Annotated in this window: 50 protein-coding genes and 1 tRNA gene (2 of these 51 running past the window's edge); 13 read left to right on the top strand and 38 right to left on the bottom strand. The window is 75.3% G+C overall.

The features are described 5' to 3' along the window. From CAE01nite_RS15670 to CAE01nite_RS15635, 8 genes are all read right to left on the bottom strand, one after another. On the bottom strand, positions 1-395 hold the 5' portion of the coding sequence (locus CAE01nite_RS15670) for a DUF2752 domain-containing protein (protein ID WP_146906436.1). Its footprint begins 112 nt before the window's first position; only the first 395 of its 507 coding nucleotides appear in the window; its start codon is at positions 393-395; the stop codon falls past the left edge of the window. A 3-nt stretch (positions 396-398) separates the two neighbouring features. After that, on the bottom strand, positions 399-983 hold the full coding sequence (locus CAE01nite_RS15665) for a DUF4190 domain-containing protein (protein ID WP_146906434.1): 585 nt from the start codon (positions 981-983) through the stop codon (positions 399-401). Between the two features lie 183 nt (positions 984-1,166). Then, positions 1,167-1,463, bottom strand: coding sequence for an HGxxPAAW family protein (locus CAE01nite_RS15660; protein WP_146906432.1), 297 nt, complete (start codon positions 1,461-1,463; stop codon positions 1,167-1,169). A gap of 136 nt (positions 1,464-1,599) precedes the next feature. Next, positions 1,600-2,277 carry a Trp biosynthesis-associated membrane protein gene (locus tag CAE01nite_RS15655; protein ID WP_146906430.1) on the bottom strand — a complete coding sequence of 226 codons (678 nt, stop codon included), beginning with the start codon at positions 2,275-2,277 and terminating at the stop codon, positions 1,600-1,602. Beyond that, positions 2,274-3,881, bottom strand: coding sequence for an anthranilate synthase component I (locus tag CAE01nite_RS15650; protein WP_146906428.1), 1,608 nt, complete (start codon positions 3,879-3,881; stop codon positions 2,274-2,276). Before CAE01nite_RS15650 ends, CAE01nite_RS15655 begins: the two co-directional genes overlap by 4 nt. Beyond that, a complete protein-coding gene (hisI, locus tag CAE01nite_RS15645; RefSeq protein ID WP_246131262.1) occupies positions 3,878-4,303 on the bottom strand; it encodes a phosphoribosyl-AMP cyclohydrolase in 426 nt (141 codons plus the stop codon). The genes CAE01nite_RS15650 and hisI overlap by 4 nt, the downstream gene beginning before the upstream one ends. 68 nt (positions 4,304-4,371) lie before the next feature. Beyond that, positions 4,372-6,252: an ABC transporter ATP-binding protein gene (locus CAE01nite_RS15640; RefSeq protein ID WP_146906426.1), complete on the bottom strand. Its 1,881-nt coding sequence runs from the start codon at positions 6,250-6,252 to the stop codon at positions 4,372-4,374. After that, entirely contained in the window at positions 6,249-8,192 is a 1,944-nt protein-coding gene (locus CAE01nite_RS15635) for an ABC transporter ATP-binding protein (RefSeq protein ID WP_146906424.1), read from the bottom strand. The genes CAE01nite_RS15640 and CAE01nite_RS15635 overlap by 4 nt, the downstream gene beginning before the upstream one ends. Before the next feature lie 161 nt (positions 8,193-8,353). Here CAE01nite_RS15635 and CAE01nite_RS15630 point away from each other — a divergent pair, with 161 nt between their 5' ends. Continuing rightward, positions 8,354-9,001, top strand: a complete 648-nt coding sequence (locus tag CAE01nite_RS15630) for a TIGR03085 family metal-binding protein (protein WP_146906422.1) — start codon at positions 8,354-8,356, stop codon at positions 8,999-9,001. A gap of 89 nt (positions 9,002-9,090) precedes the next feature. Here the strand turns inward: CAE01nite_RS15630 and hisF are convergent, their stop codons facing one another. The 10 genes from hisF to CAE01nite_RS15580 form a co-directional block, all read right to left on the bottom strand. Continuing rightward, on the bottom strand, positions 9,091-9,861 hold the full coding sequence (gene hisF, locus CAE01nite_RS15625; RefSeq protein ID WP_146906420.1) for an imidazole glycerol phosphate synthase subunit HisF: 771 nt from the start codon (positions 9,859-9,861) through the stop codon (positions 9,091-9,093). Between the two features lie 3 nt (positions 9,862-9,864). After that, on the bottom strand, positions 9,865-10,749 hold the full coding sequence (locus CAE01nite_RS15620) for an FKBP-type peptidyl-prolyl cis-trans isomerase (RefSeq protein ID WP_246131261.1): 885 nt from the start codon (positions 10,747-10,749) through the stop codon (positions 9,865-9,867). 156 nt (positions 10,750-10,905) lie between these two features. Further along, positions 10,906-12,264, bottom strand: a complete 1,359-nt coding sequence (gene pafA / locus CAE01nite_RS15615; RefSeq protein WP_146906419.1) for a Pup--protein ligase — start codon at positions 12,262-12,264, stop codon at positions 10,906-10,908. Positions 12,265-12,273: 9 nt separating this feature from the next. Then, positions 12,274-12,969, bottom strand: a complete 696-nt coding sequence (gene prcA, locus CAE01nite_RS15610) for a proteasome subunit alpha (protein ID WP_146906417.1) — start codon at positions 12,967-12,969, stop codon at positions 12,274-12,276. Beyond that, a complete protein-coding gene (prcB, locus tag CAE01nite_RS15605) occupies positions 12,966-13,823 on the bottom strand; it encodes a proteasome subunit beta (protein ID WP_146906415.1) in 858 nt (285 codons plus the stop codon). The genes prcA and prcB overlap by 4 nt, the downstream gene beginning before the upstream one ends. Before the next feature lie 6 nt (positions 13,824-13,829). Then, positions 13,830-14,021 carry a ubiquitin-like protein Pup gene (locus tag CAE01nite_RS15600; protein ID WP_146906413.1) on the bottom strand — a complete coding sequence of 64 codons (192 nt, stop codon included), beginning with the start codon at positions 14,019-14,021 and terminating at the stop codon, positions 13,830-13,832. Positions 14,022-14,095: 74 nt separating this feature from the next. Continuing rightward, a complete protein-coding gene (dop, locus tag CAE01nite_RS15595) occupies positions 14,096-15,937 on the bottom strand; it encodes a depupylase/deamidase Dop (RefSeq protein WP_246131260.1) in 1,842 nt (613 codons plus the stop codon). A gap of 92 nt (positions 15,938-16,029) precedes the next feature. Continuing rightward, positions 16,030-17,697, bottom strand: coding sequence for a proteasome ATPase (arc, locus tag CAE01nite_RS15590; protein ID WP_146906411.1), 1,668 nt, complete (start codon positions 17,695-17,697; stop codon positions 16,030-16,032). Between the two features lie 87 nt (positions 17,698-17,784). After that, complete coding sequence (locus CAE01nite_RS15585) at positions 17,785-18,825, bottom strand: tRNA (adenine-N1)-methyltransferase (protein WP_146906409.1); 1,041 nt, start codon at positions 18,823-18,825, stop codon at positions 17,785-17,787. A gap of 11 nt (positions 18,826-18,836) precedes the next feature. Next, the gene (locus CAE01nite_RS15580; RefSeq protein WP_246131259.1) at positions 18,837-19,994 is read right to left on the bottom strand and encodes a site-2 protease family protein; all 1,158 of its coding nucleotides are present in this window, start codon (positions 19,992-19,994) and stop codon (positions 18,837-18,839) included. 222 nt (positions 19,995-20,216) lie between these two features. Here CAE01nite_RS15580 and CAE01nite_RS15575 point away from each other — a divergent pair, with 222 nt between their 5' ends. Next, positions 20,217-21,071, top strand: a complete 855-nt coding sequence (locus CAE01nite_RS15575) for a RecB family exonuclease (RefSeq protein WP_146906503.1) — start codon at positions 20,217-20,219, stop codon at positions 21,069-21,071. Positions 21,072-21,093: 22 nt separating this feature from the next. Here the strand turns inward: CAE01nite_RS15575 and CAE01nite_RS15570 are convergent, their stop codons facing one another. Next, complete coding sequence (locus CAE01nite_RS15570; RefSeq protein ID WP_281285614.1) at positions 21,094-21,837, bottom strand: HAD family hydrolase; 744 nt, start codon at positions 21,835-21,837, stop codon at positions 21,094-21,096. A gap of 69 nt (positions 21,838-21,906) precedes the next feature. On the opposite strand from CAE01nite_RS15570, the gene CAE01nite_RS15565 reads away from it, so the two are divergent. Then, complete coding sequence (locus CAE01nite_RS15565; protein ID WP_146906408.1) at positions 21,907-22,770, top strand: PAC2 family protein; 864 nt, start codon at positions 21,907-21,909, stop codon at positions 22,768-22,770. Here CAE01nite_RS15565 and CAE01nite_RS15560 read toward each other — a convergent pair. Continuing rightward, on the bottom strand, positions 22,734-23,084 hold the full coding sequence (locus CAE01nite_RS15560) for a hypothetical protein (protein ID WP_146906406.1): 351 nt from the start codon (positions 23,082-23,084) through the stop codon (positions 22,734-22,736). The two genes, CAE01nite_RS15565 and CAE01nite_RS15560, sit on opposite strands and share 37 nt — an antisense overlap. After that, complete coding sequence (locus tag CAE01nite_RS15555; protein WP_146906404.1) at positions 23,081-23,314, bottom strand: hypothetical protein; 234 nt, start codon at positions 23,312-23,314, stop codon at positions 23,081-23,083. Before CAE01nite_RS15555 ends, CAE01nite_RS15560 begins: the two co-directional genes overlap by 4 nt. Positions 23,315-23,400: 86 nt before the next feature. Here CAE01nite_RS15555 and CAE01nite_RS15550 point away from each other — a divergent pair, with 86 nt between their 5' ends. Continuing rightward, positions 23,401-26,157 carry a helix-turn-helix transcriptional regulator gene (locus CAE01nite_RS15550; RefSeq protein WP_186816619.1) on the top strand — a complete coding sequence of 919 codons (2,757 nt, stop codon included), beginning with the start codon at positions 23,401-23,403 and terminating at the stop codon, positions 26,155-26,157. Between the two features lie 150 nt (positions 26,158-26,307). On the opposite strand, the gene mshC is transcribed toward CAE01nite_RS15550, so the two are convergent. Further along, on the bottom strand, positions 26,308-27,609 hold the full coding sequence (mshC, locus tag CAE01nite_RS15545) for a cysteine--1-D-myo-inosityl 2-amino-2-deoxy-alpha-D-glucopyranoside ligase (RefSeq protein WP_146906400.1): 1,302 nt from the start codon (positions 27,607-27,609) through the stop codon (positions 26,308-26,310). 88 nt (positions 27,610-27,697) lie between these two features. Next, entirely contained in the window at positions 27,698-28,576 is an 879-nt protein-coding gene (locus tag CAE01nite_RS15540; protein WP_146906399.1) for an undecaprenyl-diphosphate phosphatase, read from the bottom strand. Positions 28,577-28,701: 125 nt separating this feature from the next. On the opposite strand from CAE01nite_RS15540, the gene CAE01nite_RS15535 reads away from it, so the two are divergent. Continuing rightward, the gene (locus tag CAE01nite_RS15535) at positions 28,702-29,664 is read left to right on the top strand and encodes an aldo/keto reductase (RefSeq protein ID WP_146906397.1); all 963 of its coding nucleotides are present in this window, start codon (positions 28,702-28,704) and stop codon (positions 29,662-29,664) included. Position 29,665: 1 nt separating this feature from the next. Here CAE01nite_RS15535 and CAE01nite_RS15530 read toward each other — a convergent pair whose 3' ends face one another. Then, a complete protein-coding gene (locus CAE01nite_RS15530; RefSeq protein WP_146906395.1) occupies positions 29,666-29,992 on the bottom strand; it encodes a primosomal protein in 327 nt (108 codons plus the stop codon). Between the two features lie 149 nt (positions 29,993-30,141). On the opposite strand from CAE01nite_RS15530, the gene CAE01nite_RS15525 reads away from it, so the two are divergent. Continuing rightward, positions 30,142-30,390 (top strand): DUF5703 family protein, encoded by a 249-nt coding sequence (locus CAE01nite_RS15525; protein ID WP_146906394.1) that lies wholly within the window; start codon positions 30,142-30,144, stop codon positions 30,388-30,390. A gap of 67 nt (positions 30,391-30,457) precedes the next feature. Here the strand turns inward: CAE01nite_RS15525 and CAE01nite_RS15520 are convergent, their stop codons facing one another. From CAE01nite_RS15520 to ald, 4 genes are all read right to left on the bottom strand, one after another. Then, entirely contained in the window at positions 30,458-31,789 is a 1,332-nt protein-coding gene (locus tag CAE01nite_RS15520) for a M20/M25/M40 family metallo-hydrolase (RefSeq protein ID WP_146906392.1), read from the bottom strand. A gap of 126 nt (positions 31,790-31,915) precedes the next feature. Continuing rightward, entirely contained in the window at positions 31,916-34,006 is a 2,091-nt protein-coding gene (locus CAE01nite_RS15515; protein WP_146906390.1) for a M3 family metallopeptidase, read from the bottom strand. Between the two features lie 58 nt (positions 34,007-34,064). Then, complete coding sequence (locus tag CAE01nite_RS15510; protein ID WP_146906389.1) at positions 34,065-34,610, bottom strand: dihydrofolate reductase family protein; 546 nt, start codon at positions 34,608-34,610, stop codon at positions 34,065-34,067. A 75-nt stretch (positions 34,611-34,685) separates the two neighbouring features. Then, positions 34,686-35,801 (bottom strand): alanine dehydrogenase, encoded by a 1,116-nt coding sequence (gene ald, locus CAE01nite_RS15505; protein ID WP_146906387.1) that lies wholly within the window; start codon positions 35,799-35,801, stop codon positions 34,686-34,688. Positions 35,802-36,037: 236 nt separating this feature from the next. Between ald and CAE01nite_RS15500 the strand changes: the two genes are divergently transcribed. Next, positions 36,038-36,913: a fructosamine kinase family protein gene (locus CAE01nite_RS15500; RefSeq protein WP_281285613.1), complete on the top strand. Its 876-nt coding sequence runs from the start codon at positions 36,038-36,040 to the stop codon at positions 36,911-36,913. Between the two features lie 424 nt (positions 36,914-37,337). Here the strand turns inward: CAE01nite_RS15500 and CAE01nite_RS15495 are convergent, their stop codons facing one another. After that, positions 37,338-37,568 carry a zinc ribbon domain-containing protein gene (locus tag CAE01nite_RS15495; protein WP_146906385.1) on the bottom strand — a complete coding sequence of 77 codons (231 nt, stop codon included), beginning with the start codon at positions 37,566-37,568 and terminating at the stop codon, positions 37,338-37,340. Between the two features lie 284 nt (positions 37,569-37,852). Here CAE01nite_RS15495 and CAE01nite_RS15490 point away from each other — a divergent pair, with 284 nt between their 5' ends. After that, positions 37,853-39,355, top strand: a complete 1,503-nt coding sequence (locus CAE01nite_RS15490) for an MFS transporter (RefSeq protein WP_146906383.1) — start codon at positions 37,853-37,855, stop codon at positions 39,353-39,355. 111 nt (positions 39,356-39,466) lie between these two features. Here the strand turns inward: CAE01nite_RS15490 and CAE01nite_RS15485 are convergent, their stop codons facing one another. Beyond that, on the bottom strand, positions 39,467-39,745 hold the full coding sequence (locus CAE01nite_RS15485) for a hypothetical protein (RefSeq protein WP_146906381.1): 279 nt from the start codon (positions 39,743-39,745) through the stop codon (positions 39,467-39,469). Positions 39,746-39,943: 198 nt separating this feature from the next. On the opposite strand from CAE01nite_RS15485, the gene CAE01nite_RS15480 reads away from it, so the two are divergent. After that, complete coding sequence (locus tag CAE01nite_RS15480; RefSeq protein WP_146906380.1) at positions 39,944-40,333, top strand: VOC family protein; 390 nt, start codon at positions 39,944-39,946, stop codon at positions 40,331-40,333. A 192-nt stretch (positions 40,334-40,525) separates the two neighbouring features. Here the strand turns inward: CAE01nite_RS15480 and CAE01nite_RS15470 are convergent. After that, positions 40,526-40,609: transfer RNA gene (locus CAE01nite_RS15470), tRNA-Leu, on the bottom strand. 137 nt (positions 40,610-40,746) lie between these two features. On the opposite strand from CAE01nite_RS15470, the gene CAE01nite_RS15465 reads away from it, so the two are divergent. After that, positions 40,747-41,976, top strand: a complete 1,230-nt coding sequence (locus CAE01nite_RS15465; RefSeq protein WP_146906378.1) for an AI-2E family transporter — start codon at positions 40,747-40,749, stop codon at positions 41,974-41,976. A gap of 24 nt (positions 41,977-42,000) precedes the next feature. Here CAE01nite_RS15465 and CAE01nite_RS15460 read toward each other — a convergent pair whose 3' ends face one another. The 3 genes from CAE01nite_RS15460 to imuA' are packed head-to-tail and all read right to left on the bottom strand — an operon-like array spanning position 42,001 to position 48,318. Next, positions 42,001-45,564: an error-prone DNA polymerase gene (locus CAE01nite_RS15460; protein ID WP_146906376.1), complete on the bottom strand. Its 3,564-nt coding sequence runs from the start codon at positions 45,562-45,564 to the stop codon at positions 42,001-42,003. Next, positions 45,557-47,332: a DNA polymerase Y family protein gene (locus CAE01nite_RS15455; RefSeq protein WP_307725007.1), complete on the bottom strand. Its 1,776-nt coding sequence runs from the start codon at positions 47,330-47,332 to the stop codon at positions 45,557-45,559. Before CAE01nite_RS15455 ends, CAE01nite_RS15460 begins: the two co-directional genes overlap by 8 nt. 5 nt (positions 47,333-47,337) lie before the next feature. Further along, positions 47,338-48,318: a DnaE2-dependent mutagenesis accessory factor ImuA' gene (gene imuA', locus CAE01nite_RS15450; RefSeq protein ID WP_146906374.1), complete on the bottom strand. Its 981-nt coding sequence runs from the start codon at positions 48,316-48,318 to the stop codon at positions 47,338-47,340. Positions 48,319-48,597: 279 nt separating this feature from the next. Between imuA' and CAE01nite_RS15445 the strand changes: the two genes are divergently transcribed. The 3 genes from CAE01nite_RS15445 to CAE01nite_RS15435 all read left to right on the top strand — a co-directional run bounded on the left by CAE01nite_RS15445 (position 48,598) and on the right by CAE01nite_RS15435 (position 51,083). Further along, entirely contained in the window at positions 48,598-49,128 is a 531-nt protein-coding gene (locus tag CAE01nite_RS15445; protein ID WP_146906372.1) for a YbhB/YbcL family Raf kinase inhibitor-like protein, read from the top strand. Further along, the gene (locus CAE01nite_RS15440; protein WP_146906370.1) at positions 49,125-49,739 is read left to right on the top strand and encodes a YbaK/EbsC family protein; all 615 of its coding nucleotides are present in this window, start codon (positions 49,125-49,127) and stop codon (positions 49,737-49,739) included. The genes CAE01nite_RS15445 and CAE01nite_RS15440 overlap by 4 nt, the downstream gene beginning before the upstream one ends. A 180-nt stretch (positions 49,740-49,919) precedes the next feature. Next, entirely contained in the window at positions 49,920-51,083 is a 1,164-nt protein-coding gene (locus CAE01nite_RS15435) for a GGDEF domain-containing protein (RefSeq protein ID WP_146906368.1), read from the top strand. 18 nt (positions 51,084-51,101) lie between these two features. Here CAE01nite_RS15435 and CAE01nite_RS15430 read toward each other — a convergent pair whose 3' ends face one another. From CAE01nite_RS15430 to CAE01nite_RS15415, 4 genes are all read right to left on the bottom strand, one after another. Further along, positions 51,102-51,941 (bottom strand): TrmH family RNA methyltransferase, encoded by an 840-nt coding sequence (locus CAE01nite_RS15430; protein WP_222595953.1) that lies wholly within the window; start codon positions 51,939-51,941, stop codon positions 51,102-51,104. 30 nt (positions 51,942-51,971) lie between these two features. Further along, the gene (locus tag CAE01nite_RS15425) at positions 51,972-53,873 is read right to left on the bottom strand and encodes an ABC transporter ATP-binding protein (protein WP_146906366.1); all 1,902 of its coding nucleotides are present in this window, start codon (positions 53,871-53,873) and stop codon (positions 51,972-51,974) included. Positions 53,874-54,013: 140 nt separating this feature from the next. After that, positions 54,014-55,762, bottom strand: coding sequence for an ABC transporter ATP-binding protein (locus CAE01nite_RS15420; RefSeq protein ID WP_146906364.1), 1,749 nt, complete (start codon positions 55,760-55,762; stop codon positions 54,014-54,016). Positions 55,763-55,901: 139 nt separating this feature from the next. After that, positions 55,902-56,602 carry the 3' portion of an SPFH domain-containing protein gene (locus tag CAE01nite_RS15415; RefSeq protein ID WP_146906362.1) on the bottom strand. 628 nt of this gene lie beyond the right edge of the window, so only the last 701 of its 1,329 coding nucleotides appear in the window; its start codon lies beyond the right edge, outside the window — the gene reads right to left on this strand; the stop codon is at positions 55,902-55,904.

Genomic DNA, 56,602 nt, shown 5'->3' with positions numbered 1-56,602 from the left:
GCCGGTCCGCTGCCGACGCGCGGCGCGCCACGCCGGTCCGGCGCCACGCGCCGCAGCAGCCACCGCGCCCACGCCACCAGCACCACCGGCGCGAGCACCACGAGCAGGGGGTTCATGTCCCACGCGGCGGCGAGCTCCCCGTGGGCCAGGCTGTGCACCGCGCGCTGGGAGCCGCACGCGGGGCACAGCAGCCCGGTGAGGACCAGCAGCGGGCAGACGAGGTGCCGGCCGGGCCGGTACGGGTCGGAGAGCCCGAGGGCCACCACCCCGCCCAGGGCGGCCAGGCCGACGGCGACCGGCAGCCGGACGTCCCCGGCACCGGCCCGCGTCCGGACGGCCGGACGGCCCGGTCCCCCGCGGGGGACCGGGCCGTCCGGGTCGTGCCTGGCGTGCACGGGTCAGAACGTCTGGTTGGTGGACGTGCTGTTCGCGGCGAACTCGGCGAACGCGCCGGTGGCGATGAGGATGATCACGAGGATCACGCCGAGCAGGCTGAGGATCGTCGCGATCCAGCCCAGGACGATCCCGGCGGTCGCCATGCCGCCGTTGTTGGCCTGCCCCTCGGCCACCGCCGTGCGGGCCCGGTGCCCGACGATGATGGCCGGGATGCCGGTGAACAGACCGCAGGACAGGACGAACGAGACGATCCCGAGCACGAGCGACCACACCGCGAGGCTGTTCTTGGGGTAGTACCCGGCCTGCCCGTACGCGGACGGCGCCCCGTAGCCCCCGGAGTACTGCGTCCCGTAGGCGGGCTGGGAGCCGTAGGACCCCTGCGAGCCGAACTGGCCCTGGTCGTCCGACCCGTACGCCGGCGGGGTGGACCCGTAGGCGGGCGGGGTGGACCCGTAGGCCGGCGGCGTCGAGCCGTAGGGCTGGGAGCCGTACCCCGGCGTCGACCCTCCCGACGCGTCACCGGACGGGGTCGACCCCGACTGGTCGCCCGTGCCGTACGGGTCGGGCGGGTTCATCGAGGACGACATCAGGCCTCCGTGGTGTGGGGGTCGGGGTGGAGCGGTGGTCAGGCAGATCGCAGCGGTCGTGCGCCGGGGTCCGGCGGGGGTCGGCGGGCGCCGTCACGCGGTGGCACCGGGCCGGTGCGACCCGCGCAGGTCGACGGGGCGGCGCCGGGCGACGGGGCGCCACGCGCCGGGTGTCGCGGGCGGTCAGTGGGAGCGGCCGGCCGCGGCTGCGCGCTGCTGCTTCGCGAGCGTCTTGTCGCCGCCCTGGCCGTGGCCCATGACCTGCAGGATCTTGCCGAGCAGGACGCCTCCGACGGTGACGCCCACGCCGGTCCAGAACAGCCAGTCGATCGTGGTGACCATGCCGGCGGCGGCGACCAGGAAGCCGATGATGACCAGGACCGTGGTCGTCCAGGCGGCCGTGGTGTGCCCGTGGTTCGTGGGCGGCGCCTTGGGCGGGAGGTAGGCGGTCTCGGACCGGGTGGTGGCGTAGTCGGCCATGCGCGTGTGCCTTTCATCTGCGGTACCTGCGTCCGAGCCTATCGCCCCGGACCTGCGCCGACCCCCGGGGCCGCGCCGCGCGGCACGGCCGGTGCGAGGCGCAGGGCGCACGCTCGGCCGGCGGCCGGTGAGGGCGTCAGCTCGGGTCCTGCCCCCGGCTCAGCGCGTCCCACGCGGCCTGGTCGTCGTCCGGCACGGCCGCGGGGCCGGCCGCGACGTCGTGGCGCGCGGAGGGACGCGCCCAGGTGCCCGACGTCGACGCCAGCCACCCGGCCGCCGCGAGCACGACGAGGCCGACGACGGCGGCGACGTACGGCCACGGCGAGAGCGCGACCGGCTCGGCGAGCGTGTCGACGCCGGTCGCGGCGGCGACGGCCGTCCGGGCCACGTCGTCCGGTCCGGCGGCGACCAGGACGGCGGACACGGTCGCGAGCACGCCGCTGAGGGCCACCGCACCGACCAGCACCCACCGGCCGGCGCGGCCGACCAGGCCGATCGCGATGCCGGCCGACAGGAGCACGAGCGCGGCTGCGGGGATGCCGGGCGCCGCCTGGGTCCCCGTCACGGTGACGGGCACGTCGCCCTGCAGGGCGGTCGTTCCGGCGGTGCGCAGCCACACCGGCACGGAGCTCAGCAGCGTCACCAGGGCCAGCGCGAGCACGGTGAGGATCGCCCGTCGGCGTCCGGTGCGGGCCGGCTCGGCACCCCGGTCGTCCGGCAGGCCGTCGCCGTCGCCGTTGCGGTGGCCGTCGCCGTGGGGGCCGTCGCGGTGGGGGCCGTGGTGCGTCCGCCCCGCCGACGTCGCCCCGCTCACGGCGCCACCGCCCGCAGGCGGGACGCGATCTGCACCGCACGCACGGCGGCGGCCGCCTTGTTGCGGGACTCCTCGTACTCCAGCGCCGGGACCGAGTCCGCGACGATGCCGCCGCCTGCCTGGACGCTCGCGCGTCCGCCGGCGATGAGCGCGGTGCGGATGGCGATCGCCATGTCCATGTTCCCTGCGAAGTCGAAGTACCCGGCGGTGCCGCCGTAGATGCCGCGCCGGGCCGGCTCGAGCTCGTCGATCAGCGCCATCGCGCGCGGCTTCGGCGCACCGGACAGGGTCCCCGCCGGGAACGTCGCCGCCAGGGCGCCGAGCGCGGTGGCGCCGGGTCGCAGCGTGCCGACGACCGTCGAGCAGATGTGCATGATGTGGCTGAACCGCTTGACCGCCATGAGCTCGACGACCTCGACGCTGGTCGGCTCGCAGACCTTGACCAGGTCGTTGCGGGACAGGTCCACGAGCATGATGTGCTCGGCCCGCTCCTTGGGGTCGGCCAGCAGCTCCTCCCCCAGCGTGACGTCCTCCTCCGGCGTGGCGCCGCGCGGCCGGGACCCCGCGATCGGGAACGTGACCACGCGCCCGGACGTCACCTTGACCAGCGTCTCGGGGCTGGACCCCACGACGGCGAAGTCCTGACCCGCGGCGTCCTGCAGCTGGAACAGGTACATGTACGGGCTGGGGTTGATCGTCCGCAGCACGCGGTACACGTCCAGCGGGTCCGCCGGGCAGTCCAGGTCCAGGCGCTGGGACAGCACCACCTGGAACACCTCGCCGTCCCGGATGGCCTCCTTGCCGGCCCGCACCGCCGCCTCGAACTCCTCGCGCGTGGAGCGGAACTCCAGCGCCGGCTCCGGGCCCGGCACGAGCACGGCGGTCTCCCGGGGCGTCGGGCGGCCCAGGGCTGCCTGCATCGCGTCGAGCCGCGCCACCGCGTCCGCGTGGGCCTCGTCCACGCGCTCGTCGGTGTCGTCGAAGTTGATCGCGTTGGCGATCAGCCAGACCGACCCGTCGACGTGGTCGACGACCGCGAGGTCGGTGGCCAGGCACAGCGTCATCTCGGGGACGTCCAGCTCGCGCGGCGCCTTCGCCGGGAGCGTCGGCTCCCAGTGCCGCACGATGTCCCAGCCGAGCGCGCCGACGAGCCCGCCGGTCAGCGGCGGGAGCCCGGGCACCGCCGGCGTGCGGAGCACCTCCAGGGTCCGCTGCAGCACGTCCAGCGGCGCCCCCTCGGTCGGCACGCCCGACGGGACGTCACCGGTCCAGACCGCGGCGCCGTCGGCGACGGTCAGCGTGGCCCGCGAGCGCACGCCGACGAACGAGTGGCGCGACCAGGAGCCGTCGCTCTCCGCGGACTCCAGGACGAACGTGCCCGGTCGTCCGCCGGCCAGCGTGCGGTACAGGCCCACCGGCGTGACGTCGTCGGCGAGCAGGCGGCGGACCACGGGGACGACCCGGCGGCTCACTGCCAGGCCACGGAAGTCCTCCAGCGCCGGCCACGTCGCACCCCAGGGCACCTGGACGGGCGCGAGCTCCTCGTCCGGTCCGACGGTCACGTCGGCCCGGACGTCGGGGGCCGGCGCGCTGCCGGCGGTCATCGGGCGGCCACCCGGGGGACGTGGGCCGGCTCCGGGCGCGTCCCCACGACGGCCGGCAGCTCGCCGCCGGCGTGGAAGCACGTCCGGGCGCCGGTGTGGCACGCGGCGCCCACCTGGTCCGCGCGCACGAGCAGCGCGTCACCGTCGCAGTCGATCGCGACCGACGTGACGTACTGGGCGTGGCCGGACGTGTCCCCCTTGCGCCAGTACTCCCCGCGCGAGCGGCTCCAGAACGTCACCCGGCCGGTCGTCAGCGTGCGGCGCAGCGCCTCGTCGTCCATCCAGCCGAGCATGAGCACCTCGCCGGTGTCGTGCTGCTGGACGATCGCCGCGACGAGACCGTCGCCGTCGCGCTTCAGGCGCGCGGCCAGGGTCGGGTCGAGGGGCTGCTCGGGGGACTCGGGGGGTGGCAGGGCGGACACGCCCGCGATTCTCCCACGGCGCGCCGTGCCGGGCGGCGCCGGACCGGCCGACCGCCTGCGGGCGCGCGTCAGCGGGTCTGCGACACCCAGGACGCGTGCATGGCGGAGTACAGCCCGCCGGCCGTGACGAGCTCGGTGTGCGGGCCGACCTCCACGACCCGTCCGGCGTCGACCACGACAACCAGGTCCGCGGCCTCGGCGGTGGACAGCCGGTGGGCGATCGTCACGGTGCTGCGCCCGGCGGTGAGCGAGTCCAGCGCGCGGGCGATCCGGACCTCGGTGGCCGGGTCCACCGCGGACGTCGCCTCGTCCAGGACGAGCAGGTCGGCCTCGGCCAGGTACGCGCGCGCGAGCGCGACAAGCTGGCGCTCCCCCGCCGACAGCGACTCCCCGCGCTGGCCGACGTCGGTGGCCAGCCCGAACGGCACCTCGGCGAGCCAGTCGGTCAGCCCCAGCGCGTCGACCGCCCCCTGGACCCGCGCCTCGACGACGTCGGGGGCGGCCTGGGCGTCCGGGCCGCGCAGCCCGTAGGCGATGTTCTCCAGCAGCGTGCCGTCGAACAGGAACCCCTCCTGCGGGACGACGACGACGCGGCTGCGCAGGTCGTCGGTGGCGATCCGGCGCAGGTCGACGCCGTCCAGCAGCACCTGGCCGCGGGTGGGGTCCATGAACCGGACCAGCAGCTTGGCCATCGTCGTCTTGCCCGACCCCGTCGCACCGACGACCGCGACGGACCGCCCGGCGGGCAGGACCAGGTCGACGTCGCGCAGCACCGGCGGGCCGTCGGGGTAGGCGAACTCCACCTTGCGCAGCTCGACCGTGGCCGGACCGCGCGGGCTGCGGACGGCGTCCGGGCCGGGGTCGGCGACCTCGACGTGGGTCTCCAGGACGGCGAGCACCCGCCGCCAGCCCGCGACGGCGTTCTGCAGCTCGTTGAGGATCTCGGTCGCCATCTGCACCGGTCCGGTGAACAGCTGCACGAGGAACAGGAACGCGAGCAGGCGGCCCACGCTGATGTCGCCGGCCGCCCCGAGCAGGGTACCGACGACGACGACCGCGGACAGCACCAGGTTGGAGACCAGCACGCCGCTGGAGAACACGACCGAGACCAGCTTCTGCGCCCGGACCTGCGCGTCCCGGGTCGCGCGGATCGCGGCGTCGATGCGGCGCTGGACCCGGGCGGCGACGCCGTAGGCACGGATCGTCTCGGCCCCGACGACGGCCTCGGAGATCGCGCCGAGCATGGCGCCCATGCGCTCGCGCACGACCGTGTAGGCCTGGTTGACCCGCCGCTGCGCGGGACGCAGCACGACCATCAGCGGCAGGAAGCACGCCCACACCAGGAGCGTGAGCTGCCAGGAGTAGACGGCCATCAGCGCGGTCGCCACGGCGATCTGCAGCACCGAGACGAGCAGCATGATGCCGCCCCACTGCACGAACAGCGAGATCGTGTCGACGTCGGAGGTGACGCGGGAGACGAGCGAGCCGCGCCGCTCGGTGCCCTGGGTCAGCACGGACAGGTCGTGCACGTGCCGGAACGCGCGCACCCGCAGCGTCGCCAGACCGGCCTCGGTGGACCGGAACAGCCGGATGTTGACCACCGCGGAGCACACGCCCGCCGCGAGCAGGCAGAACCCCGCCGCGACGACGAGCGTGACGACGCGCCGGACGTCCGGGCCGCCGCCGGCGAGCACGCCGGTGTCGATGGTCTGCTGCACGGCGATCGGCACGACGACGCGGCCGACCGCGGCCAGCACCGCGAGCAGGACGGTGAGCCACAGGCCCTGGACGATCTCCGGGGACACCTGCACCCCGCGCCGCAGGGTCGCCAGCACGCCGAGCCCGCTGGCGGTGGCGATGCGCGAGGCGTCGGGACCGTCGGCGTCGTCCGCGGCGCCGGGCGCACCGGCCGCGCCGGGCCGGGCGCTGCGGGCGGTGGTGGCGCTCATCGGTCCGACCCCTCGTCCTCACGGGCGCCGACCCCGACGCCGACGCCGTCTGCGACTCCCTCGTGGTCGCCGTCCTCGTCCACGGCCGCGACGGCGTCGTCGTCGAGCGCCTCCTCCGTGCGCCGGGCCGACTCGCGCTCGTACGCGGTGGCCAGCCGCCGGTACCCGGGGTCGCGGGCGAGCAGCTCGGCGTGGGTGCCGCGGTCGACCACGCGCCCGGCGTCCAGGTGCACGACCTCGTCGGCCATGGTCACCGACGACATCCGGTAGGCGACCATCACCACGGTGGGGCCGGTGTAGCGGCCGTCCGCCCCGGGGTCGCGCGCGCCCTCGACGTACCCGCCGCCCCGGCGCTCGGACCGTCCGGTCCGCTCCCCGCGCAGGCCGGTGAGGATCTGCTGCTCGATGCGCGGGTCGACGGCCGACGTCGCGTCGTCGAGCACCAGCACGCGCGGGCGGCGCACCAGCGCGCGGGCGATGGCCAGCCGCTGACGCTGCCCGCCGGACAGGTTGGCGCCGCGCTCGCCGAGCGGCGCGTCCAGGCCGCCCGGCAGCGCCGCGACGACGTCGTCGACGCGCGCCAGGCGCAGCGCGTCCCAGACGGCGGCGTCGTCCGGCGCGGCGGGGTCGCCGGCGTCGGCGAGCGTGACGTTGGACCGGACGGTGTCCTCGAAGACGAACGTGGACTGCCCCACGAGCGCCACCTGCGACGTCAGGTCCTCGGCGCGGATCGTGCGCAGGTCCAGGCCGTCGACGAGCACCCGGCCGTCGGTGGGGTCCGACAGGCGGCTGAGCAGGCTGACCAGCGTGGTCTTGCCGGCGCCGGTGACCCCGACGACCGCGACGGTGCGGCCGGGGCGGATGTCGAGGTCCACGTCGTCGAGCAGCCGCGCGGTCCCGTCGGGGGCGGGGACGTCGACCGCGACGCCCCGCATCTGCACGTGCGCCCCGGCGCCGGCCGCCGGCAGCGGGACGCTCCCGGGCACGAGCGCACCCTCGGAGTCGAGCACCCGCGCGATCCGGTCGTACCCGACCAGCGACCGCGGGAGCTCGCCCAGCACCCAGCCGAACGCCCGGACCGGCACCGCCAGCAGGGTCAGCAGGTACGCGGCGGAGACGACGTCACCGGTGTCGACGGCGCCGGACCCGATCCGCACGGTCCCCACACCGAGCACCAGCAGCGTGCCGATGCCGGGCAGCAGGTCGATGACCGGGTCGAAGATCGCACGGACGATGCCCACCCGGACGTTGGCCTCGCGCAGCTCGCGGGTGCGTCCGGCGAACCGGCGCTCCTCGCGGGCCTCGGTGCCCAGCGACTTGACCAGGGTGGCGGCCTCGAAGCTCTCGTGCGCGATGTCCGCGACGGCGGCTCGCAGGCTCTGGGCGCGCATGACCTGCGGCGACATCTTCCGCTGGAAGAGCAGGTTGGCGAGCACGGCCAGCGGCAGGACGGTCAGCGCCGCCAGGGCGAGCCACACGTCGGTGCGCACGAGGGCCACCGCGGCGACGGCGATCATCACGACCACCCCGAGCGCGAACGGCAGCGGGTTGAACACGCCCGTCGCGGCCTCCACGTCCGAGCTGGCGTTGGACAGCAGCTGGCCGGTGGGGTGGCGGCGGTGCCACGACATCGGCAGGCGCAGGTACTGGCGGGTGACGCCGGTGCGGTGGCGGGCCTGCAGGTTGGCGTAGCCGACCCCCGCGAAGATCCGCCGCAGCGCCACGGTCACGCCGAGGGTCACCGCGACGGCGACCATCGCCAGACCGGCCAGCCACACGTCGGCGCGGGCGGCGGCGTCGCCGGCGATCGCCGGGACGACGACGCGGTCGGTCACCTCCCCAAGCACCTGGCTGACCGCCACCGTGCACGCGCCGAACAGGGCCGACACGACGATCGCGACCGTGTAGACCCGCGGCTCCGCGGCGATACCCCGCGTCATGACCTGCACCGACCGGCGCAGCACGGACCCGGTCAGGGCGTGCTGCCGGACTGCAGCGGGGCCGGATCTCGGACGCGCGGGCACATCACTCCTTCGCAGGGTCAGGGGATGCGTCGATCTTCGCACGCGCGCGAGGCCGACCGCATGGCAGCATCACGCCCATGCCCTGGCACCCCGTCGAGCGAGCCGCCCTCGCCCATGCGCTGCGGGAGGCCGGTCCCGACGCGCCGACCCTGTGCACCGGGTGGCGCAGCCGGCACCTGGCGGCGCACGTCGTGCTCCGGGAGTCCGCACCGCTCGTCGCGGCCGGCGCCGCGCTGCCCTTGCTCAACCCGCACGCGGAGCGGCGGATCGCCGAGCTCGGGGACCGGTCGGGCGACTGGGCGGGCTACGCCGCGCTCGTCGCCCGCGTCGACCGCGGCCCGGCGCGCCTGAGCCCGGCCGCCCGCATGGGCGACGGCGCCAACCTGCTCGAGTTCTTCATCCACACCGAGGACGTGCGTCGCGGCGCCGGGCAGGGCACGCCCCGCGCGCTCGAGCCGGCGCACGCCGAGGCGCTGTGGGCGCGGCTGTCGCGTTCGGCGCCGCTGCTGTACCGCAGGGCGGGCGTGGGGGTCGTGCTCGTGGTCCCCGGAGGCCCGCGCAAGGCCGTGCGCCGCCCCCGCGGCGACGCCGGGACGGTGATCGTGCGCGGCGAGGTGGGCGAGCTCGCCCTGCACGCGTTCGGTCGCGCGAGCGCTGCGCACGTGGACGTGCTCGGGGACCCGGCCGACGTCGACGTGCTGGTCCGGTCGCACTCCGGGATCTGACCTCACGTGCCCGGGTCGGCCCCGGCGTGACCGGGGCCCGACCGTGGCCCGACCGTGGCGATGGCCGGCCCTGACCCGGCGCACGACGCCTAGCGGACGACGACCCCGGCCTCGCGCAGGGTGTCCTTGACCTGGCCGACCGTCATGGCCCCGAAGTGGAAGACGCTCGCGGCCAGCACGGCGTCCGCACCGGCCATCGCGGCGTCGACGAAGTGCGCCGGCGTGCCGGCGCCGCCGCTGGCGATCAGCGGGATCCGCACCTCGTTGCGCACGGCCCGCAGCATCTCCAGGTCGAAGCCGTCCTTCGTGCCGTCCGCGTCCATCGAGTTCAGCAGGATCTCCCCCGCGCCCAGCGCCGCGGCCTGCACCGCCCACTGGACGGCGTCGATCCCGGTCCCCCGGCGACCGCCGTGCGTGGTCACCTCGAAACCCGAGTCCGTCCGGGTCTCGCCGGTCACCCGGCGCGCGTCGACCGAGAGGACGAGCACCTGGCTGCCGAACCGGGAGGCGATCTCCGCGATGAGCACCGGGCGGGCGATCGCGGCGGTGTTGACCCCGACCTTGTCCGCACCGGCGCGCAGCAGCCGGTCGACGTCGTCCGTGCTGCGCACGCCGCCGCCGACCGTCAGCGGCACGAAGATCTCCTCCGCCGTGCGCCGCACGACGTCGAAGGTGGTCTCCCGGTTCGCCGACGAGGCCGACACGTCCAGGAACGTCACCTCGTCGGCGCCCTCGAGGTCGTAGCGACGGGCCAGCTCGACCGGGTCGCCGGCGTCGCGCAGGTTCTCGAAGTTCACGCCCTTGACCACCCGGCCCGCGTCCACGTCCAGGCACGGGATCACCCGCAGTGCGACCGCCACGTGTCAGCTCCCTCGAGTCGAGGCGTCGTCCGACGCCGGTGCACCGGCCGCCAGGATGTCCACGACCAGGACGAGCGTGTCCTCCTCGCCGCCGACCGCGCCCCCGCTCCCCGGCGGGATCACGAGCATCACCTGGCTGCCCACGGTCTGCTCCAGCAGCCCCTCGGCCAGCCCGGGCATCACCCCGGCGCCGAGGTCGAAGGACCGCGGGCCGCCCTGCGTCCAGCTGGAGTCGTACGCGGACCCGTCCGACCACCGCACGCCGGCGTACTGCACGGTCACCGTCGAGCCCTCCACGACCTGCTCGCCGTCGCCCTTGAGCAGCGGCTGGACCAGCAGGGAGGCGGGCGGGTCGCCCACCGGGGCGGCGACGACCGGCTCGCCGTCGTCCTGCAGCGTGACCAGCGGCAGGCCCGGGCGCGGCGGGACCGGCTCCCCCCACGCCCGCGTGGGCAGGACGTCGACGACCATGACCGAGGCCGAGCTCGACGTGTCGGAGGTGGCCGGCAGCAGGAGCAGCAGGCGGGTGCCGACCGTCCGGCCCTCCAGCGCCCCGTAGAGGTCGGCGCTGAGCGCCTCCGGGGTCATCGCGAACGGCTTGGGGACGGTGGAGTACGTCTGCTCGACGAGGGTCGCGTCGTCGGCGCGCTCCAGGCGGTAGTCCAGCAGGACCGGCCCGCCCTCCTGCAGCTCGGGTCCGTCGCCGGTCCACATAACCTCCGACGACGGCTCGGTGACGTCCAGCGGCGCGGTGTACTCCAGCGTCGGCTCCTCACCGGTGCCGCCGGTGACCTCGACGTCGGGGAGCGGCTCGGACGGCTCGGAGCACGCGCCCAGGGGCGCCGCGAGCAGCACGGCCCCGAGCACCGCGACCAGCACACGTCGCACGTCGGAGCCTTTCGTCAGGGGTGGACCGCGGGGCACCCGCACCGGGTGCCGGCCGCACACTCTACGCAGCGGCGGTCGGTGCCCGGTCCTCCGCCTTGGACGCCGGCGCAGGTCACCTGCGGGTGGCGCATGGACCTCCCCTGCGGTGGCCCCGGGTCACATGGACTCGATGAGCCGCTCCACCCGCTCGTCGACGCTGCGGAACGGGTCCTTGCACAGCACGGTGCGCTGGGCCTGGTCGTTGAGCTTGAGGTGCACCCAGTCCACCGTGTAGTCGCGGCGCGCCTCCTGCGCCTTGCGCACGAAGTCCCCGCGGAGCTTGGCCCGCGTGGTCTGCGGCGGGACCGCCGTCGCCTCGAAGACCTCCAGGTCGGTCGTGACGCGCTCGACCATCCCGCGCGCGGCGAGCATGTTGTACAGCCCCTCGGTGCGGGAGATGTCGTGGTACGCCAGGTCGAGGCGGGCGATCCGCGGGTCGGACAGCGGCAGGTCGTGCTTGGCCATGTACCGCTGCAGGATCTTCCACTTGATGACCCAGTCCAGCTCCCGGTCGACCAGGCTCAGGTCACCGGTGCGCAGCGCCACCAGCCCGCGCTCCCACAGGTCGACGACCTGCTTGACCTCCGGCGTGGGGTCGATGCCGGCGACGTAGTCCTTGACCCGCGCCAGGTACTCCTCCTGCAGGTCGACCGCGGTCGCGGTGCGCCCGGTGGCCAGCTGGACCGGGTGCATCCCGGTCATGTCGTGGCTGATCTCGCGGATCGCCCGGATCGGGTTCTCCAGCGCGAGGTCGCGCAGCTGCACCCCGGCCTCGACCATCCGCAGGATGAGGTCGGTCGCGCCGACCTTGAGCATGGTGGTCGTCTCGGACATGGAGGAGTCGCCGACGATGACGTGCAGGCGCCGGTAGTGCTCGGCGTCCGCGTGCGGCTCGTCGCGGGTGTTGATGATCGGCCGCGAGCGCGTGGTCGCGCTGGAGACGGCCTCCCAGATGTGGTCGGCCCGCTGCGACAGGCAGTAGCGCGTGCCGCGCGGGGTGGTGAGCACCTTGCCGGCGCCGGTGAGGACCTGCCGGGTCAGCAGGAAGGGCACCAGGACGTCCGACAGCCGTCCGAAGTCGCCCTGGCGGCGCACGAGGTAGTTCTCGTGGCACCCGTAGGAGTTGCCGGCCGAGTCGGTGTTGTTCTTGAACAGGTGGATGCGCCCGGCCAGGCCCTCGTGCCCCAGGCGCTGCTGGGCGTCGGCGACCAGGCCCTCCAGGATCCGCTCGCCGCCGCGGTCGTGCGCCACCAGCTGGCGCACGTCGTCGCACTCGGCGGTCGCGTACTCCGGGTGCGAGCCGACGTCGAGGTACAGCCGTGAGCCGTTGCGCAGGAAGACGTTCGACGACCTGCCCCAGGCCACGACCTTGCGGAACAGGTAGCGCGCCACCTCGTCGGCGGACAGCCCGCGCCCGTCGTCGGCGGCGCACGTGACGCCGTACTCGGTCTCGAGCCCGAAGATCCGCCGGTCCATGCCTGCTCCCTACGCCCCGTCCAGGAGGTCCTCGAGGAGCGGGCCGGTCAGGCGCCGGAACGCTCGACGCGACCGCGTGCGGTCCAGGACCGCCACCTCGAGCTGACCGGCCGGGATGGCCCGCGTCTCCCCCTCAGCCTGCGCCCCGAGCGTGCGGACCGCCAGACCCAGGGCCTCCTCCAGCGTCATGCCGGCACGCCACTCCTCGGCGAGCCGCGCGCCGAGCTGCTCGGCCTGGCCGCCCATCACGACGTAGCCGTGCTCGTCGGTGACCGAGCCGTCGTAGGAGAGCCGGTAGATCTGGTCCGTGCCGGGCTCGGCCCCGACCTCGGCGACGACGATCTCCACCTCGAGCGGCTTGGACTCCGTGGTGAACACGGTGCCGAGGGTCTGGGCGTAGGCGTTGGCCAGGCCGCGGGCGTTGACGTCGCCGCGGTCGTAGGAGTAGCCGCGCAGGTCGGCGTACCGCACGCCGGCGACCCGCAGGTTCTCGAACTCGTTGTACTTGCCCACCGCGGCGAACGCGATGCGGTCGTAGATCTCCGACACCTTGTGCAGCGCGCGGGACGGGTTCTCGGTGGCGAACGCGATGCCGTCGTCGTACGCGACCACGACGACGGAGCGGCCCCGGGCGATGCCCTTGCGCGCGTAGTCGGCCCGGTCCTTCATCAGCTGCTCGGGCGAGACGTAGAAGGGCATGCTCATCGCAGGTCACCCCCGTCCACGCGGCGGCCGGTGTCGCTGCCGGCGTGCTGGGCACGGCGAGCGGCCAGGACGGCGTCCACGACGTCCGCGAGCTCGGCCTCCGGGACCCGCAGGTAGCCGGCCTCGGTCACCGTGGCGACCACCGGCCAGATGCGCCGGACGGTGTCCGGGCCTCCGGTGGCGGAGTCGTCGTCGGCGGCGTCGTAGAGCGCCTCGACCGCGACCCGGACGCCGTCCTGCGGGCCCAGTCCCGGGTGCCACAGCTTCTTGAGGGACCCACGGGCGAACACCGAGCCGGAGCCGACGCTGTGGTGGTCGTGCTCCTCGTAGCGGCCGCCGGTGACGTCGTAGGAGAAGATCCGGCCGACCCGGCGGTGCAGGTCGAAGCCGGCGAACAGCGGCACGACGGCCAGCCCCTGCATCGCCAGGCCCAGGTTGCCGCGGATCATCGTGGCCAGCCGGTTCGCCTTGCCGTCCAGCGACAGCAGCGCGCCCTCGATCTTCTCGTAGTGCTCGAGCTCGAGCTGGAACAGCCGGACCATCTCCAGCGCGAGCCCCGCCGACCCGGCGATCCCGACCGCGGAGAACTCGTCGGCGGGGAACACCTTCTCGATCTCCCGGCTGGCGATCGTCGGCCCCATCGTGGCGCGGCGGTCCCCGGCGACGACGACGCCGCCCCTGAACGCCAGCGCGACGATCGTGGTGCCGTGCGGGGAGTCCGGGACCGCGCCGGCGGGCAGCGGCCGACGGCCCGGCAGCAGCTCCGGGGCGTACCCGGCCAGGAAGTCGACGAACGAGGACGAGCCGGCCGCGGTGAACGCGTGCGGCAGCCGCCCGTACGGGTCAGGAGTCATCGGGGGCTACTGGCCGCCCTTCTGCACGAACCCGCGCACGAACTGCTCCGCGTTGGACTCCAGGACCTCGTCGATCTCCTCGAGCAGCGCGTCGACCTCGGTGTCCTGCGACTGGGCGGCGGGTGCCGGGGCCGGGGTGGGTTCCGGCTCGTCCTCGCCGTCGCGCCGCTGCGGTCGAACGTGTTCCTGACCAGCCATGGTGACCTCCCGGTGGGCACTGCCTGCCGTTCCACCCTATGTCAGGGGTCCGACAGGCGGCACGGGCGCGCCGGTCAGCCGCCGGCGAGCGCGGCGAGCAGCGCCCCGGCGTCCCCGCACTCGTCGAGCAGGCGCCCCACGTGCGCCCGGGTCCCGCGCAGCGGGTCGCGCATGGGCACCCGCTGCAGGGTCGGCGCCCCGTGGACGTCGAAGATGATCGAGTCCCAGCTCGCCGCGGAGACCTCGTCGGCGTACCGCGCCAGCGCCTCTCCGCGGAAGTACGCGCGGGTGTCCGTCGGCGGGTGGACGGCGGCCCGCGCGACGGCGTCCTCCTCGACCAGGCGCTCGACCGCGCCGGCCGCGAGCAGGCGGTGGTACAGGCCCCGCTCGGGGCGGATGTCGGACCACTGCAGGTCCACCGCGGCCAGCCGCGGGTGGTCCCAGGCGAGGTGGTCCCGGCGTCGCAGGCCCTCGAGCAGCCGCAGCTTGGCCAGCCACTCGACCTCGCGCGCGCACGACGCCGGCGCGGTGCCCAGCCGGTCGAGCAGCGACGACCACCGGGCGAGCACGTCCGTGGTCTCCGGGTCGACGTCCGGGGCGCCCGTCCCGGCGCCGGCGTCCGGCCCGCCCGCCGTCGCCCCGCCCGCCGTCGCGCCGCCCGCCATCGCCCCGCCCGCCATCGCCCCGCGGACCGCGTCCAGGTAGGCCCGCTGCACCTCCAGCGCGGTGAGCCGGCGTCCGTCGGCGAGCTCCAGCGGCGTCGTCAGGGTCAGGTCGCGGCTGACCGTGTGCACGGCCTCGACCGGGTCCCGCAGCGCCAGGGCGTCCACGGCCACGAGGGCCGCCTGCACCGCGTCGTCCTCGCTCCCGCGCTGCTCGGCGAGCCACAGCACCGCCGAGGTGGTGCCGAGCTTGAGGTAGGTGGCGGTCTCCAGCAGGTTGGCGTCGCCGATGATCACGTGCAGGCGGCGCCAGCGCTCGGGGTCGGCGTGCGGCTCGTCGCGCGTGTTGACGATCGGGCGGCGCAGCGTCGTCTCCAGGCCGATCTCCGCCTCGATGTAGTCGGCCCGCTGGCTCAGCTGGAAGCCGGGCTCCTCCCCGCGCGCGCCGAGGCCCACCCGCCCGGCACCGGTGAACACCTGCCGGGTGACCAGGAACGGCATGATGCGGCGGGCCAGCTCCGCGAACGGGACCGCGCGGTCCACCAGGTAGTTCTCGTGCGTCCCGTAGGACGCCCCCTTGCCGTCGACGTTGTTCTTGTACAGGGCGACGTCCGGCAGGGCGGGGTTCTGCGCGAGGGTCCGGACCGAGCCGAGCATGACCACCTCGCCGGCGCGGTCCCAGCGGACGGCGTCCAGCGGTCCGGTGACCTCCGGCGAGGAGTACTCCGGGTGCGCGTGGTCGACGTACAGCCGCGCGCCGTTGGTGAGGATGACGTTGGCGGCGCTGGGGTCGTCGTACTCCTCCACCAGCGGCCGGGCGAGCTCCTCGAGCGTGTCGGGCGCCGGTGCGACGTCGGCGGCGACGCCGGGCGCGCCCGAGGCTCCCGGGCGCGGCCGGTCGGGCACCAGCACGGCCGGCACGGGCTCGTCCGACGCGCGGGCCGTCGCCGCGCCCGGACCGGTGCCGGACGCCGTCGCGGCGGCCTCGGCGGACGGCCCGGCGGGCGCGGCGTGACCGGCGTCGTCGGTCAGCAGCGACGGGTGCGCGGCCGCCCGCAGCAGCCGGAACCCGCGAGCGTCGTGCAGCGGGTCCTCGTCGTCGTAGTCCCAGCGGGCGCGGGCCCGGGAGCCGACGCGGGCCGGCACGTGCGCGGCCACGACGTAGCTGGACAGCAGCATCGGGTTGGCCCCCGGCCGGCCGGGTTCGAGGATCCCGTACTCCGTCTCGATCCCCATCACGCGGCGCACGGTCACCGGACCACCCTAGTCAGCGGCCGCCGGACCGACCCGCCGGGGTCGGTCCGGCGGCCGTGGCCGTGCCGGGGTGCGCGGACCGCGCGGACCGTCTACAGGTACTGACCGGTGCTGGTGACCGTCTCGATGGTCCGGGAGCCGTCCGGGCCGCCCTTCTTGCTCGTGACGATCGTGCGGATGAACACGATCCGCTCGCCCTTCTTGCCCGAGATCCGGGCCCAGTCGTCGGGGTTCGTGGTGTTGGGCAGGTCCTCGTTCTCCTTGAACTCGTCGACGCACGCGGTCAGCAGGTGGTCGACGCGGATCCCGCGCTGCCCGGTGGCCAGCAGGTCCTTGATCGCCGTCTTCTTCGCGCGGTCGACGACGTTCTGGATCATCGCCCCGGAGTTGAAGTCCTTGAAGAACAGGATCTCCTTGTCGCCGGACGCGTACGTCACCTCGAGGAACCGGTTCTCCTCGCTCTCGGTGTACATCCGCTCCACGACCCGCTCGATCATGGCCTCGACCGCGGCGGCCGTGTCGCCGTCGTGCTCGCGCAGGTCGTCGGGGTGGATCGGCAGGTCGGACGTCAGGTACTTGGCGAAGATCTCCTTGGCGCCCTCCGCGTCCGGCCGCTCGATCTTGATCTTCACGTCCAGCCGGCCCGGTCGCAGGATGGCCGGGTCGATCATGTCCTCGCGGTTCGAGGCGCCGATGACGATGACGTTGTCCAGCCGCTCGACGCCGTCGATCTCCGACAGCAGCTGCGGGACGATCGTGGTCTCGACGTCGGAGGAGACGCCGGTCCCCCGGGTGCGGAACAGCGACTCCATCTCGTCGAAGAACACCACGACCGGGTGCCCCTCGGACGCCTTCTCCCGAGCCCGGGCGAAGATGAGCCGGATGTGCCGCTCGGTCTCCCCCACGTACTTGTTGAGCAGCTCCGGGCCCTTGACGTTGAGGAAGAAGCTGCGCGCCTCGACCGCGTCGTCACCGCGTGCCGCAGCCGCCGTGGCGGCGAGGGAGCTGGCCACGGCCTTGGCGATCAGCGTCTTGCCGCACCCGGGCGGCCCGTACAGCAGCACGCCCTTGGGCGGCTTGAGCCCGTGCTCGCGGAACAGGTCCGGGTGCAGGAACGGCAGCTCGACGGCGTCGCGGATCGCCTCGATCTGCGGTCCGAGGCCCCCGATGTCGGAGTAGTCGATGTCCGGCACCTCCTCGAGGACCAGCTCCTCGACCTCGGCGCGCGGGATGCGCTCGAACACGAAGCCCGAGCGCGGCTCGATGGTCAGCGCGTCCCCGACCCGGACGTGCGCGTCACCGCCCACCAGCTGACCCGCCAGCCGGACGACCCGCTCCTCGTCGGCGTGGCCGACCACGAGCGCACGGTCGCCGCCGAGCAGCTCCTTGACGGTGACCAGCTCGCCGACCGGCTCGTACCCGCCGGCCTCGACCACCGTGAGGGCCTCGTTGAGCATCACCTCCTGGCCCGGGCGCAGCGTGGTGAGGTCGAGCGCGGGCGACGCGCCCACGTGCATCTTGCGGCCGGCGGACACCACGTCGACCGAGCCGTCGGGGCGCGCGCCGACGAACAGGGCGTACGTCCCGGGCGGCTTGGCCAGCTCGTCGAGCTGGCGGCGCAGGTCCACGATCTGCTCGCGTGCGGACATCAGCGCGTCCGCGAGCCGTTCGTTCTTGGCCGCGAGGGACGCGGCCTGCCGCTCCAGGTCGCGGTGGTGGGCGAAGTCCGGGTGCTGGGCGAAGCCCGGTGAGTCCGTCATGGCAGCCCCCTCTCGGGTGTGGCGATGTCCCAGCCTAGACACGGCCTGCGGCCACGACCGGGCGCCCACGCGGTCGCGAGGTCACGATCAGGCGTCAGCGATCTCCGGCCCCTGCCCGACGTCGCGCCGCACCCGCCGCACCTTCTTGTCCGAGATCGGGCGCTCGCCCAGGTCCTCGGCGGTCCACTCCCCCGGCTCGACGGCGTCCACCGGGTAGGAGCCCTTGGCCGGACGGCGACGGCGCAGCGGCGCGTCGACGCCGTCGGCCATCCGCCGCACGGTCAGCAGGAAGCCGGTGTGGCCGATCATGCGGTGCTGCGGGCGCACCGCGAGGCCCTCCAGGTGCCACCCGCGGACCATGGACTCCCACGCCTCGGGCTCGGTGTACCGGCCGTCGCTGCGCAGGTCCTCGGCCAGTCGCGACAGCTGGGTCGTGGTGGCGACGTAGGCGATCAGCACGCCGCCGGGCGCGAGCGCGGCCGCCACGGCGTCGAGGTTCTCCCACGGGGCGAGCATGTCCAGGACGACGCGGTCCACCGAGCCCGGCCCGGCGACCGTGGGCAGGACGTCGGACAGGTCCCCCACCGACAGCGTCCAGGCGGGGTGCGGGCCGCCGAACTGCAGCTCCACGTTGCCGCGCGCGATGGCGGCGAAGTCCTCGCGACGCTCGATCGAGTGGAGCGACCCGCCGTCGCCGACCGCCCGCAGCAGGGACATCGTCAGCGCGCCGGAGCCGACGCCCGCCTCGACCACCCGGGCACCGGGGTAGATGTCCGCCATCGCGACGATCTGGCCGGCGTCCTTGGGGTAGACGACGGCGGCGCCCCGCGGCATGGACAGCACGTAGTCGCTGAGCAGCGGCCGCAGCGCCAGGTACTCGATGCCGGCGGTGCTGCGGACCACGGACCCCTCCGGCCGGCCCAGCAGGTCGTCGTGCAGCAGGAAGCCCTTGTGGGTGTGGAACTGCCCGCCGGTCGCCAGCGTGATGGTGTGCAGCCGCCCGCGCGGGTCCGTCAGCTGGACCCGGTCCCCCTCGCGCAGCGGGCCGCGGCGGATCTCCGCGCCGGTGGGAGCGGCGGGGGTCGGGGCGGCGGCGGGGCGGAGGTCGGTCGGGGTCTGCTCGGTCACGGGGGTCGAGTCTAGGTTCGCGGCCGCAGGGCGGCGACGACGTCCCGCGTGAACAGCAGGCCGGTGACGCGTCCGGCGTCGACCAGGGCCATCACCGGCGACGACGGCGCGACGCGGTTGACCTCGTGGGCGAGCACGGCGCCGGTGGCCGCGGCGTCGACGACCGCGCCGGGCGGCAGCGGCACGCAGACCCCGAGCACGGGCGTGACGGGGTAGGACGCGGACGGCACCGCGCCGGCGGCGGCGGGGTCGACGTACGCGACCGGTCGCCCGTGGTCGTCCAGCACGACGACGTGCCCGGCACCGGCCGCCTGCGCCGCGCGCTGGGCGTCGGCGAGGGTCGCCGTGGTCGGCACGACGGCGGCGGGCCGCGCCAGGCGCGCGGCGGACAGCCCCTCGACCGCCCGCTGCGCGGACGACCCGGTCATCGCCTGGGTCGCCCCGTTCCACAGGAACCCGCCGACGAGGACCGTCCAGAGCACCGTGAACAGGGACGGGCGGCCGCCGTCGAGCAGCGGGCGGCCCAGCGCCCACACGACGACCGCCACGGCGACGACCCGCCCGGCCCAGCCCGCCACGACCGTGGCGCGGTGCCGGTCCTCGAGCGCGCGCCAGACCACGGCCTCGAGCACGCGCCCACCGTCCAGCGGCAGCCCCGGGACGAGGTTGAAGACGCCGACGAACACGTTGGCGAACGCGGCGGCGTACAGCACGGCACCGACCAGACCCATCGGCAGGGCCTGCGCGGCGACCCACGCCAGCGCCGCGAGCGCGAGGTTGGTCAGCGGCCCGACGACGGCGATGAGCGCGCTGGACCGCGGGGTGGCGCCGGTGCCCGCGAACGAGGTGTGACCGCCCCACAGCGTGATCGCGAACTCGTGCACCCGCAGCCCGTGGGCGCGTGCGACGAGGCCGTGCGCGAGCTCGTGCAGGAACACCGAGACGAACAGCAGCACGACGAACACCAGGGCGACGGTGTACGTGGCGACGTCCCCGAGCACGGGCGCCAGCCGCCGCACGGTGGGGGCGAAGAACACCGTGAGGACCACCGCGGCGATCAGCCAGGACGGCGCGAGGATGATCGGCGCACCGGCGGCGTGGCCGATCACCCACCCGGACGTGCCCGATCGGCGGGCTGCGGGGGCCGGGGTCCTGCCGTGATCCTGCACCCGGCCAGCGTAGGTGGTCCCGCGCTGCGGCCCGGCCGGGCGCCGGACCCGCGTCCGTCGGGCGTGGTGCGCGGGACTGTCGGAGGGCGGACCTACCCTGGGCGCGTGTCGATCTCGTCAGTGCCCACGCTCCCCGGCCGGGTCGCGTCCGGCGGTCCGGAGGCGCGACCGGCCGAGCGTCCCCGGCGGCCCGGCCTGTCCCCCTCGCGGGCCAACGACTTCATGCGGTGCCCGCTGCTGTTCCGGTTCCGCGTGGTGGACCGGCTGCCGGAGCCGCCGAGCGAGGCCGCCGCACGCGGCACGCTCGTGCACGCGGTGCTGGAGCGCCTCTACGACGCCCCGGCCGCCCAGCGGACGGAGGGCGCCGCCCGCGCGATGCTGCCGCAGGAGTGGGACCGGCTCCAGGAGGTCGAGCCGCGCTACGCCGGGCTGTTCACGTCGCAGGACGCGGTGGCCGACTGGCTGCGCGGCGCAGGCGACCTCGTGGGGACGTACTTCACGCTGGAGGACCCGACCCGGCTGGAGCCCCGCGAGCGGGAGCTGTTCGTGGAGAGCCAGGTCGACGGCGGCCCGCTGCTGCGCGGGATCGTCGACCGGCTCGACGTCGCCCCGAACGGCGCGGTGCGCGTCGTGGACTACAAGACCGGCCGGTCCCCGCGCCCGGGCTACGAGGGCGACGCGCTGTTCCAGATGCGCTTCTACGCCCTGGTGCTGTGGCGGACGACGGGGACGGTCCCCCGGATGCTCCAGCTCGTCTACCTCGGTGACGGCCAGGTGCTGCGGCACGAGCCGCGGGAGGCCGAGCTCGTCACGACCGAGCGCCGGGTGCGCTCCCTGTGGGACTCGATCCAGTCCGCCGCCCGGTCCGGGGAGTGGAAGCCGCGCACGTCTGCGCTGTGCGGCTGGTGCTCGCACCAGGCGCTGTGCCCCGCGTTCGGCGGCACCCCGCCGCCCGTGCCCGACGGCGCGGTGGAGCTCGCACTCGGCGTCGTCCCGGACGTGGCCGCCGTCCGCGCCGCCGAGCCGGACCTCGAGCCGGAGCGGGCGGTGCCGCCGGTGGCTGCGCGGCCGGCCTAGGGCCGAGGGGCCGCCCGGGACGTCAGGCGACGGGTGCGATGAGGTCCAGGACGTCGCCGTCGGCCACCCGGGCCAGGTCGGCCAGGTCGAGGTCCACCAGCGACGAGACCCGGCTCAGGCCGGGGGCGGGATCGAGGGGCACCATGACCTCGACCCCGATCGTGCGGGCGCCCGCGGCCAGCGCCGACCCGATGCCGGTGGGCGAGTCCTCGACCGCCACGCAGCGGCTGGGGTCCACCCCGAGCCGGGCCGCCGCGGTCAGGTAGGCCTCGGGGTGCGGCTTGCCGTGGGTCACCTCGTCACCGGCGACGATGGTCCGGAACACCCCGGCCGGGGCGGCCGCCGCGAACGGCTCGGCGAGCCGCCGGTACGACATCGTCACCAGCGCGCACGGCACGTCCGCCTCGGCCAGCGCGGTCAGCAGCTCGCGGGCGCCGGGCTGCCACGGCACCTCGCGCGCGACCTCGGCGACGACCCGGTCCACGAGGAAGTCGACGATCTCGGAGACCGGCAGGTCCACCCCAGCGTCGCGCAGGAGCTGCGCGCTGACCTCGAGCGGCTGACCGACCAGGGCCAGCCCCGCCTCGTGCGACCAGGTGCCGCCGTGCGCCTCGACCAGCTCGGTCTCGGCCGCCATCCAGTACGGCTCGGTGTCCAGCAGCGTGCCGTCCATGTCCCACAGCACGGCCGGCGGGAGGGCGACAGCGGGTGCCGAGGGCCCGGCGGTCGGGGTCGGCGGGGATGCGGAGGAGGGCTGCGAGGACACCCGGAGATCCTAGGTCGCCCCGCCGGCGCCGACCCGTCGGCACCCGGCGATGCACCCTAGGCTGGCCGGATGACGGAGCAGGGACACGGGGCCGAGGGCGGGACGGGGCGCGAGCCCGTGCTGCTCGCGGCCTTCGAGGGATGGAACGACGCGGGGTCCGCCGCGAGCCAGGCACTGGTGCACCTGCACGAGGCCTGGGGCGCCGAGCACGTCGACGAGCTGGACCCGGAGGAGTACCACGACTTCCAGGTGAACCGGCCGACCGTCGCGCTCGGCGAGGACGGCGGGCGGCAGATCACCTGGCCCACCACGCACGTGGCGGTCGCCACGGCGCCGCGCACCGGCCGGGTCGTCGTCCTGGTGCACGGCATCGAGCCCTCCATGCGCTGGCGCCGGTACTGCGCGGAGCTGCTCGACATCGCGGCGAACCTGGGCGTCCGGTCGGTCGTGACCCTGGGCGCGCTGCTGGCCGACGCGCCGCACACCCGCCCCATCCCGGTCAGCGCGACCACCGAGGACGCCGACCTGCAGGCCCTGCTCGGCGCGGAGCCGAGCACCTACGAGGGTCCGACCGGCATCGTCGGCGTGCTGCAGCACGAGGCGTCCAACCGCGGGCTGCGGTCCATGTCGCTGTGGGCCGCCGTCCCGCACTACGTCGCCCACCCGCCGTCGCCCAAGGCGACGCTGGCGCTGCTCACGCGCATCGAGGAGCTGCTGGGCGAGCCCGTGCCGCTGGGCGAGCTGCCCGACGACGCGGTCGCGTGGCAGCACGGCGTCGACGAGCTCGCCGCGGAGGACACCGAGATCGCGGAGTACGTGCACCAGCTCGAGGAGGCCAAGGACACCGCGGAGCTGCCCGAGGCCACCGGCGAGGCCATCGCCCGCGAGTTCGAGCGCTACCTGCGCCGACGGGACAAGGGCACCGGCGCCTGAGGTCGGGCGGCCACCCCTGCGTCGAGGGGATGGCTGCACCGCGAGCGCGCAGCCCGCCGCAGGATCGAGATCGTCACCAGGGCGAGCGGTGCGTTGACCAGGCCCGGTGCTCCCACCCACAGGGAGTCGGTGGCGAGCGCGTAGACGCCCCACAGCACGGCGTTGGCCAGCAGCAGGACCTGCGAGGACACCGACACCCCGCCGAGCCCGTCGGGGTCGCGGCGGCAGCGCCAGACCACCAGCGCCTGCGGCCACCACAGCACGAGCGAGACGACCGACCCGGCCAGCCCGGCCACCTCGCCGACCCCGGTCACGACCCGCCTCCTGCCCGGTGCGCCGCGGGCCGTCCGGCGCCGGACGGACCACCGGTGCCGGGCGCTTGCGCGCCGCCGGACGCCGTGGCCAGGATGACGGGGACCTCGCGGACCACCGACCGGGACCCGGCCGCCGGCAGCGGCCGTCGCACGAGAGAGAGGTCGCCGGCGGACGCCGCGTCGCCGGCGCCGTCGCCGATCCGCACCGGGGTGGTGCTCCATGTCGTCACCGGATCCTCCTGCCCGAGCCGTCGCCGTCCACGCTGGCTGGACCGGGGAGGCCGTCGCGTCGGGGGAAGCACCCACCCTGAGCGGCGTGGTGGGGCGTGATCGCGAGCTGGCGGTGCTGCAGGCGCTGGTCGACCGGGCTCGTGAGGGCTCGCCGGGGACGCTCGTGGTCACCGGCGAGGCCGGGATCGGCAAGACGACGCTGCTGGACGCCGCCGCCGCTCGCGCCGAGGGCTTCGTCCGGCTCCGGGGGCACGGCGTGGAGTCCGAGGCGACGCTCGCCCACGTGGCGCTGCTCGAGCTGCTCGCGCCGCTGCGCCACCTGCTGCCGGAGCTGCCGGACCCGCAGGCCGACGCGCTGGCCGGGGCGCTGGGCTGGGGGCGTGCCGTCGGACCGGGCGACCCGTACCTGGTGGCGGCCGCGACGCTGTCCGTCCTCGCCGCCGCGGCGTCCGCCGCACCGGTGCTCGTCCTCGTGGACGACCTGCACTGGGTGGACCGCGAGTCCGCCGCGGCCCTGCTGTTCGCGGCCCGACGGCTCCGGCACGACCCGGTGGTGTTCCTGCTGGCGACCCGCACCGGTCACCCGGCCGCCGTGCCGCTCGACGGTGCCGACGCCCTCGCGCTCGAGGGGCTGCCGGCGTCGTCGGCGGCGAGCCTGCTCGGGGGGCGCCTGGCGGACGGCGTCGCCCGGCGGCTCGCGGAGCGCACCCACGGGAACCCGCTGGCCCTGACCGAGGCGGCCGAGCGCCTCACGCCCGCCCAGCGGGTCGGCGCCGCGCCCCTGCCCGACCCGCTGCCCGTCGGCGCGCGTCTGGCGACGGCCTACGAGCGGCTCCTGGCCGGGTTGTCCGCGCCGGCCCGGACGGCGGTGCTGCTGTGCGCGGCCGGGGGCGGCAGCCATCCCGCGGCGCCGGTCGAGGCGCTGCGCCGGCTCGTCGACGACCCGGGCACCGCCCTGGACGAGGCGGAGGCGGCCGGCGTCCTGGTCCGCTCGGACGGCGAGCTGCGGTTCCGGCACCCGCTGCTGCGGACCGCCGCGTGGCAGGCAGCCACGGGCGCGGAGCGCCGTCATGCCCACCGGGCGCTGGCCGACGCACTGCCCGGCGACGCCGCGCGGGCCGCCCGGACGTGGCACCTCGCCGAGGCCGCCGCCGGCCCGGACGACGACCTCGCGACGGAGCTCGCGGCGGTGGCCCAGCTGGAGCGGACGCGGCGGGGCTACGCCTCGTCGTCAGCCGCCCTCCAGCGGGCCGCGGCCCTGAGCACGGCGCCCGATCGTGCCGCTGACCTGCTCGCCGGGGCCGTCGGTGACGCGTTCCTCGCCGGTGACCTGGAGCGGACCAGGACCCTCGGACGCCGCGTGCTGGACGGTCCCGCAGGCCGGGGCGCGCGCGGCCAGGCGCTCGGGACGTTGGGGACGCTGGAGCAGTACGCCGGGTCGGTCCCGCGCGCGGCCGACCTCCTCGCCGCCGCGGCCCAGGAGGCGGAGGGCGCCGCGCTGACCCAGGTGCTGGCGGAGCTCGCGCTCACCCGCTTCCGGCTCAACGACCTCGCGGGCATGGTGGACTGCGCGGACCGGATCGCCCGGGCGGCGGACCCCGCGGACGTCGAGCAGCGCCTGCTGAGCGCGTTCGTGCGCGGCGTGGCCCGCACCGTCACCGGCGACCCGCTCGCGGGACGTCCGCTGCTCGCGGAGGTGCTGACGCTCCTGGAGCGGCCGGAGCTCCGCGACGACCCCCGATACCTGCTCCACCTCGGCCTGGCGGTCGGGTTCCTCGGCGAGGCCGACCCTGCGGCCGTCGAGGCGTCGGCGGAGCGCCGGCTGGCACGCGCCCGGCAGCAGGGCGCCCTGGGGCTGCTGGTGCCCGGGCTGGCCATCATCGCCGCCGGACGCGCCGGGCTGGGCGACCACCGCGCAGCGTTCGCCGACGCCGGCGAGGCGGCCGAGCTCGGGGAGCAGCTGGGCTACGCGGCCGACACGTCCGTGGCGGTCGAGATGCTCGCCTGGCAGTCCGCCGCGCGTGGCCTGCACGACGACGCCCGCCAGGCCCTGGCGCGGGCGCGGGCGCTGATCGACCGGGCCGGGACGACCGCGGTCGCGGTTCACCACAGCCTCACCGCGGCGTTCTGCGCCCTGACGGCCGGCGACGCCGCCGAGGTCGTGGCCCTGCTCGAGCCGCGGCTCGCCGCGGACGGCGGCGTCGGCTCCATGGCGGAGCCGCTGGGCGTCGCGCCGGACCTGGTCGAGGCCTACCTCGCGCTGGGACGGACCGACGACGCCCGCACCCTGGCCCGGCGGTTCGCGGCGGTCACACCACCGGGAGCGGCCCCCGTGACCACCGCGCTCGTGGCCCGGTGCGCGGCCCTGACCGCAGCCGACGTGGACGCGGCCGTCACGGCCTTCGAGCTGGCCCTGGCCGCGCACGGGCAGGGCCTGGACGCGTTCGACGGGGCCCGCACCCGCCTGCTCTACGGGTCCGCACTGCGCCGGGCCGGCCGCCGGGTCGCCGCCCGGGAGCAGCTGGGCACCGCGCGGGACACGTTCGCCGCGATGGACCTCACGGCGTGGGAGCGGCGAGCCGCCGCCGAGCTCGCGGCGACCGGCGCCACCGCCCGGCGCACCCGCGAGCCGGCGGCCGAGCCCCTCACGTCCCAGGAGACCCGGGTGGCGCTGCTCGTCGCCCGCGGGCTGTCCAACCGCGACGTGGCGGCCGCGCTGTTCCTCAGCCCGCGGACCGTGGAGCACCACCTCACGAGCGTCTTCCGCAAGCGGGGCTACCGGTCCCGCGCGCAGGTGGCCGCGGCGTTCGCCCAGGGTCCTCCCGCGGCGGACCGACCGTGACGCCGGTCGGGGGTGTGGTCCGGCCGCGCTGAGCCGGGTGCCCGGGCTCGCCCGGCTCGGACGGGCTCGCGTGGCTCCGCGCGGGCTCGCGTGGCCTCGCGCGGCTCGCGCGGCGCCGTGCGGGGACGTCAGCTCAGGGCCGGCTCCAGGTCACAGCCGGACGCCGAGCAGTGCGTCGACCGCCTGCGCGACGAGCGCGGGTGCGGCGCCGTCGTCCCCTGCCTCCCCGGTGAGTGGGCCGTCGGCCGCCGCGCCGCCCAGGGCTGCCTCGACCCACACGTCGACCGCGGCCAGGGCCCGCGGCGCGTCGAGGTCCGCGGCGAGCGCGGCACGCAGCTCGGCCACGGTCGCCCCGGCGTCGGGACCGCGGCCGGCGGCGACGGCGCGACGCCAGCGCTCGAGCCGGACGGTGGCGCGGGCCAGGTCGGCGTCGGTCCACGGCCAGTCGGTCGCGTAGTGGTGCGCGAGCAGCGCGAGCCGGATCGCCATCGGGTCCACGCCCTGCGCGCGCAGCGCCGAGACCAGCACGAGGTTCCCGCGGGACTTGCTCATCTTCTCGCCGTCGAGCCCGACCATCCCGGCGTGCACGTGCACGCGGGCGCCGAGGCCGCCGTCGAGCACCCGCGCGTGGGACGTGCTCATCTCGTGGTGGGGGAACTGCAGGTCCACGCCGCCGCCCTGCACGTCGAACGGCACGCCGAGCCCGTCGCGGGCGATGACGGCGCACTCGATGTGCCAGCCCGGCCGCCCGGTGCCCAGGCTGCGGCCGTCCCACGCGGGCTCGCCGGGACGCTCGCGGCGCCACAGCAGCGGGTCCAGGGGGTCGCGCTTGCCGGGCCGGTCGGGGTCCCCGCCACGCTCGCCGAAGAGCTTGACCATGTGCTCGGTGCTCAGCCCGGCCACCGCGCCGAACGCCGGGTCCACCGACAGGTCGGCGTACACGTCCCCGTCGGCAGCCCCGGCACCGCCGGCCGCCCCGGCGCCGGCCTCGACCGGCACGCGGTAGGCCGCGCCCGCAGCCAGCAGGGCCTCGACGGCGTCGACCACGTCCGGGACGGTCTCCACGGCGCCGAGGTAGACGTCCGGCGGGACGACGGCGAGCGCGGCCATGTCCTGGGAGAACAGGGCGATCTGGTCGTCGGCGAGGTCGCGCCAGTCCACCCCGGTGTCCGTCGCGCGCTCCAGCAGCGGGTCGTCCACGTCGGTGACGTTGGAGGCGTAGCGGACGTCCAGGCCGGCGTCGCGCCAGGCCCGGCCGAGCAGGTCGAAGGCGACGTAGGTCGCGGCGTGGCCCAGGTGCGTCGCGTCGTAGGGCGTGATCCCGCAGACGTACATGGTGGCGCGCGGGCCCGGCGCGGCGACCGTCAGCTCGCCCGTGGAGGTGTCGCGCACGTGCACCGGGCCACCCCGACCGGGGAGTCGTGGGATCTGCGGAGCGGGCCAGGTCTGCACCGGGTGAGCGTAACTGCGCCGCGAGGAGTCGGCCGCGCGGGTCCGCTGGGCGGTACCCGGCGCCCGGCGCCGCGTCCCGGTCCGGGGCTCAGCCGCCGGCGGGCGTGGGCGCGACCGCGGTCAGCGCGCCGGTGGCGAGCAGGACCACGACGACGACCGCGAGGACGAGCCGGTACACGACGAACGGCCGGTAGCTGTAGGTCGAGACGATCTTGAGGAAGCCGATGATCACGACGTAGCCCACGACGAACGCCACCAGCGTCGCCACCAGCGTCGCCGCGACGCTCGGGGTGCCCGGGGTCCCGAAGTCGCCCGTGCTGGAGGCCAGCTGGTACAGCCCGGACCCCATGACCGCCGGGATGGCGAGCAGGAACGAGTACCGGGCCGCGGCCTCGCGGGTGTAGCCCATGAGCAGCCCGGCGGTGATGGTCCCGCCCGACCGGGACACCCCCGGGATCAGCGCCAGCGCCTGCGCGAGCCCGAACAGCACGGCGTGGCGCGGGGTCAGCCCGGTCAGCGGGCGCGCCTTGCGGCCGCGCCGGTCGGCCCACCCCAGCACGAGGGCGAACGCGGCGAGCGTGAACGCGATGAGGTAGAGGTTGCGGAACCGGCTCTCGATGGAGTCCTGGAACAGCAGCCCCAGCACGACGATCGGCACGCTGCCCAGCGCGATGTACCAGGCCATCCGGGCGTCCGGGTCGTGCGAGCCGAACCGGGACGCGCGGTCGGTGCCGTGCCGGCCGGTCAGCGCCCGCCACCACGCCCCGGCGATCCGGGCGATGTCGCGGCGGAAGTACAGCAGGACCGCCGTCTCGGTGCCGATCTGGGTGATCGCGGTGAAGGCGGCTCCCGGGTCGGACGAGCCGAGGAGCTCGCCGACGATGCGCAGATGGGCGCTGGAGGAGATCGGCAGGAACTCGGTGAGTCCTTGCACGAGCCCCAGGATGATCGCGTCCCACATGCTCATGCCGTTGCCACCAAGACCGTCATGATGCCCAAGGCTAACCGCGGAGCAGGGGTCGTCCGGACCGCCGCGCTGGCACCCGGCCCGCTCGCCGGGCCTCCGTCGGGCGCCCGGTAGCGTTCCGCCCCATGGAACAGCGGCAGCTCGGACGCACCGGCCTGCGGGTCTCCCACCTGGGGCTGGGCACGATGACCTGGAGCCGTGACACCGACGAGCACGAGGCCGCCGAGCAGCTGCGCGACTTCGTCGACGCGGGCGGCACGCTGCTGGACACCGCCGCGTCCTACGCCGACGGCGCCGCCGAGGAGCTCATCGGCTCGCTGCTGGGATCCACGGTCAGCCGCGACGACGTCGTGCTGTGCACCAAGGGCGGCGTCCGGCGCACCGACGCCGGCGGGGTCGTCGACGCCTCCCGCGGCGCGCTGCTGACGTCCCTGGACGCGTCCCTGGCGCGGCTGCGCACCGACCACGTCGACCTGTGGCTCGTGCAGACCCCGGACCCTCGCACCCCGCTGGACGAGACCCTGTCCGCGCTGCGGCTCGCGGTCACCAGCGGTCGCGCCCGCTACGTCGGGCTCGCCAACCATCCCGGCTGGCAGACCGCGCGCGCCGCGACCCTGCTGGCCGGGGACGTCGGCCTGGCGGCGGTCGAGGTGGAGTACTCCCTGCTGCAGCGGGGCGTCGAGCGGGAGGTCCTGCCCGCGGCGGCGGAGCTCGGGGTCGGGGTGCTGGCCTGGTCCCCGCTGGGCCGGGGCGTGCTGACCGGCAAGTACCGCCGGACGATCCCGGCGGACTCCCGGGCGGCGTCACCGCACCTGGCCGGGTTCGTCGAGCCGTACCTCGGCGCCGGGTCCCTGGCGGTGGTCGAGGCGGTCGCGACCGCCGCCGACGGCCTGGGCTGCGCCCCGCTGGACGTGGCGCTGGCGTGGCTGCGCGTGCGCACGCAGATCGCCTCGGCGATCGTCGGGGCGCGCACGCCCGTGCAGCTCCGCGGCTCGCTGGCCGCCCGTGACCTGCTCCTGCCGCCGGAGATCGTCCTCGCGCTGGACGAGGTGAGCGCACCGGAGCTCGGGTACCCCGAGCGCCGCTGAGTCAGCGCGCGGTGCCGGTCCCGACGTCGTCGCCGAGCCGGTCGACCAGGTCGTCGTCGTCCACGTCCGCGTCGTAGTCCGCCGGCTCGTCGCCCGTGACCACGTCGTCCTCGAGCGCCTCGTCCTCGTCCTCGACGAGGTAGAACGGCGTCGCCTCCCCGTGCACGGTCGCCAGGGCGTCGTCGTACACCTCGAACGCGTCGGCCAGGACGTCGTACGCGTCGTCGACGGCGGGGTCGTCGTCCCCGCGCCGGCCGGCCACGGCCTGGAAGTGGGCCTCGAGTGCGGCGACGAATCGATCGAGGGCGGCACGCGGGTCGACGGTCATGCACCGACGGTAGCGCCGGTCACGGCACAATGGCATCGGGAATCGACGCCCGCACCGGGGTGTTGAGGTCCCGTCGGCTGGCTCGGGCGTACGCCCGGGTCCCGCGCAGGAATCGGTGTTCGGGCTGGTCGGGCGACGAAGGGATCGCGATGGAGAGCAGGGTCGCAGGTCGTGCCCGCAGCGAGTGGGCCGCAGGTGGCGGTCAGTACGAGTACCGCGTGCTGACGATCCCCCGGGACACCAGCCGCAACGACGCGCGCCGGCTGCTCACCGAGCAGGCCGAGTACGGCCGCTGGGAGCTCGCCCGGACCCGGCTGTTCGCCGGCGGCGAGCGCAAGGTCTGGCTGCGCCGCAAGATCATCCGGGTGCGCAGCACCCTGGAGCTCGGGGAGGACTGACCCGGGCGGGTGGGCCGGCCGCTGCCCGCGGGCGCGAGGCCGGTCGGCGTCGGGTCGTGCGCGCCGGTCAGCCCGTGGCGAGGAGCCGGTCCAGCACGCGCACGCCGAACGTCAGCGCGCTCGTCGGCACCCGCTCGTCCACCCCGTGGAACATCGCGGAGAAGTCGAGCTCCGGCGGCAGCAGCAGCGGGGCGAACCCGTAGCCGGTGATGCCCAGGCGGGCCAGGGACTTGTTGTCCGTGCCGCCGGACAGCGTGTACGGCAGCACGGTCGCGCCCGGGTCCTCGGCGTGCAGCGCCGCGACCATGGCGTCGACCAGGTCACCCTCGAAGGGCACCTCCAGGGCGATGTCCTGGTGGATCGGCTCCAGGCGCACGTGGTCGCCGGCGAGCTCGCGCAGCGTCGCCATCGCCGCCTCCCCGTGCCCGGGCAGGAACCGGCTGTCCAGCACGGCCTCCGCACGGCCCGGGATCACGTTCGCCTTGTACCCGGCGCCGAGCTGCGTCGGGTTCGACGTGTTGCGGATGGTGGCGCCGACGAACCGCGCGGCCGGGCCCAGCGCGTCGACGAGACGGTCGACCGTGCCCTCGTCCTCGGGGTCGAACCGCAGCCCCGTGAGGTCCGCGACGCCCTCCAGCAGCCGGTGCACGGTCGGGGTGAGCGTCATCGGCCACGGGTGCCGGCCGATGCGGGCGACCGCCGCCGCGAGGTGGGTCACGGCGTTGTCCGTGTTCACCTGGCTGCCGTGCCCGGCCCGGCCGTCGGCGACGAGCCGCAGCCAGGCGATGCCCTTCTCGGCGGTCTGCAGCAGGTAGGTGCGGCGCCCGTCGATCTCGACCGAGTAGCCGCCGACCTCGCTGATCGCCTCCGTCGCGCCCTCGAAGAGGTCGGGCCGGTTGTCGACCAGCCAGCGGGCGCCGAACGCCCCGCCCGCCTCCTCGTCGGCGAACATCGCCACGACGACGTCCCGGGCGGGCCGACGCCCCTCGCGGGCCATCTGGCGCACGACCGCCAGGATCATCGCGTCCATGTCCTTCATGTCGACGGCGCCGCGGCCCCACAGCAGACCGTCGCGCTCCTCGCCGCCGAAGGGGTCGACCTGCCAGTCCGACGCCTGCGCGGGCACGACGTCGAGGTGCCCGTGCAGCACGAGCGCGCCGCGGGTGGGGTCCTCCCCGGGCAGGCGCACCAGGACGTTGGCGCGCCCGGGGGCCGACTCCACGTACTCCGGGTCCAGGCCCACCTCGGTGAGGGACGCCATGACGTACTCGGCGGCGACGCGCTCCCCCGGGCCCGAGCCGTCGCCGTAGTTCGACGTGTCGATCCGCAGCAGGTCCTGGCAGATCCCCAGCACCTCGTCCTGGGCGGTCACGGCGCGGGCGGCGGCGGGGCTCGACATGCGCCCCACCGTACCGGTGCGGTCCGACGCCGCCCGCGCAGGGTCCGCACCGGGCGGCCCCGGACGCACGCCGGTGGGCGCACGCCGGTGGGCGCGCTCCGGGGCGCGCTCCGGGGCGCGCGGCGGTCAGTCGGTCGCTGCCTCCAGCAGGCCCCGCCGCGCCAGCAGCGGCTCGATCCTGGGGTCCCGGCCGCGCAGGTCCCGGAACGAGTCCATCGCCTCGACCGACCCGCCGCGGCCGAGCAGCCGCCGCCGGAAGGTGTCGCCGTTCTCCCGCCGCAGGCCGCCGTTCTCGGCGAACCACTCGACGGTGTCCGCGTCGAGCACCTCCGACCAGATGTAGGAGTAGTAGCCGGCCGAGTAGCCGCCGCCGAACACGTGGTTGAAGTAGCTCGTGCGGTACCGCGGCGGCACCGGGGCGAACCCGACTCCCGCGCGCTGGAGCGCCGCCGCCTCGAACGCCTCCACCTTCTCCGGGTCGGTGGGCACGTCGTCCGGCCCGAGCTGGTACCAGGCCTGATCGAGCAGTGCGGCGGCGAGGTACTCCGTCGTCGCGAAGCCCTCGTTGAACTGCCGCGAGGCAAGCATGGTGTCCAGCCACTCCTGCGGCAGCGGCTCGGCGGTGACGTGGTGCACGGCGTACGCGCGCAGGATCTGCGGGTCCCAGGCCCACATCTCGTTGACCTGCGACGGGTACTCGACGAAGTCGCGCGGCACGTCCGTGCCGGACTGGGAGGGGTAGCGCACGTCCGACAGCAGCCCGTGCAGGGCGTGCCCGAACTCGTGGAACAGCGTGATGACCTCGTCGAAGGTCAGCAGGGTCGGCTCGCCGGCCGGCGGCTTGGCGATGTTGAGGTTGTTGACCACCACCGGACGCTCGCCGAGCAGCGCGTTCTGGTCCACCAGGTTGTTCATCCACGCCCCGCCGCGCTTGGAGGCGCGGGTGTAGAAGTCGCCGAGGAACAGGCCCAGAGGCTCGGCGGCGCCGTCGTCCGCGACCTCCCACACGCGCACGTCGGGGTGGTAGCCGGGCAGGTCGGTCCGCTCGGTGAAGGTCAGCCCGTACAGGCCGCCCGCGGCGCGGAAGACGCCGTCGTGCAGGACGCGCTCCAGCTCGAGGTACGGCCGCAGGACCGCGTCGTCCAGCGCGTAGCGCTCCTTGCGCACCCGCTCGGCGTAGAACGCCCAGTCCCACGCCTCCAGCGTGGCGCCGGGCACGTCGGCCGCCAGCGCCTCGCCGAGCGCCTGCGCCTCCGCCCGGGCGTTCGCCACGGCGGCAGGCGCCAGCCGGCCCAGCAGCGAGTCGACCGCGTCGGTGGTGCGCGCGCACGCGTCGTCGGCGACGTACGCCGCGTGGTGGGCGAACCCGAGCAGCCGGGCGCGCTCGGCACGCAGGCGGGCGAGCGCCAGCACGGTCGCGCGGGTGTCGTGCTCGCCGCCGGTCGCCCCGCGGGTCACCGAGGCGCGATGGATCCGCTCGCGCAGCGACCGGTTCGTCAGGCTGGCGAGCGCGGGCTGCTGCGTGGGCAGGACGAGCTCGATCAGGTAGCCGGTGTCGTGCCCGCGGCCCTGGGCGGCCTCGCGCGCGGCAGCGACGGCGTCCGGCGCCAGCCCGTCGAGCTCGGCGACGTCCTGCACGAGGACCGCGGCCGCGTTCGTGCCCGCCAGGAGGAGGCGCCCGAACGTCGTCTCCAGGCTCGTGATCTCGGCGTTGAGCTCGCGCAGGCGCTGCTGCTCCGCCTCCGGCAGGCCGATCCCGGACCGGGCGAAGTCCGTGCGGTAGGTGTGCAGGAGCCAGGCGGTGTCCGGCGCCGGCGTGAGCCGGCCCGCGTCGACGTCGGCGCCCAGCGCCTCGAGGCGGGCGTGGAGCCGGGCGTCGAGGTACACCGCGTCGTGGTGAGCCGCGAGCTGCGGGGCGACCTCGGCCTCGATCGCCTCCAGCGCGGGGGTGCTGTCGGAGCCGACCTGGTTGTAGAAGGCCGCGGCGGCCCGGCCGAGCAGGCGACCGGAGCGCTCCAGCGCGACCAGGGTGTTCTCCACGGTGGCCGGGGCCGGGTCGGTGGCGATCTGCTCGACCTCGGCGCGCTGCTGCGCCATGCCGGCCAGCAGCGCCGGGAGGTAGTGCTCCTCCCGGACGGCTCGGTAGTCGGGCAGGGCGAACGGGAGCTGCGACGGGGCGGCGAAGGGGTTGCCGGGGTCCAGGTCGGTCGAGGTCATGGCCTCATCCTGCCGTGCGTACCCGGCGACTCCCCCGGCACCCGCGGCCGTCCGCGCGTCACCCCGACGGCGGCACGGTGTACCGCAGCTCGAGGAAGGAGTCCGGGAACCGGGTCACGTCCTCCAGGCGCAGGTTGCCCGGCAGGCGCGTGGGCAGCAGCGGGGCGCCGCCTCCCAGCACGACCGGGGCGATGCCGAGCCAGACCTCGTCCAGCAGCCCCCGCTCCGCGAACTGGGCGACCAGCACCCCGCCGCCCACCAGCCACACGTTGCGGCCGGCCGCCGCCTCGACCATGCGGGCGTGGACGTCCGCGACGTCGTCGGCGGTGAAGACCACGTCCGCGCCCGGCACCGCCGGCAGGTCCTGGTGCGTGAAGACCCAGGTCCGCTGGGCGGTGTACGGCCAGGACCCCGGCGACTCGTCGAGGAGGAACCGGTACGTCGTCGACCCCATCGCCACCGCACCGACGTCGGCCATGAAGGTCTCGTAGTGCGCGGTGAGCCCGGGCACGTCGTTGAACTGCAGGAGCCAGTCGAGGGAGCCGGCCGGGTCCGCGATGTACCCGTCGATGCTCGAGGCCACGTAGTACTGGGTGAGCGCCATGACCCCAGCATGGCGCGAGCCTCCGACACGCCCCCGCCACCGGGCGGTCCGCCGGACCGGCCGCGGCCCGCTCACTCAGCCCAGCAGAGCAGCGACCCCCTGCACGGAGAGGCCGTGCGCGCGCCCCACGGCGTCGTTGAGCAGGACGCCGTCGTGCGTGGTCAGGCCCGCGGCCAGCGCGGGGTCGGCGGCCGACGCCGACCGCCACCCCACGTCGGCGAGGCGGGTGAGGTACGGCAGCGTGGCGTTCGTCAGCGCCCGCGTGGACGTGACCGGCACCGCCCCGGGCATGTTCGCGACGCAGTAGAAGACCGACCCGTGCACGGTGAAGGTGGGCTCGGCGTGGGTGGTGGGCCGGGTGGACTCGAAGCACCCGCCCTGGTCGACGGCGATGTCCACGAGCACCGAGCCCGTCCGCATGCGGCTGACGAGGTCGTCGCTCACCAGTCGCGGCGCCCGGGCCCCGGCCACGAGCACGGCACCGATGACCAGGTCGGCGTCCACGAGCTCCTCGTCGAGGGTGTACGCGCTGGACGCGAGCGTGCGCACCCGGCCGGCGAACGTGCTGTCCAGGTGGCGCAGCTTGGGCAGCGAGAGGTCGAGCACCGTCACGTCCGCCCGCATCCCGAGCGCGATCTCGGCGGCATGGGTCCCGGCGACGCCCGCCCCGAGGACGACGACCTTGGCGGGGCGCACGCCGGGGATGCCGCCGAGCAGGACCCCCGCACCGCCGGCGCTCGTCATCAGGTGGTAGGCGCCGACCTGGACGGACAGCCGGCCCGCGACCTCGCTCATCGGTGCGAGGAGCGGGAGGGTCCCGTCCGGGAGCTGCACGGTCTCGTAGGCGATCGCGGTCGTGCCGGCGGCGAGCAGGGCGTCCGTGCACGCGCGGTCGGCGGCGAGGTGCAGGTAGGTGAACAGGACCGTGTCGCGGCGCAGCAGCGGGTACTCGGACGGGACCGGCTCCTTGACCTTGCAGACGAGGTCCACGGTCCCCCAGACCTCCTCGGCCGTGGCGGCGACCTGCGCGCCGGCGGCGACGTAGGTCTCGTCCGCGATGGCCGAGCCCGTCCCCGCACCCGCCTGGACGAGGACCCGATGACCGGCGGCGACGAGCTGGTGCGCGCCTGCCGGGGTCAGGGCGACCCGGTCCTCGTTGTTCTTGACCTCGGTCGGGACACCGATCAGCATGCGTCGTCGCTCCGCTCGGGATGGCCGTGATGGGGTGAGGGTGCCGGAGGTGCGTCCGGCCGGATGGGGCGTCGGTGCCCCCGCCGTGGCCTCAGCGTGCCTCCCCCGAGCGCGCGGCGAGCGGTTTTCGACCGCGGGTCCGCGCACGACCGTGCTGGTCCGCGCTCGACGGCGCTCGACGGCGCTCGACGGCGCTCGACCGTGCTCGTCGGCGACGGTGGTGGTGGACTGGTGCCGTGGGGGCACGCGGCGACGGGCAGCGCACGTCCGGGCCGCCGGCTGTGGGGGGATCGTCCCGCGGCGCCGACCGCGCCGTGCACGACGGCGGGTCCACGGTCTTCCGCAAGCAGCGACGGGGCGCACCGGCCGGCTTCTTCGGGTGCGAGGCGGCGGGCCTGCGGTGGCTCGCCCAGGCGGACGCCGTGCCGGTCGTGCGCGTGGTCGACGTGGGCCGCGACCACCTGGACCTGGAGCGCCTGGTGCCGGCCCGCCCTACCGCGGGCGGCGCCCGTGAGCTCGGCCGGGGCCTGGCGCGGCTGCACGACGCGGGCGCGGCGGCGTTCGGGTGCCCGCCACCGGGCTGGGACGGCCCGTGGTTCTTCGGCCCGCTGGACGACCCGGTGCCCTTCGCCGTCGCGGGCCACCCCACCTGGGGGTCCTTCCACGCGACCGGCCGGATCGCGCCGATGCGCCGGCTGCTGGCCGAGCGGGGCCGGCTCGACCCCGCGCTCGACGACGACCTGCGCCGCGTCGAGGACCGGCTCCTCGCCGGGCACCTGGACGACGGCGACCCGCCTGCGCGCCTGCACGGCGACCTGTGGGCGGGCAACGTGATGTGGACGCGCGCCGGTGCGGTGCTCATCGACCCCGCGGCGCACGGCGGGCACCGGGAGACCGACCTGGCGATGCTCGACCTGTTCGGGCTGCCCGGGCTGGCGGAGGTGGTGAAGGGCTACCAGGAGGTGCACCCCCTGCGCCCGGGGTGGCGGCAGCGGCTGGGTCTGCACCAGTTGTTCCCGGTGGGTATGCACGCCGTGCTGTTCGGCGGGGGCTACGTGGCCCGCACCTGCGAGCTGGCCCGCCGGTGGTCGGGGGCGTCGGCACGCGGGTGAGACCGATGGGACCAGCGCGTCCCCCGACCTCCCCGGGCACGACGGACGACGGCCCGGTGACCTCGTCCTGAGGTCACCGGGCCGTCGCCGGATGCCGACCAGCATCGGATGCGTCACCACCCACCGCGCCCGCTTGTCCTTGTCTCGCGCGGCTTGAACCGCCCCCGGCCGTTTGGAGGCTGTCGATGACGTGCCACCCGGTCCGTGTCCGTCCACCCCTCATCAGAGGTGCGTCCCACGACCAGGCCGGTCCGTCGCGGCGCGATGCTGGCACCACCACCCGGACCGGGGAACTGCTCTTCGGTTGTGTACCGCGGCTCTCGCCGCGACACCCTGCCCATCGACGGGCACACCGGCAGTCTGAGAGGTTCAAGCGAACGGATCCCGGATCTATTCCGGCGGACGGACGTCCGGGCGGTGAACGTCAGGCGAGCGGCTCCGCCTGCAGCACGGCCGGGGCCCAGCGCCCGCCGCACACGGTGCACTGCACCTCCTCCTGCGCGCCACCCAGAGGGATGAGCGGGATCCAGAAGACGTGGATCCAGGACCGGGTCTCGGCCTGCTCGTAGGTGCGCGGCTGGAAGCAGTACGGGCAGTGGAAGGTGCCGGAGCCCAGGACCCGGCGGCGCACGCGGGTGCCGAAGAAGAGGATCACGTCCGCGAGCGTGGCACACCGCGTGCGAGGACGCCGCCCGTGCGGATCCCCCGCCGCCGCCGGCTGCCCGGTGCGGCCGTCCCTCCACGCCGCCGCACCACGCCGCCGCACCACCCGCGCGGACGACCTGCGCCCACTCCCACGGACGCCGTCGCAGGTCAGCGCGCCATCGTGGTGCGTGGCCACGTGTTGCGAGGCGCTGGGAGCGGTCCTACCTTCCGAGAGCCCTGGACGCCCGACGGTCTCGCCGGTCGTCCTCCCCCTGACAGGACACAGGAGTCCGCATGAGCGAGACAGCTGCGGCGACCCAGCCGCAGGCGGTGCGCAGCCTCGTCCCGGCGCGCATGGACCGGCTGCCATGGACCAGGTTCCACACGATGATCGTCGTCGGGCTCGGGGTGTCGTGGATCCTCGACGGGCTCGAGGTCCAGCTCGTGGCCAACGTCGGCGCGATCATCACCGAGGACGAGAGCGGTCTGGGGATCTCCACGGCGCAGGTCGGGCTCCTCGCCTCCGTCTACCTGATCGGGCAGGTGGTGGGCGCGCTGGTGTTCGGGCGGCTCACCGATCGGCTCGGCCGCCGCAAGCTCTTCATCCTCACGCTCGCCATCTACCTCATCGGCAGCGGCCTGGCGGGCGCCTCGTGGGACCTGTACTCGTTCCTTTTCTTCCGGTTCATCGCCGGGATGGGCATCGGGGGTGAGTACGCCGCCATCAACTCGGCGATCGACGAGCTGATCCCGGCCAAGTACCGCGGCCGGGTCGACATCGCGGTCAACGGCACGTACTGGGCCGGAGCGCTGCTCGGCTCGCTCGGCGCCCTCGTGCTGCTGGACCCCGACAACATCCCGATGTTCTGGGGCTGGCGCATCGCCTTCTTCCTCGGCCCGGTGCTCGGGCTGATCATCATCTACATCCGCCGTCACATCCCCGAGAGCCCGCGCTGGCAGCTCACCCACGGGTACGCCGACGAGGCCGAGCGCACGGTCGAGGACATCGAGCGGACCGTCGAGGGCCAGGGCGTCACCCTGGAGCGGGTCGACGAGGGCAAGGCCATCGAGGTCGTCGGGGAGAAGAACATCCCGCTCACGACGGTCGCCCGGATCATGTTCCGCGAGTACCCGCGCCGGGCGGTCCTGGGCGGGACGATGATGATCACGCAGTCGTTCCTCTACAACGCGATCTTCTTCAGCTACGCCCTCGTGCTGCGCGACTTCTTCGACGTCGCCCCGGAGAGCGTCCCGCTGTACTTCATCCCGTTCGCGATCGGGAACCTGCTGGGCCCGCTGCTCCTCGGCCACCTGTTCGACACCTGGGGCCGGCGCCGGATGATCCTGCTGACGTACGGCCTGGCCGCCGTCGTGCTCGCCGTCGCGGCGGTGCTGTTCAACGCCGGCGCGCTGACGGCGGTGACGCAGACCGTGCTGTGGTGCATCTGCTTCTTCTTCGCCTCGGCCGGTGCGTCGTCGGCGTACCTGACCGTCAGCGAGATCTTCCCGATCGAGCTGCGCGGACAGGCGATCGCGTTCTTCTTCTGCATCGCCCAGCTCAGCGGCGCGGTGGCCGCGGCCACGTACACGGCCCTGATCGGCGACGCGTCCTCGCGCGGGCCGCTGACCGTGGGCTACTTCATCGGCGCCGCCCTCATGCTCCTCGGTGGGCTCGTCGCCTGGTTCATCGGCATCAACGCCGAGCGCCAGTCGCTGGAGGACATCGCGGACCCGGTGACCTCCACCAAGCGGCGCGGCGCGGTCCGCGCGGAGGGCGCGAACCCGCTGAGCCGCTGAGCCGCTGAGCCGCTGAGCGGCTGAGCGGCTGAGCGGCTGACGCACCGCTCCGCATACGGCGAGGCCCTGACCGGGAGTCCGGTCAGGGCCTCGTCGTGCGAGCGGCGGGTTCTAGAGCGACGTCTCGGCCAGGTAGCCGCCGTCCGCACCGACGTACACGCGCCAGACGCGGATGTCCTTGCCGCCGCGTCCGTTCTTCTCGTGCACCCGGACAGCGCCGTCGCGCTCGCGGCCCTCCCCGTCGATCAGGTACGGCGCGCCGTCCTTGTCGATCTGGAAGGCGACGGTGCCGACGAAGTCGGACAGGCTGGTCACCGGTGCGCCGTTCACGTCCGTGACGAGGTAGGGAACTCCGGAGATCACCGGCTGGGGGCTGGGCGAGTAGGTCATGGGTCCCTCTCACGTCCGTCGGGCGGGACCGTCCCGCAGACTTTTCCAGGATGACGAGCGCGCCGGACGTTTGTCCAGGCTCCGACCGGCCAGCGGACCACCCGACGTCCGGGCGGCGTAGCGTCGCCGGGGCGGACGCCGGCCTCCGGCGTCCGGCAGGTAGGGAGCAGCTCGGGAGCAACAGGGTCGGGAGCAGCCATGAGGATCACCGCGTCAGCCGTCTCGCTCACCGTCGACGACGTCGAGGCGTCGCGCGACTTCCTCGTCGACCACTTCGGCTTCACCGTGCAGATGGGCGCCGACGGGTTTGCGTCGCTGGCCCGCGAGGACGCCGGGATGAACGTCATCTACCTGCGGCGGGGCATGCCGACCCTGCCGGAGGACCAGCGCGACGAGCACGCGCGCGGGCTGATCGTGGCGTTCGTCGTCGACGACCTGGAGGCGGAGCTGGCGCGGCTGACGGCCGAGGGCGTGGCGATCACGATGCCGCTCACCGTCGAGGAGTGGGGCGAGCGGGCGTTCCAGGTGCGGGACCCCAACGGCGTGGTCGTGCAGCTCGTCGACTGGAACGGCCCCGGCGCGGGGTGATGGCCCGCGGACGACACCCGGGACCGGTCGCGGGCCGGTCGGGCTGGTCGGGCTGGTCGGGCTGGTCGGGCCGGTCGGGCTGGTCGGGGCGGGTCCGAGCCGGTCGGAGGGCGCGCCCCGAGGGACGGCCGGGACGACGAAGGCCCCCAACCTGGCGGGGTCGGGGGCCTTCGTCGTCGCTGTCTCAACGAGTGTCCGGAGGGGGACTTGAACCCCCACGCCCGTTAAGGGCACTAGCACCTCAAGCTAGCGCGTCTGCCATTCCGCCACCCGGACAGGTGGGCCTCTGCGCGGATCGCTCCGGCGTCAGGCGCGGCCGTAAAGATAGCACGGTGCGGCCGGCCGACGGTCACGCGGACCCGGGTGCAGACTGACCGCGACACCCGCTGACGACCAGTGTGAAGAGGGTCACCATGACGGAGCAGGAAGCGGCGTCCCTCACCGGGACCGAGCGCTCCCCCGCCTCGACGCGACACCTGGCGGGCACCAGTCCCGCCGCCCGCAGGGTCGCCGGGGCGCGCCGGAACCCCTCGGTCGTCGGGTACGAGCAGACCGCGCCGCACTGGCTGCGGGTGATCGCCGGGATGTCGTGGCGGCTGCTGGTGGTGACCGCCGCGATCGTCGTGGTGTTCTACGCGACGTCGCGGGTGCAGCTGGTCTTCATCGCGGTGTTCATCGCCCTGGTGTTCACGGCGGTCCTGCGGCCGGTCGTCGACGCGCTGGCACGGATCATGCCCCGCGGCCTGGCCACCGCGTTCGCGCTGCTGCTCGGGGTGCTGGTGCTCGTGGGGATGCTCACCTACGTCGCCTACTCGGTCGCCGGTCAGTGGGAGAGCCTGTCGCGCCAGTTCACCGACGGCATCGACGACATCATCAGCTTCCTCGAGGACGGCCCGCTGCCGGTCACGATCACGAACGACCAGATCAACGACTGGATCAACGAGGGCCGGGACTGGGTCGTCCAGCACGGCGGGGAGGTCGCCTCGCAGGCCGCCGCCAGCGCCGGGTCGGTCGTGCAGGTGTTCGGGGCGCTGGCGCTGGCGACGTTCTGCTCGGTGTTCTTCCTCGCACGGGGCCGGGAGATCTGGCTCTGGTTCCTCAACCAGCTGCCGGCCCGCACCCGGGAGTCGTGGCAGACGGCGGCGGGCGCGGGCTGGTACACGTTCTCCGGCTACACGCGGGGCACCGTGATCATCGCCCTGTCGGACGGGGCGCTGGCGTTCATCGTGCTGCTGCTGCTCAAGGTCCCGCTGGCCGCGCCGCTGGCGGTCCTGGTGCTGATCGGCGCCTTCATCCCGCTGATCGGGGCGCCGGCCGCCATGATCATCGCGATGGTGGTCGCGCTGGCGGCGAACGGACCGCTGAGCGCGCTGCTGGTCGGTGTGGCGATCGCGCTGATCGGGCAGTTCGAGGGGCACATCCTGCAGCCGCTGGTGATGGGGCGGCAGGTCTCCCTGCACCCGGTGGTCATCGCGCTGGTCGTCACCGGCGGGACGATCACCGCCGGGATCCTCGGGGCGGTCATCTCGGTGCCGCTCGTCGCGGTGGCGTGGGCGGTGTTCTCGAAGCTGCGGCGGCTGGACCCGCCGCTGGAGATCACCGACGTCCCGGACCCCGCGGAGATGACGCCCGTCGAGGAGTGAGGGCGAGCGCGTCACCGGCGGTCCTCAGTGGAAGTCTCGTGACGCGCTGGGCACCCGCAGGGACAGCGGCGCCAGGTGCTCGGCGACCAGGTTCGTGGCGCCGTCCTCCCGTTCGACCTGACCACGCACCACGACGGCGGCCGACGTCCGGGCGACGGTCCGGAACCGTCGCCACAGCCCCGCGGTGCAGATGACGTTGAGAAGCCCGGTCTCGTCCTCGATCGACAGGAACGTCACCCCTCCGGCCGTCCCGGGTCGCTGGCGGTGCGTCACGACGCCGGCCACCGCGACCCGGCGACCTGGCTCGTGCTCGAACGCCTGCGCGACCCGCAGGACACCGGCCGCGTCCAGGCCGTCCCGGACGTACTCGGTCGGGAAGGAGTCCACCGACACCCCGGTCGCCCAGACGTCGGCGACGGCGAGCTCCTCCTCGCTCATGCCCGGCAGGGTGGGGGCCGCGACCCCGACGGACACGCCCGGCAGGGTGTCGGGGCCCTCCTGGGCGAGCGCCCCGGCCGCCCACAGGGCCTCGCGGCGGCCGACCCCGCCGCGCCCGGCCTCGCCGTCATCGCGGCGTCCGGCCCCGCCCCCGCGGCGTCCGACCTGGTCCCCGCGGCGTCCGGCTCCGCCGTCTCGGCGTGCGACCTGGTCCCCGCGGCGTCCGGCTCCACCGTCGCGGCGTCCCGGCTCGCCGTCGACGGAGCCCGGGACGCCCCCCAGCGCACCGGCGGTGGCCAGCGACTCGAGCTGGGCGGTCGTCAGCCGCACCCGGCGGACGAGGTCGCGCAGGTCGGCGAACGGACCGCCCCGGCCACGCTCCTCGACCAGGGCGGTGGCGACGTCCTCGCTGACGCCTCGCACGGAGGCCAGGCCGAGCCGGACCCCGAGCGCGCCGTCGGCGGTGTCCGCGCTGCGCGAGCGGGGCCGGCCCGCCGCCGCGACCGCCTCGGGCGACCGGGCGGCCCGGCTCGTGGTGCCCCCGGTGAGCGGCAGGAGCGGGAGCTCGGGACCGACCGTCCCGGGGACCCGCTCCAGACCGGCGAGCACCCCCGAGGCCTGCACGTCCGGACGCAGCACGGTCAGCCCGTGCCGCCGCGCGTCGGCCACCAGGGACTGCGGGGAGTAGAAGCCCATGGGCTGCGCCGCGAGCAGGCCCGCGTAGAACGCGGCCGGGTGGTGGGCCTTGAGCCAGGTGCTGGCGTAGACGAGGTAGGCGAAGGAGTACGCGTGCGACTCGGGGAACCCGAAGTCGGCGAACGCCTTGAGCTTGTCGAAGATCTGCTCCCCGGTCTCCCGCGGGATCCCGTTGCCCGCCATGCCCTCCAGCAGCCGCACGTGCAGGGCCTCCATCTTCGCCGTCGACCGCTTGGAGCCCATCGCGCGTCGCAGCTGGTCGGCCTCCGCGGGGGTGAAGTCGGCGACGTCGATCGCCATCTGCATGAGCTGCTCCTGGAACAGCGGCACACCGAGGGTCTTGCTCAGCGACTTCTCCAGCAGCGGGTGCAGGTAGGTGACCTTCTCCCGGCCCTGGTACCGGGCGATGTAGGGGTGCACCGAGCCGCCCTGGATCGGCCCGGGCCTGATGAGCGCGACCTCCACGACGATGTCGTAGAACCGCCGCGGCTTCAGGCGCGGCAGCGTGCCCATCTGCGCGCGCGACTCCACCTGGAACACCCCCACGGTGTCCGCGGCGCACAGCAGGTCGTAGACGTGCGGGTCCTCCTGCGGCAGCTCGTGCAGGTCGACGGTGAGCCCCTCGTGCTCGCGGACCAGCGTGAACGCGTACTGCAGCGCGCTGAGCATCCCCAGGCCCAGCAGGTCGAACTTCACCAGCCCGGCGTCGGCGCAGTCGTCCTTGTCCCACTGCAGGACGGTGCGCCCCGGCATCGTGGCCCACTCCACCGGGCACACCTCGACCACGGGGCGGTCGCACAGCACCATGCCGCCGGAGTGGATCCCCAGGTGCCGTGGCAGCCGCAGGAACCGCTCGGCGAGGTCGAGCACGGGGTCGGGGATCACCTCCATCTCCTGGGCCGACGGCGGCCGGTGCGCGGGCACGACGTCGTGCCGGTCGGCGCCGACGTCCTCGGGCAGCACGGGCACCGGCGAGGTGCTCCGCAGCGTCCCCCACTGCTCGATGGTCTTGCTCCACGCGTCCTGCTGCCCGACGTCGTACCCCAGCGCGCGGGCGGCGTCCCGCACGGCGGACTTGGGCCGGTAGGAGATGACGTTGGCGACCTGGGCCGCGTGCGTGCGGCCGTGCTTGGCGTAGACGTACTGGATCACCTCCTCGCGGCGGTCCGACTCGATGTCGACGTCGATGTCCGGCGGGCCGTCGCGCTCGGGGGCCAGGAACCGCTCGAAGAGCAGGCCGTGGTGCACCGCGTCGACGGCGGTGACCCCGAGCGCGTAGCAGACGGCGGAGTTCGCCGCGGAGCCGCGGCCCTGGCACAGGATCCCGCTGCGTCGGCAGAAGTCGACGAGGTCGTGGACGATCAGGAAGTACCCCGGGAAGTCCAGCTGCTCGATGACGTCCAGCTCGTGGGCGATCTGCGCGTACGCCCCGGCGACCCGCTCGGCCTCCGGCGGTCCGTAGCGGCGCCGGGCCCCCTGCCAGGTCAGCTCGCGCAGCCAGCTCGCCTCGGTGTGCCCCGGCGGCACCGGGTAGGGCGGCAGGTTCGGGGCGACCAGTGCCAGGTCGAACGCGCACTCGGCACCCAGGGCGGCGGCCGTCGCGACGGCCTGCGGGTGGCGGGCGTGGCGGGTCAGCATCTCCCGCGCGGAGCGCAGGTGGGCCCCCGCCGTCGCCGGCAGCCAGCCGTCCAGGTCCTCCAGGGACGACCGGGCGCGCACCGCCGCGAGCGCCCCGGCCAGGTCGGCGTCGCGCGGTGTCGCGTAGTGCACCCCGCCGGTGGCCACGAGCGGCAGGCCGGCCGACGCCGCGAGCCCGGCCAGCGCGTCGCCCCGCTCGGAGTCCCACGGGTCGCCGACGTCGGTCACCTCGACCGCGACGTTGTCCCGGCCGAACAGGGCCACCAGCCGGTCGAGCTCCGCGCGCGCGGCCCGCAGGCCCGAGCGCAGGTCGCCGTCCCGTCCGCCGTCCAGGTGCCCGTCGAGCGCCCGGCGGACCGCACCCTTGCGGCAGCCGGTCAGGACCAGCCACTCCCCGGCCGCCTCCTGCGCGAGGCCCTCGAGGGTGTACGCCGCCGCCCCCTTGTGACCGGTGGCCAGGTGCGCGGTGGCGATGGCGCGGGACAGGTTGCGGTACCCCTGGGCGCCGCGGGCGAGCACGAGCAGGTGGGTCGAGCGGGGGTCCGGGATGCCGGTCGGCGGGTCCAGGACGTCCCCGGTGCGGGTCGGCACCGGCAGGTGCAGCTCCGCACCGAAGACGGTCGGCAGCCCCACCGCCTTGGCGGCCTGCGCGAAGCGCACGACCCCGTACAGCCCGTCGTGGTCGGTCAGCGCCAGCGCCGACAGGCCGAGCCGGGCGGCCTCCGCGGCCAGCTCCTCGGGCTGGCTGGCGCCGTCGAGGAAGCTGAACGCGGAGTGGGCGTGCAGCTCGGCGTACCGGGGCGCGTGGTCAGTCATAGACGGCCTCGCACGCCCAGGTCCCCTGCGTGCAGGAGAGCAGCAGAGCCCGGCCGCCTTCCAGCGCGACCTGCAGGTGCACACGCCGGCGCACCTCCGGGGTCCACCACCGCTCGACCATCGGCCAGGGTCCGGCCCAGGCGACCAGCCGGTGGGTGGTGGCGTCGAGCCCGGGCACGGCGGGCGCACCCGGGGCGCCCGACCACCGCACGAGCGCCGGTGCGCCGCTCGTCGTGAGCCGGGCGTCCACGCGCACCGCTGCACCGCCGGCGTCCAGCACCTCGACGGCCACCGGCTCGACGAGCACCGTCGCCGGCGCGGGCTCGGGCAGCCGTCCGGGCCACGGCCGGTCCGCGGCACGCTGGGTCGCCCGTGCGTCGCCCCACGGGACCAGGTGCACCTGGTCGCGCACGTCCCGGCCGCCCTGCAGCGTCGCGACCAGCACCCCGTCGCCGCCGAGCAGCCCCTGGACCCGCAGCAGGGCGCGGTGCGCGCGCAGGTCTCCCCCGCTCGCGCCTCCCCACAGCCGACCCTGCTCGGCGCCCGCAGGGGCGACCTCCTCGGCGGAGATCCCCAGGCGCACCAGCGCGGACGGCTCCGGCGCCGCCGCGCCGTCGCGGACCGGACCGGACCGGCCACCCCCGGACAGCCACCCCTCGAGCTGCCAGCGGACCCGGTCGGTGATCCGCGCCGCGCTCAGGCCACCGAGGCCGCCGGCGTCGGTGCACCAGGTGCGCACCAGCTCCTCGCCCGCCTCGGTGCGCGCGGTGATCCGCAGCCGCCCGCAGCTCGCGGAGCGCTCGAGCAGCATCGCCTGCAGCTGCTCGGCCAGCCGGCGCGCGGCGAAGGCGGCGGCGTCCACCCGCTCCGCCGGCGGGTCGAGCTCGCACTCCACCGCGACGTCCGACTCCGGCCGGCGGCGGTCGGGTGGCCGGACGTCCTCCCCGCGTGCGAGCCGGTGCGCCCAGGCGCCCAGCTGCCCGAACCGCGCCTCGACGTCCGCCGCCGGCAGCGCGGTCAGCTCCCCGAGCGTGCGCAGCCCCAGGCGGTGCAGCAGGTCCACGAGGTCGCCGACCTCGGCGACGGCGCGCTCGCCGAGGGCGGCATGGACCAGCTCGTCCACGGCCACGGGAGCCAGGAACGTCCGGGCGGTCCCTGCGGGGACCACCCGGGACGACCGGGCGGCCAGCACCGCGGCGAGCAGCCCGTCCGCCACCCCGACCTGGCACTCGTGACCCGTCGCGTCCGCGACCCGGCTCACCAGCAGCTCGGCGAGGGCCTCCTCGGACCCGTGGTACCGGCTGGCACCCACGGCCGGCAGCAGCAGCAGACCCGGACGGGCGACCTCCAGGCCGGCGACGATCGTCTCGGCGGCGGCCGCGACCGGCTCGAACGTGCGCGTGTCGCGCCCCTCGTCGACCGTCAGCAGCTCGAGCCCGGGGCAGCACTCCTGCGCCTGGCGGCGGCGCATCCCGCGACGCACGCCCTGCGCCCGGGCGGGTGCGGAGACGGCGGTGACCCGCCGGCCGTCGTGGACCGCGGCCGGTCGGTGGGCCTCGACCTGCCCCGCCACCATCGCGGCCACCACGGGCCAGTCCGGCACCCACAGCGCCGCGGTCCGGGTCGGCGCGCTGCCGCGGTCCGGGCGCGGGTGCCCGGGCGTCGCGGGCCGGCCGGGTGCCGTCGGGCGCGGGCGTCCGGGCGTCACGGGACGGTCGTGCCCCGCCGGGTGCGGGCCCGACGTGCCACGCACCGGCGTGGTGGTCACCGCCCTCACCCCACCATCCGCAGCGGCACGACCGGCACCCGGTCCGCGCGCTCGGGTGCGGCCGGACCGGCCGCGGCCGTCCCCGGGCGCACCGGCAGGACCACGTCCACGCGGGCGCCACGACCCGCGCTGCCACGCCCACCGCGGGTCACCGACATCCGGTGCCGGCGCAGGTGCCCGTGCCCGTCCCCCAACCCGGTCCACTCGACCGGCTCGGCAGCGAGGACCACGTTCGCCCCGGTCCACGGGGCCGTGGACAGCAGCACGGCGCCACGCTCACGCGCCCGTGCGGTCAGCCGGCGACGGTCGGAGTCCACGAGCGCCGCGCCGTCCCCGACGATCACCAGGTCGACCCCGTCGAGCAGGGCCGCGAGCACGGTAGGGGCGTCGGGCCCGGGCCGCGGCACGAGGGCCAGCCGGTCGAGGACCACCCCGGCCTGCTGCGCCGCCAGCAGCCCGGCACCGGGCAGGCCCACCAGCGCGACCCAGGACCCCTCCTGGGACGCCCGCGCGACCAGGGCGAGCACCAGGGAGGTGGACCCGGTCACCACGAGCGAGGAGCCACGGCGCAGCGCGCCCTCGGGCAGGAGGGGAGCCAGCACCGGCGTGACCGGGAGCGGCGGCCGGTCGGGATGGGTGAGGGCGGACGCCGACGTGGGAGGTACGGTGCTCGCCGCCGGACCGTCGGGCTCGGCCAGCCGGCTCGGCACGGCCGTGCGCACGGTGCTCGCCGAGGGGTCCGGCGTCGGGCTCGGTCCGGCGTCCGGCGACGGGCCCGGCACGACGTCGGGCACGGCGGTCGGCGCGACGACGGTCGGCACGGCCGGCACGGTCGGCACGGGCGGCAGGGCCGGCACGGCCGGCACGGTCGGCACGGTCGCCCGGGTGACGCGCAGGCCGCTGCGCGCTCCGGTGCGCTGCTCGGCACGGGCGAGCGCCGCACGTGCCAGGGCGGCACGGTCCACGCCGTCGAGCACGGTCGTCATGACACCCTCCCACCGGTCGTCGGCACGTTCGAACACCTGTTCGAACGTGTCCAGTGAACGGCCGTCGCCCGACGGTGTCAACCGCGCTCGGCGTGCCGTGTGGACGACCGTTCCGGGCGTGTCGGGACCTCCCGTCGGGCCTTGCCCCCGACCCGCCGGCGTTCCCGTGCCGCGCCTCCCGCGCTGCTCCACCCGGGGTCGCGCACGTCCGGCGGCGCGTGTCCCCGGCCCCGTCTAGCGTTCGGTGTCGCACCACTGCCCGAGCCCCCGAGGAGCCCCGTGGACCTGACCCGCCCCATCGCCCCGGACCCGTACTCCCTGCTCCCGGCCGTCCCGTCCTTCACGCTGACCAGCGACGACGTCGCCGACGGCGTGCCGATGCCGGCCGCCACCACCGCCGACGGCGACGACCGGTCGCCGCAGCTGTCCTGGGACGGCTTCCCGGCCGGGACCCGGTCGTTCGTCGTCAGCTGCTTCGACCCGGACGCGCCGACCCCAGCCGGGTACTGGCACTGGACGGTGGCGAACCTGCCGGCGACCACCACGTCGCTGCCCGCGGGCGCGGCCTCCCCCAACGGCGCCGCGCTCCCCGCAGGGGCGTTCCAGACCCGCAACGACGCGGGCACCACCGGCTACACCGGTGCCGCCCCGCCGCCCGGCGACCACGTGCACCGGTACGTCTTCGCGGTGCACGCCCTGGACGTCGACGCCCTGGACCTGACGCCCGACGCGACACCGACCGTCGTGGCGTTCACCGCCCTGTCCAGCACGGTCGCCCGGGCGACCCTGAGCCCCACCTCCCGGCGATGACCTCGTCCCCCGACCCCGTGCCGGGCTCCCCGGCCACCTCGGCCCCGACGACCCTGACGTGGCTGCGCGCCCTCGACCACCCCGAGCTCATGGCGCCCGCGACGCACGCCGCCCTGCTGGGCTGGGCCGCCGTCGACCCCGGCGTCGCGGACCAGGTCGCCGTCGCCCGGATCGACCCGGACCTGGCGGACACGGCCGCGCTCACCGCCGCCTACGGCCTGCCCCTGAGCACGTCGGCGAACTGCGTGGTCGTCTCGGGCAAGCGCGCCGGCGAGGAGCGCATCGCGGCGTGCGTCGTCCTGGCCACCACCCGCGCCGACGTCAACAACGCGGTCAAGCGGCTGCTGGACGTGCGCAAGGCGTCGTTCCTGTCCACCGACCGCGCCACCGCGGAGTCCGCGATGGAGTACGGCGGGATCACCCCGGTCGGGCTCCCGCAGGAGTGGCGCGTGCTGGTCGACTCCCGTGTCGTCGTCGCCGGGCAGGACGCCGTCGGGCACCCGGCCGTCATCGTCGGCAGCGGCGTGCGCGGGTCCAAGCTGAGCCTGCCGGGAGCCGTGCTCGGGCACCTCCCCGGCGCCGAGGTGGTGACGGACCTGGCGACCGCCTGAGCACGGCCCACCCCCACCTCGGCCACCGGCGCCCGGCCCCTCCCGGCACGGCCACCGGCGCACGGCCCCGCCCGGCACGGCACGGCACGGCCACCGGCGCACGGCCCTCCGGGCACGGCCACCGGGGTGATCTGCGCGGCGCGCTGTCACAACCGGCACCCGCCCGCCGACTGGACCGGCGTGAACCCCACCTGGTCCTCCCCCGTGCTGCACGGCGACCGCGCGCGCCGCGTCGACGCGCGCATCAGTGGCGGCATGACCGTGATCGGCTCGATGGTCGCGCTCGCGATGGCGCACTCCAGCCCGCTGCCGGCGCTGGCGTACGGGTTCGCCCTGACCTGCATCCTCATCGGGCTGCTCATCGTGCGGTTCGCCGTGCGGGTGCCCGGGTGGGTCCTGTCGGGCACCAACGTCATGGGCTCCGCAGGCGTCACGAGCGTCGCGGTGCACGCCCCGGACGGCTACACGTTCGCCAGCGGCCCGATCCTCTTCGTCATCGCCGCGCTCCAGGTCGGCCTGCTGCGCGGCCGCCGCGAGTCCTGGGCGCAGCTGGCCTGGGCCCTGGTCACCTACGTCGTCGGCCTGCACCTGGTCGGCCTGCCGGCGTCGGCCGTCGTGGCGGCCGCCCTGCCCGTCGCGGTCTCGCTGGCCGTGGTCACCGTCGCGGTCACCCGGCTGCGGGCCCGCGTGCTGGCCCTCGGGGACGACCTGACCCGGTCGATCGCCGAGCTGCGGTCCCAGGCCGAGCACGACCCGCTCACCGGGCTGCTCAACCGGCAGGGCTTGGTCCGGCGGGCGGCCCTGCCGTCGGTGCTGCTGGAGGGCTCGGTCCTGCTGCTGGACGTCGACCACTTCAAGCGGATCAACGACGAGCGGGGCCACCAGGCGGGCGACGACGTGCTCGCCCGCCTGGGACCCGTGCTCGCGGGGGTGCCGAACGGTCAGGAGATGGCGGTGCGGGTCGGCGGCGAGGAGTTCCTGCTCGTCCTGCGCGGGACCGACCTCGAGGCGGCACGCGCCCGCGCGGAGGAGGTGCGCGGGCTGGCGGCGCGGGCGCTGAGCTCGGCCGGCGTCGGACGGGTCACCGTCAGCGTCGGCGTCGCCACCGGTGCCTTCGGTGCGACGTTCGAGGAGGTCTACCGACGCGCGGACGAGGCCCTGTACCGGGCGAAGCGGACCGGACGCGACCGGGTCGTGGTGGACGACGCACCGGCTCCCGGCATCCCTCGGCCGGCCACGGCGGCGACGCGCGAGTCCCTCGACGGCGCCCAGCCGGTCGCCGTGGGTCAGCTCGAGCCCCGACCCGGTGCGGACCGCGTCCCCGCAGGCGGCACCGGCCGGTAGGGGTCCGGTTGCCGCGCCCTACCCGGCGCGGGTGGCCCAGAACGCGACCGCCGACGCGGCCGCGACGTTGAGGGAGTCCACGCCGCCGGACATCGGGATGCGCACCACGACGTCGGCGGCACCGACCGCCCCGCGGGACAGGCCGTCGCCCTCGGTCCCGAGCACGAGCGCGAGCCGCCCGGGCGCCCGGTCGGCGAGGTCGTCCAGCGTGACGGCGTCGTCGGCCAGGGCCAGCGCGGCGACCGTGAACCCGTCCGCGCGCAGGTCCTGCAGACCACCGGGCCAGCTCGTCAGCCGCGTCCACGGCACCTGGAACACGGTGCCCATCGAGACCCGCACCGACCGCCGGTACAGCGGGTCGGCGCAGCGGGGGCTGACCAGGACGGCGTCGACGCCGAGCCCGGCCGCGCTGCGGAAGACGGCACCCACGTTGGTGTGGTCGACGACGTCCTCGAGCACCGCGACGCGGCGCGCACCGGCGCCGCCGCGTGCGGAGGCGAGCAGGTCGTGGACGCCCGCCAGCGGCGGGCGGTGCATCGCCGCGAGAGCGCCGCGGTGCAGGTGGAAGCCGGTGATCGCCTCCAGCACCTGCGGCTCGGCGACGAAGACGGGCACGTCGCCCCCCTCGCCGGCGCCGACCTCCTCGAGCAGGTCCGCCAGGTCCGGCAGCCACTTCTCGGCCATGAGCAGCGAGCGCGGCCGGTGCCCGGCCGCCACCGCGCGGCGGATCACCGTCGAGCTCTCGGCGATGTACAGGCCCTTGGCCGGCTCGTGCTTGGAGCGCAGCGCGACGTCGGTCAGGCGGGTGTAGTCGGACAGGCGCTCGTCGTCGGCGGAGGTCAGGCGGTGGATCGGCACGGCGCCGATCCTCCCAGGGCCGCCGGCCCCTCACTCCACCGGCACCGCCGCGGCGAACTGGCTCGCGTACAGGTCGGCGTACGCGCCGCCGGCCGCGATCAGCTCCGTGTGGGTGCCGTGCTCCACGATCGCCCCGTGGTCCATCACGAGGATGACGTCGGCGTCGCGGATCGTCGACAGCCGGTGGGCGATGACGAACGACGTGCGGCCGGACCGCAGGGTCGCCATCGCCTGCTGCACGAGCACCTCCGTGCGGGTGTCCACCGACGACGTCGCCTCGTCCAGGACGAGGATGGCGGGGTCGGCCAGGAAGGCGCGCGCGATGGTCAGCAGCTGCTTCTCGCCGGCGCTGACGTTGCTGCCCTCGTCGTCCAGCCGGGTCTCGTACCCCTCGGGGAGCGTCCGGACGAAGCGGTCGACGTGGGTGGCCTGCGCCGCGGCGACCACGGCTGCGTCGTCGGCGTCCGGCGCCCCGTACCGGATGTTCTCCGCGATCGTCCCCCCGAACAGCCAGGTGTCCTGCAGGACCATCCCGATCCGGGACCGCAGCGCCTCACGGGTCATCGTCGCGATGTCGACGCCGTCGAGCGTGATGCGCCCGCCGTCGAGGTCGTAGAACCGCATCAGCAGGTTGACCAGCGTCGTCTTGCCGGCGCCCGTCGGGCCGACGATCGCGACCGTGCGCCCGGGCTCGGCGACCAGGGACAGGTGCTCGATGAGCGGCGTGCCCGGGTCGTAGCGGAAGGACACGTCCTCGAAGGTGACCCGGCCGCGCACGGGCAGGACCGGGACGGCCGCCGGCTCCGGGTCGGGGGTCTGCTCGTCCGCGTCCAGCAGCTCGAACACGCGCTCGGCCGACGCCACCCCGGACTGCAGCAGGTTCATCATCGACGCCACCTGGGTCAGCGGCTGGGTGAACTGCCGCGAGTACTGGATGAACGCCTGCACGTCGCCGAGCGTCATCGCGCCCGAGGCCACCCGCAGCCCGCCGACGACCGCGATCGCGACGTAGTTGAGGTTCGCGAGGAAGCCCATCGCCGGCTGGATCATCCCGGAGATGAACTGCGCCTTGAAGCTGGCCGCGTACATCTGCTCGTTGCGCTCGGTGAACGTGTCGATCGCCTGCTGCTGCCGCCCGAACACCTTGACGAGCGCGTGCCCGGTGTACATCTCCTCGACGTGCGCGTTCAGCTGCCCGGTCCAGGACCACTGCGCGACGAACTGGGGTTGGGAGCGCTTGGCGATGGCGACCGTGACCGCGATCGACAGCGGCACGGTGACCAGTGCGACCAGGGCGAGCAGCGGCGAGATCCACAGCATCATCACCAGGACGCCCACGACGGTCAGCAGCGCCGTGATGAGCTGCGACAGCGTCTGCTGCAGCGTCTGGGCGACGTTGTCGATGTCGTTCGTCACCCGCGAGAGCACCTCGCCGCGCTCCTGGCGGTCGACGTACCGCAGCGGGAGGCGGGACAGCTTGGCCTCGACCTGCTCGCGCAGCCGGTAGGTGCTGCGCTGCACGACGTCGGTCGTGATCCGGCCCTGCATCCAGCCGAACAGGAACGACCCGACGTAGACCAGCATGACGACGAGCAGCACGCTCGCCAGGGCACCGGTGTCGACGCCCGCGCCGGGCACGACGCCGGACCCGGCGACGACGTCGGCGAACCGCTCCTGCCCCTGCGCGCGCAGCCCCTCGACCGCCTCCGCCCGCGTCGTCCCGGCCGGCAGCCGGCGCCCGAGGAAGCCGGCGAAGACCAGGTCCGTCGCACGGCCGAGCAGCCGGGGGCCGGCGACCGCGAGCGCGACGGAGAGCACGCACAGGACGCCGACGACGGCGATCCGGGCGCGCTCGGGAGCCAGCTGGCGCAGCAGGCGCCGGCCGGACCCGGTGAAGTCCATCGACTTCTCGACCGGGACGCCCATGCCCATGGGCCCGTGAGGTCCTCGCGGCGGGCGGCGGGGCACGGTGGCGGACGGGGCTGCGGAGTCCGCAGACGCCCCGGCGGGCGGCGCGGGGGGACCGGCGGGCGGACCGCTCGGCGGCACCGGCGGGCGCGCCCCTCGCGAGCTCACGCGGCCTCCTCGAGGCTGAGCTGGGACAGCACGATCTCCCGGTACGTGTCCGACGTCCCCATGAGCTCCTCGTGGGTCCCGGCGGCGACGACGGCGCCGGCGTCCAGCACGACGATCTGGTCGGCGTGGCGGATCGTGGCGACCCGCTGGGCGACGACCACCACGGTGGCGTGCCGGGTCTCGGGCACCAGGGCCGCCCGCAGCCGCGCGTCCGTCGCGACGTCGAGGGCGGAGAAGGCGTCGTCGAACAGGTACAGGGACGGGCGGCGCAGCAGCGCCCGGGCGATCGCCAGGCGCTGGCGCTGGCCGCCGGACAGGTTCTGCCCGCCCTGGACGACCGGCGCGTCCAGACCGCCGTCCATGCGCTCGACGAACTCGCGCGCCTGGGCCACCTCGAGCGCGTGCCAGAGCTCGTCCTGCGTGGCGTCCGCCTTCCCGTACCGCAGGTTGCTCGCGATCGTGCCGCCGAACAGGAACGCCCTCTGCGGGACCAGCCCGATGCCGGCCCACAGCTCGTCGGGGACCCGTTCGCGGACGTCGACCCCGTCGACGAGCACGGCGCCGCCGGTCACCTCGATCAGCCGGGGCACCAGGTTGAGCAGCGTGGTCTTCCCGGCACCGGTCGACCCGATGATGGCCGTCGTGCGCCCCGGCGCAGCCGTCAGGCTGACGCCCCGCAGCACGGCGGCCTCGGCGCCGGGGTACCGGAAGTCGACGTCGCGCAGCTCGAGCCGACCACGCAGCCCCCCGTCCGCGGCGGGCGCGGGGCGGCGGGGCCGGTCCGGCGGGCGGACCGTCGGCTCGGTGTCCAGCACGGACGTGATGCGCTCGGAGGCGACGACGGCGCGCGGCACCATGACGAACATCATCGTGGCCATCATCACCGCCATGAGGATGTACATGATGTAGCTCAGGAACGCGGCCAGGGCGCCGACCTCCATGACGCCGTCGTCGACCCGACGCCCGCCGAACCACAGCACCGCGACGCTGGTGGCGTTCATCACGAGCATGACGGCCGGGAACATCAACGCCATCAGCCGGCCCACGCGCACCGACGTCTCCATGAGCTCGGTGCTGGCCGCCGCGAACCGCTCGGACTCCCGACGCTCCCGGACGAACGCCCGGATGACGCGGACCCCGGCGATCTGCTCGCGCAGCACCGCGTTGATGCGGTCGATGCGCTTCTGCATCACCCGGAAGTGCGGCACCATCCGACGCACGATCATCGCGACGGTGACCGCCAGGACCGGCACCGCGACCAGCAGCAGGGACGAGAGCGCGACGTCCTCGCGCAGCGCCATGACGACGCCGCCGACCAGCATGATCGGTGCGACCACCATGAGCGTCAGCGTGAACAGCAGCACCATCTGGACCTGCTGGACGTCGTTCGTGGTGCGGGTGATCAGCGACGGCGCCCCGAAGTGGCCGACCTCCTGCGCGGAGAACCGCTGCACGTGGGAGAACAGGTCCCCGCGGACGTCACGCCCGAGCGCCATCGCGGTGCGGGCCCCGACGTACACGGCCACGACCGCGCACACCACCTGCACGAGGCTGATCGCGAGCATGACGGCGCCCGTGCGCAGGATGAAGCCGGTGTCACCGACCGCGACGCCCCGGTCGATGATGTCCGCGTTGAGCGACGGCAGGACCAGCGTGGCGACGGTCTGGACCACCTGGAGCACCAGGACGACCGCGACCTGCCCGCGGTACGGGGCGAGGTACTGCCGGAGCAGCCGGACGAGCATGGGGCCTCCGCCGCTCGCGGCGTCGGACCGGTGCCGGCGCTCGGGCGATCGTAGGCACCGGCGGGTTCGTCACCGCAGCGGATTTCGCCGACAGCAGTACGCGCCGGAGCGTCCGGCGCCGAGCCCCGCGTGAGCGTCGTCAGACCCCGCGGTCGCCGTCCGACCCGTCCCTGCTCGGCGGGACGACGCCCGTGCTCCCCGCGCCGGGCGCCTCCCCGGCCGGACCCGCGGCCGCACCGCGCGGCACGTCGACCGGGACCGCCGGGGGTTGCCCCGGCTCGGGGTGCGTCGTGGTCGGGTAGCGGGCGGGCTCGGTGGCGTTCGGACGCGCGGGCTGGCCGGTGTACGGACGCTGCCCGGCCGCCGCGGCACGGTCCGCGGGCGCACCGCTCAGCGTGCCGGCGCTGATGGCGTCCGCCGTGGCGGCCTCGGAGTCGTGCCGGGCCTGGGCGAGCGCGATGGCAGGGTCGGGCAGCACGGTCGGCGGCAGGTCCTCGGGCCGGAGCGGCGACGCACCGGCCGGTCGGCCGCCGCCGTCGCCGCCGGAGGGGGCGCCGTCCGACATCGCGGCGCCGAACCCCTTGGTGAGCTGCCCCAGTGCGCCGGTGAGCTCCGACGGCACGATCCAGACCTTGTTCGACGGGCTCGCCGCGATCCTCGGCAGGGTCTGCAGGTACTGGTACGCGAGCAGCTTGGGGTCGGCGTCGCCGCGGTGGACCGCGTCGAACACCTGGAGGATGGCGCGCGCCTCGCCCTCGGCGTTGAGGATCGCCGCCTGGGCGTTGCCCTCGGCCCGCAGGATGGCGGCCTGCCGGTCGCCCTCGGCGGTGAGGATCTGCG

Source organism: Cellulomonas aerilata (genome assembly GCF_007991755.1).
GTDB lineage: Bacteria > Actinomycetota > Actinomycetes > Actinomycetales > Cellulomonadaceae > Pengzhenrongella > Pengzhenrongella aerilata.
This window is presented reverse-complemented; position numbering and strand designations above follow the sequence as displayed.

Excerpts from the sequence above, each read along its gene's own strand:
- CAE01nite_RS15665 (WP_146906434.1), bottom strand. The coding sequence starts at position 983 with ATGTCGTCCTCGATGAACCCGCCCGACCCGTACGGCACGGGCGACCAG.
- CAE01nite_RS15660 (WP_146906432.1), bottom strand. The coding sequence starts at position 1,463 with ATGGCCGACTACGCCACCACCCGGTCCGAGACCGCCTACCTCCCGCCC.
- CAE01nite_RS15650 (WP_146906428.1), bottom strand. The coding sequence starts at position 3,881 with ATGACCGCCGGCAGCGCGCCGGCCCCCGACGTCCGGGCCGACGTGACC.
- CAE01nite_RS15640 (WP_146906426.1), bottom strand. The coding sequence starts at position 6,252 with ATGAGCGCCACCACCGCCCGCAGCGCCCGGCCCGGCGCGGCCGGTGCG.
- CAE01nite_RS15635 (WP_146906424.1), bottom strand. The coding sequence starts at position 8,192 with ATGACGCGGGGTATCGCCGCGGAGCCGCGGGTCTACACGGTCGCGATC.
- CAE01nite_RS15630 (WP_146906422.1), top strand. The coding sequence starts at position 8,354 with ATGCCCTGGCACCCCGTCGAGCGAGCCGCCCTCGCCCATGCGCTGCGG.
- pafA (WP_146906419.1), bottom strand. The coding sequence starts at position 12,264 with ATGGACCGGCGGATCTTCGGGCTCGAGACCGAGTACGGCGTCACGTGC.
- prcA (WP_146906417.1), bottom strand. The coding sequence starts at position 12,969 with ATGAGCATGCCCTTCTACGTCTCGCCCGAGCAGCTGATGAAGGACCGG.
- prcB (WP_146906415.1), bottom strand. The coding sequence starts at position 13,823 with ATGACTCCTGACCCGTACGGGCGGCTGCCGCACGCGTTCACCGCGGCC.
- CAE01nite_RS15600 (WP_146906413.1), bottom strand. The coding sequence starts at position 14,021 with ATGGCTGGTCAGGAACACGTTCGACCGCAGCGGCGCGACGGCGAGGAC.
- arc (WP_146906411.1), bottom strand. The coding sequence starts at position 17,697 with ATGACGGACTCACCGGGCTTCGCCCAGCACCCGGACTTCGCCCACCAC.
- CAE01nite_RS15575 (WP_146906503.1), top strand. The coding sequence starts at position 20,217 with ATGCGGTGCCCGCTGCTGTTCCGGTTCCGCGTGGTGGACCGGCTGCCG.
- CAE01nite_RS15565 (WP_146906408.1), top strand. The coding sequence starts at position 21,907 with ATGACGGAGCAGGGACACGGGGCCGAGGGCGGGACGGGGCGCGAGCCC.
- CAE01nite_RS15540 (WP_146906399.1), bottom strand. The coding sequence starts at position 28,576 with ATGAGCATGTGGGACGCGATCATCCTGGGGCTCGTGCAAGGACTCACC.
- CAE01nite_RS15535 (WP_146906397.1), top strand. The coding sequence starts at position 28,702 with ATGGAACAGCGGCAGCTCGGACGCACCGGCCTGCGGGTCTCCCACCTG.
- CAE01nite_RS15530 (WP_146906395.1), bottom strand. The coding sequence starts at position 29,992 with ATGACCGTCGACCCGCGTGCCGCCCTCGATCGATTCGTCGCCGCACTC.
- CAE01nite_RS15525 (WP_146906394.1), top strand. The coding sequence starts at position 30,142 with ATGGAGAGCAGGGTCGCAGGTCGTGCCCGCAGCGAGTGGGCCGCAGGT.
- CAE01nite_RS15520 (WP_146906392.1), bottom strand. The coding sequence starts at position 31,789 with ATGTCGAGCCCCGCCGCCGCCCGCGCCGTGACCGCCCAGGACGAGGTG.
- CAE01nite_RS15515 (WP_146906390.1), bottom strand. The coding sequence starts at position 34,006 with ATGACCTCGACCGACCTGGACCCCGGCAACCCCTTCGCCGCCCCGTCG.
- CAE01nite_RS15510 (WP_146906389.1), bottom strand. The coding sequence starts at position 34,610 with ATGGCGCTCACCCAGTACTACGTGGCCTCGAGCATCGACGGGTACATC.
- ald (WP_146906387.1), bottom strand. The coding sequence starts at position 35,801 with ATGCTGATCGGTGTCCCGACCGAGGTCAAGAACAACGAGGACCGGGTC.
- CAE01nite_RS15490 (WP_146906383.1), top strand. The coding sequence starts at position 37,853 with ATGAGCGAGACAGCTGCGGCGACCCAGCCGCAGGCGGTGCGCAGCCTC.
- CAE01nite_RS15485 (WP_146906381.1), bottom strand. The coding sequence starts at position 39,745 with ATGACCTACTCGCCCAGCCCCCAGCCGGTGATCTCCGGAGTTCCCTAC.
- CAE01nite_RS15480 (WP_146906380.1), top strand. The coding sequence starts at position 39,944 with ATGAGGATCACCGCGTCAGCCGTCTCGCTCACCGTCGACGACGTCGAG.
- CAE01nite_RS15465 (WP_146906378.1), top strand. The coding sequence starts at position 40,747 with ATGACGGAGCAGGAAGCGGCGTCCCTCACCGGGACCGAGCGCTCCCCC.
- CAE01nite_RS15460 (WP_146906376.1), bottom strand. The coding sequence starts at position 45,564 with ATGACTGACCACGCGCCCCGGTACGCCGAGCTGCACGCCCACTCCGCG.
- imuA' (WP_146906374.1), bottom strand. The coding sequence starts at position 48,318 with ATGACGACCGTGCTCGACGGCGTGGACCGTGCCGCCCTGGCACGTGCG.
- CAE01nite_RS15440 (WP_146906370.1), top strand. The coding sequence starts at position 49,125 with ATGACCTCGTCCCCCGACCCCGTGCCGGGCTCCCCGGCCACCTCGGCC.
- CAE01nite_RS15425 (WP_146906366.1), bottom strand. The coding sequence starts at position 53,873 with ATGGGCATGGGCGTCCCGGTCGAGAAGTCGATGGACTTCACCGGGTCC.
- CAE01nite_RS15420 (WP_146906364.1), bottom strand. The coding sequence starts at position 55,762 with ATGCTCGTCCGGCTGCTCCGGCAGTACCTCGCCCCGTACCGCGGGCAG.